This window comes from Chamaesiphon sp. (genome assembly GCF_041738855.1).
Lineage (GTDB): Bacteria > Cyanobacteriota > Cyanobacteriia > Cyanobacteriales > Chamaesiphonaceae > Chamaesiphon.
This window is the reverse complement of sequence record NZ_JBGSPA010000131.1, coordinates 57,672-115,342: the sequence shown is the minus strand read 5'-3', so window position 1 is coordinate 115,342 and position 57,671 is coordinate 57,672. Positions and strand designations below refer to the sequence as shown.

At 46.9% G+C, this 57,671-nt stretch carries 52 protein-coding genes and 1 pseudogene (2 of these 53 cut by a window edge); 23 read left to right on the top strand and 30 right to left on the bottom strand.

Annotated elements, in window-relative coordinates:
* The 9 genes from ACEW9I_RS12515 to ACEW9I_RS12475 all read right to left on the bottom strand — a co-directional run.
* Window positions 1-1,146, bottom strand: partial view of a glycoside hydrolase family 9 protein gene (locus ACEW9I_RS12515; protein WP_373540663.1) — the 5' portion only. It extends 585 nt beyond the left edge of the window; 1,146 of the gene's 1,731 nt are visible here — the first part of the coding sequence; it begins with the start codon at window positions 1,144-1,146; its stop codon lies beyond the left edge, outside the window.
* Complete coding sequence (locus ACEW9I_RS12510; protein ID WP_373540662.1) at window positions 1,143-3,449, bottom strand: glycoside hydrolase family 2 protein; 2,307 nt, start codon at window positions 3,447-3,449, stop codon at window positions 1,143-1,145. The genes ACEW9I_RS12515 and ACEW9I_RS12510 overlap by 4 nt, the downstream gene beginning before the upstream one ends.
* Before the next feature lie 201 nt (window positions 3,450-3,650).
* Complete coding sequence (locus tag ACEW9I_RS12505; protein ID WP_373540661.1) at window positions 3,651-5,627, bottom strand: glycosyltransferase family 2 protein; 1,977 nt, start codon at window positions 5,625-5,627, stop codon at window positions 3,651-3,653.
* Between the two features lie 251 nt (window positions 5,628-5,878).
* On the bottom strand, window positions 5,879-10,159 hold the full coding sequence (locus ACEW9I_RS12500; RefSeq protein WP_373540660.1) for a DUF3131 domain-containing protein: 4,281 nt from the start codon (window positions 10,157-10,159) through the stop codon (window positions 5,879-5,881).
* Window positions 10,160-10,516: 357 nt separating this feature from the next.
* A complete protein-coding gene (locus ACEW9I_RS12495) occupies window positions 10,517-11,986 on the bottom strand; it encodes a DUF3131 domain-containing protein (RefSeq protein WP_373540659.1) in 1,470 nt (489 codons plus the stop codon).
* A 66-nt stretch (window positions 11,987-12,052) separates the two neighbouring features.
* Window positions 12,053-12,220: a hypothetical protein gene (locus ACEW9I_RS12490; RefSeq protein ID WP_373540658.1), complete on the bottom strand. Its 168-nt coding sequence runs from the start codon at window positions 12,218-12,220 to the stop codon at window positions 12,053-12,055.
* Window positions 12,184-12,264, bottom strand: a complete 81-nt coding sequence (locus tag ACEW9I_RS12485; protein ID WP_373540750.1) for a hypothetical protein — start codon at window positions 12,262-12,264, stop codon at window positions 12,184-12,186. Before ACEW9I_RS12485 ends, ACEW9I_RS12490 begins: the two co-directional genes overlap by 37 nt.
* Window positions 12,251-12,892 (bottom strand): GAF domain-containing protein, encoded by a 642-nt coding sequence (locus tag ACEW9I_RS12480; RefSeq protein WP_373540749.1) that lies wholly within the window; start codon window positions 12,890-12,892, stop codon window positions 12,251-12,253. The genes ACEW9I_RS12485 and ACEW9I_RS12480 overlap by 14 nt, the downstream gene beginning before the upstream one ends.
* Window positions 12,893-12,922: 30 nt before the next feature.
* Window positions 12,923-13,129, bottom strand: a complete 207-nt coding sequence (locus ACEW9I_RS12475; protein WP_373540657.1) for a hypothetical protein — start codon at window positions 13,127-13,129, stop codon at window positions 12,923-12,925.
* Window positions 13,130-13,224: 95 nt separating this feature from the next.
* Here ACEW9I_RS12475 and ACEW9I_RS12470 point away from each other — a divergent pair, with 95 nt between their 5' ends.
* Window positions 13,225-14,403: a response regulator gene (locus ACEW9I_RS12470; protein WP_373540656.1), complete on the top strand. Its 1,179-nt coding sequence runs from the start codon at window positions 13,225-13,227 to the stop codon at window positions 14,401-14,403.
* Between the two features lie 624 nt (window positions 14,404-15,027).
* Here the strand turns inward: ACEW9I_RS12470 and ACEW9I_RS12465 are convergent.
* The 3 genes from ACEW9I_RS12465 to ACEW9I_RS12455 all read right to left on the bottom strand — a co-directional run bounded on the left by ACEW9I_RS12465 (window position 15,028) and on the right by ACEW9I_RS12455 (window position 16,686).
* Window positions 15,028-15,753: a phosphoadenylyl-sulfate reductase gene (locus ACEW9I_RS12465; RefSeq protein WP_373540655.1), complete on the bottom strand. Its 726-nt coding sequence runs from the start codon at window positions 15,751-15,753 to the stop codon at window positions 15,028-15,030.
* Window positions 15,754-15,923: 170 nt separating this feature from the next.
* Window positions 15,924-16,472 carry a phycobiliprotein lyase gene (locus tag ACEW9I_RS12460; protein ID WP_373540654.1) on the bottom strand — a complete coding sequence of 183 codons (549 nt, stop codon included), beginning with the start codon at window positions 16,470-16,472 and terminating at the stop codon, window positions 15,924-15,926.
* A gap of 73 nt (window positions 16,473-16,545) precedes the next feature.
* Complete coding sequence (locus tag ACEW9I_RS12455; protein ID WP_373540653.1) at window positions 16,546-16,686, bottom strand: hypothetical protein; 141 nt, start codon at window positions 16,684-16,686, stop codon at window positions 16,546-16,548.
* A gap of 122 nt (window positions 16,687-16,808) precedes the next feature.
* Between ACEW9I_RS12455 and ACEW9I_RS12450 the strand changes: the two genes are divergently transcribed.
* From ACEW9I_RS12450 to ACEW9I_RS12440, 3 genes are all read left to right on the top strand, one after another.
* On the top strand, window positions 16,809-18,077 hold the full coding sequence (locus ACEW9I_RS12450) for a serine hydrolase (protein WP_373540652.1): 1,269 nt from the start codon (window positions 16,809-16,811) through the stop codon (window positions 18,075-18,077).
* A gap of 240 nt (window positions 18,078-18,317) precedes the next feature.
* Window positions 18,318-18,887: a GNAT family acetyltransferase gene (locus ACEW9I_RS12445; protein WP_373540651.1), complete on the top strand. Its 570-nt coding sequence runs from the start codon at window positions 18,318-18,320 to the stop codon at window positions 18,885-18,887.
* A 136-nt stretch (window positions 18,888-19,023) separates the two neighbouring features.
* Window positions 19,024-25,983 (top strand): AAA family ATPase, encoded by a 6,960-nt coding sequence (locus ACEW9I_RS12440; protein ID WP_373540650.1) that lies wholly within the window; start codon window positions 19,024-19,026, stop codon window positions 25,981-25,983.
* Here the strand turns inward: ACEW9I_RS12440 and ACEW9I_RS12435 are convergent.
* The 9 genes from ACEW9I_RS12435 to ACEW9I_RS12395 all read right to left on the bottom strand — a co-directional run bounded on the left by ACEW9I_RS12435 (window position 25,973) and on the right by ACEW9I_RS12395 (window position 33,851).
* Entirely contained in the window at window positions 25,973-26,635 is a 663-nt protein-coding gene (locus tag ACEW9I_RS12435) for an ABC transporter ATP-binding protein (RefSeq protein ID WP_373540649.1), read from the bottom strand. The genes ACEW9I_RS12440 and ACEW9I_RS12435 overlap by 11 nt on opposite strands.
* 252 nt (window positions 26,636-26,887) lie before the next feature.
* Window positions 26,888-27,454: a hypothetical protein gene (locus tag ACEW9I_RS12430; RefSeq protein WP_373540648.1), complete on the bottom strand. Its 567-nt coding sequence runs from the start codon at window positions 27,452-27,454 to the stop codon at window positions 26,888-26,890.
* A gap of 172 nt (window positions 27,455-27,626) precedes the next feature.
* Window positions 27,627-28,709 carry a TolC family protein gene (locus ACEW9I_RS12425; protein WP_373540647.1) on the bottom strand — a complete coding sequence of 361 codons (1,083 nt, stop codon included), beginning with the start codon at window positions 28,707-28,709 and terminating at the stop codon, window positions 27,627-27,629.
* 37 nt (window positions 28,710-28,746) lie between these two features.
* On the bottom strand, window positions 28,747-29,208 hold the full coding sequence (locus ACEW9I_RS12420; RefSeq protein WP_373540646.1) for a hypothetical protein: 462 nt from the start codon (window positions 29,206-29,208) through the stop codon (window positions 28,747-28,749).
* Window positions 29,209-29,227: 19 nt separating this feature from the next.
* Entirely contained in the window at window positions 29,228-29,419 is a 192-nt protein-coding gene (locus ACEW9I_RS12415; RefSeq protein ID WP_373540645.1) for a hypothetical protein, read from the bottom strand.
* Window positions 29,420-29,423: 4 nt separating this feature from the next.
* Window positions 29,424-30,686, bottom strand: a complete 1,263-nt coding sequence (locus ACEW9I_RS12410) for an ABC transporter permease (protein ID WP_373540644.1) — start codon at window positions 30,684-30,686, stop codon at window positions 29,424-29,426.
* A 95-nt stretch (window positions 30,687-30,781) separates the two neighbouring features.
* A complete protein-coding gene (locus ACEW9I_RS12405) occupies window positions 30,782-32,596 on the bottom strand; it encodes an efflux RND transporter periplasmic adaptor subunit (RefSeq protein ID WP_373540643.1) in 1,815 nt (604 codons plus the stop codon).
* A gap of 149 nt (window positions 32,597-32,745) precedes the next feature.
* On the bottom strand, window positions 32,746-33,354 hold the full coding sequence (locus ACEW9I_RS12400) for a TetR/AcrR family transcriptional regulator (RefSeq protein ID WP_373540642.1): 609 nt from the start codon (window positions 33,352-33,354) through the stop codon (window positions 32,746-32,748).
* A gap of 80 nt (window positions 33,355-33,434) precedes the next feature.
* Window positions 33,435-33,851, bottom strand: a complete 417-nt coding sequence (locus tag ACEW9I_RS12395; RefSeq protein ID WP_373540641.1) for a hypothetical protein — start codon at window positions 33,849-33,851, stop codon at window positions 33,435-33,437.
* A gap of 111 nt (window positions 33,852-33,962) precedes the next feature.
* On the opposite strand from ACEW9I_RS12395, the gene ACEW9I_RS12390 reads away from it, so the two are divergent.
* Window positions 33,963-34,631: a 3'-5' exonuclease gene (locus ACEW9I_RS12390; RefSeq protein ID WP_373540640.1), complete on the top strand. Its 669-nt coding sequence runs from the start codon at window positions 33,963-33,965 to the stop codon at window positions 34,629-34,631.
* A 144-nt stretch (window positions 34,632-34,775) separates the two neighbouring features.
* Here the strand turns inward: ACEW9I_RS12390 and ACEW9I_RS12385 are convergent, their stop codons facing one another.
* The 4 genes from ACEW9I_RS12385 to ACEW9I_RS12370 form a co-directional block, all read right to left on the bottom strand.
* Entirely contained in the window at window positions 34,776-37,346 is a 2,571-nt protein-coding gene (locus ACEW9I_RS12385; RefSeq protein ID WP_373540639.1) for a polynucleotide kinase-phosphatase, read from the bottom strand.
* Between the two features lie 301 nt (window positions 37,347-37,647).
* On the bottom strand, window positions 37,648-37,848 hold the full coding sequence (locus tag ACEW9I_RS12380) for a hypothetical protein (protein WP_373540638.1): 201 nt from the start codon (window positions 37,846-37,848) through the stop codon (window positions 37,648-37,650).
* Window positions 37,849-37,923: 75 nt separating this feature from the next.
* On the bottom strand, window positions 37,924-38,286 hold the full coding sequence (locus tag ACEW9I_RS12375; protein ID WP_373540637.1) for a DUF4440 domain-containing protein: 363 nt from the start codon (window positions 38,284-38,286) through the stop codon (window positions 37,924-37,926).
* On the bottom strand, window positions 38,287-38,544 hold the full coding sequence (locus tag ACEW9I_RS12370; protein WP_373540636.1) for a hypothetical protein: 258 nt from the start codon (window positions 38,542-38,544) through the stop codon (window positions 38,287-38,289).
* Between the two features lie 126 nt (window positions 38,545-38,670).
* Between ACEW9I_RS12370 and ACEW9I_RS12365 the strand changes: the two genes are divergently transcribed.
* The 15 genes and pseudogenes from ACEW9I_RS12365 to ACEW9I_RS12295 all read left to right on the top strand — a co-directional run bounded on the left by ACEW9I_RS12365 (window position 38,671) and on the right by ACEW9I_RS12295 (window position 52,728).
* Entirely contained in the window at window positions 38,671-40,464 is a 1,794-nt protein-coding gene (locus ACEW9I_RS12365; protein WP_373540635.1) for an SUMF1/EgtB/PvdO family nonheme iron enzyme, read from the top strand.
* Between the two features lie 159 nt (window positions 40,465-40,623).
* Window positions 40,624-42,225, top strand: a complete 1,602-nt coding sequence (locus tag ACEW9I_RS12360) for an RluA family pseudouridine synthase (protein ID WP_373540634.1) — start codon at window positions 40,624-40,626, stop codon at window positions 42,223-42,225.
* Window positions 42,226-42,626: 401 nt separating this feature from the next.
* Window positions 42,627-43,616, top strand: a complete 990-nt coding sequence (locus tag ACEW9I_RS12355; RefSeq protein WP_373540633.1) for an alpha-ketoacid dehydrogenase subunit beta — start codon at window positions 42,627-42,629, stop codon at window positions 43,614-43,616.
* A 59-nt stretch (window positions 43,617-43,675) separates the two neighbouring features.
* A pseudogene (locus ACEW9I_RS12350) lies at window positions 43,676-43,744 on the top strand (hypothetical protein); the annotation flags it as partial.
* A gap of 3 nt (window positions 43,745-43,747) precedes the next feature.
* Window positions 43,748-44,038, top strand: coding sequence for a hypothetical protein (locus tag ACEW9I_RS12345; protein WP_373540632.1), 291 nt, complete (start codon window positions 43,748-43,750; stop codon window positions 44,036-44,038).
* Window positions 44,039-44,057: 19 nt separating this feature from the next.
* Complete coding sequence (secD, locus tag ACEW9I_RS12340; protein WP_373540631.1) at window positions 44,058-45,467, top strand: protein translocase subunit SecD; 1,410 nt, start codon at window positions 44,058-44,060, stop codon at window positions 45,465-45,467.
* A gap of 47 nt (window positions 45,468-45,514) precedes the next feature.
* On the top strand, window positions 45,515-46,471 hold the full coding sequence (gene secF, locus ACEW9I_RS12335) for a protein translocase subunit SecF (RefSeq protein WP_373540630.1): 957 nt from the start codon (window positions 45,515-45,517) through the stop codon (window positions 46,469-46,471).
* Window positions 46,472-46,485: 14 nt separating this feature from the next.
* Entirely contained in the window at window positions 46,486-46,920 is a 435-nt protein-coding gene (locus ACEW9I_RS12330) for a hypothetical protein (RefSeq protein ID WP_373540629.1), read from the top strand.
* A gap of 202 nt (window positions 46,921-47,122) precedes the next feature.
* Window positions 47,123-48,439 (top strand): (Fe-S)-binding protein, encoded by a 1,317-nt coding sequence (locus ACEW9I_RS12325; RefSeq protein ID WP_373540628.1) that lies wholly within the window; start codon window positions 47,123-47,125, stop codon window positions 48,437-48,439.
* Between the two features lie 223 nt (window positions 48,440-48,662).
* Entirely contained in the window at window positions 48,663-49,580 is a 918-nt protein-coding gene (crtE, locus tag ACEW9I_RS12320; protein ID WP_373540748.1) for a geranylgeranyl diphosphate synthase CrtE, read from the top strand.
* A 175-nt stretch (window positions 49,581-49,755) separates the two neighbouring features.
* A complete protein-coding gene (locus ACEW9I_RS12315; RefSeq protein WP_373540627.1) occupies window positions 49,756-50,235 on the top strand; it encodes a divergent PAP2 family protein in 480 nt (159 codons plus the stop codon).
* A 275-nt stretch (window positions 50,236-50,510) separates the two neighbouring features.
* Window positions 50,511-50,729: a DUF4327 family protein gene (locus ACEW9I_RS12310; protein ID WP_373540626.1), complete on the top strand. Its 219-nt coding sequence runs from the start codon at window positions 50,511-50,513 to the stop codon at window positions 50,727-50,729.
* A gap of 377 nt (window positions 50,730-51,106) precedes the next feature.
* Complete coding sequence (gene xseA / locus ACEW9I_RS12305; RefSeq protein WP_373540625.1) at window positions 51,107-52,354, top strand: exodeoxyribonuclease VII large subunit; 1,248 nt, start codon at window positions 51,107-51,109, stop codon at window positions 52,352-52,354.
* Window positions 52,338-52,544, top strand: coding sequence for an exodeoxyribonuclease VII small subunit (gene xseB, locus ACEW9I_RS12300; protein WP_373540624.1), 207 nt, complete (start codon window positions 52,338-52,340; stop codon window positions 52,542-52,544). Before xseA ends, xseB begins: the two co-directional genes overlap by 17 nt.
* Before the next feature lie 4 nt (window positions 52,545-52,548).
* Complete coding sequence (locus tag ACEW9I_RS12295; protein ID WP_373540623.1) at window positions 52,549-52,728, top strand: hypothetical protein; 180 nt, start codon at window positions 52,549-52,551, stop codon at window positions 52,726-52,728.
* 66 nt (window positions 52,729-52,794) lie between these two features.
* On the opposite strand, the gene rpsF is transcribed toward ACEW9I_RS12295, so the two are convergent.
* A complete protein-coding gene (gene rpsF, locus ACEW9I_RS12290; protein WP_373540622.1) occupies window positions 52,795-53,142 on the bottom strand; it encodes a 30S ribosomal protein S6 in 348 nt (115 codons plus the stop codon).
* 102 nt (window positions 53,143-53,244) lie between these two features.
* Here rpsF and ACEW9I_RS12285 point away from each other — a divergent pair, with 102 nt between their 5' ends.
* A complete protein-coding gene (locus ACEW9I_RS12285; protein WP_373540621.1) occupies window positions 53,245-53,385 on the top strand; it encodes a hypothetical protein in 141 nt (46 codons plus the stop codon).
* 470 nt (window positions 53,386-53,855) lie between these two features.
* Here ACEW9I_RS12285 and ACEW9I_RS12280 read toward each other — a convergent pair whose 3' ends face one another.
* On the bottom strand, window positions 53,856-54,017 hold the full coding sequence (locus tag ACEW9I_RS12280) for a hypothetical protein (protein WP_373540620.1): 162 nt from the start codon (window positions 54,015-54,017) through the stop codon (window positions 53,856-53,858).
* Between the two features lie 270 nt (window positions 54,018-54,287).
* Between ACEW9I_RS12280 and ACEW9I_RS12275 the strand changes: the two genes are divergently transcribed.
* Entirely contained in the window at window positions 54,288-55,250 is a 963-nt protein-coding gene (locus tag ACEW9I_RS12275; protein ID WP_373540619.1) for an orange carotenoid protein N-terminal domain-containing protein, read from the top strand.
* 104 nt (window positions 55,251-55,354) lie between these two features.
* On the opposite strand, the gene ACEW9I_RS12270 is transcribed toward ACEW9I_RS12275, so the two are convergent.
* Both ACEW9I_RS12270 and ACEW9I_RS12265 read right to left on the bottom strand, forming a co-directional pair.
* A complete protein-coding gene (locus tag ACEW9I_RS12270; RefSeq protein WP_373540618.1) occupies window positions 55,355-56,323 on the bottom strand; it encodes an A24 family peptidase in 969 nt (322 codons plus the stop codon).
* A gap of 185 nt (window positions 56,324-56,508) precedes the next feature.
* The gene (locus ACEW9I_RS12265) at window positions 56,509-56,781 is read right to left on the bottom strand and encodes a hypothetical protein (RefSeq protein ID WP_373540617.1); all 273 of its coding nucleotides are present in this window, start codon (window positions 56,779-56,781) and stop codon (window positions 56,509-56,511) included.
* Here ACEW9I_RS12265 and ACEW9I_RS12260 point away from each other — a divergent pair.
* Window positions 56,780-56,929: a hypothetical protein gene (locus ACEW9I_RS12260; RefSeq protein WP_373540616.1), complete on the top strand. Its 150-nt coding sequence runs from the start codon at window positions 56,780-56,782 to the stop codon at window positions 56,927-56,929. The two genes, ACEW9I_RS12265 and ACEW9I_RS12260, sit on opposite strands and share 2 nt — an antisense overlap.
* 6 nt (window positions 56,930-56,935) lie before the next feature.
* Here ACEW9I_RS12260 and leuB read toward each other — a convergent pair whose 3' ends face one another.
* Window positions 56,936-57,671, bottom strand: the 3' portion of a protein-coding gene (gene leuB, locus ACEW9I_RS12255) for a 3-isopropylmalate dehydrogenase (protein WP_373540615.1). 347 nt of this gene lie beyond the right edge of the window; the window shows 736 of its 1,083 coding nt (coding positions 348-1,083); its start codon lies beyond the right edge, outside the window; its stop codon occupies window positions 56,936-56,938.

Below are 57,671 nucleotides of genomic sequence, written 5' to 3'. Positions count from 1 at the left end.
GTGCTGAAGAAAATATCGATCGAATTGGCTCTCTCTAGTGGTAATAAATAGCTCTGCTGCTGCCCACAATCGATCGTCGGTGTCGATTTTTAGGCTGGGTTCGGTATCAGTGGCGGATGCTAGATATTTACCAGAACCGCTATCGTCCCCATCAACCCAATCTACTTTCATCATGGATTGAGTCTGAAGATAGTCCCAAGCCCGTCGAGCTGCTTTCAAATACAGAGTAGATTGTTGGGGCTGTAGGGGAGCATATACCCGTGCCGCGATCGCCATTGCTGCGGCAAATTTCGCCGTCTCTGGAGTGGAGATGCCATAAATAAAGCGGGGTAGGCTATCTTCATCCGGCGCAACGATCGACGGCCACTTTTTACCAGATAGTTTACGATAAATCGCTCCATCCAATCGCTGCATCGACAACATCCAATCCAATCCCACGCGCATTTCATCGAGTAAGTCGGGGATACCATTACCACTTTCGGGGATAGTTAATTGGCGATCTGGGAATGCTTTGGGGTTATTCTCATATAGACTCAATAGTCGCCCAGTGGTGACTGCTGTGGTGCTGACATATTTGCCGTAATCTCCCGCATCATGCCAGCCACCTGTAGCTGGAATTGTTTTACCAGCTTGGTTTATAGGATCTTTGTGGGCGATGGCACCATCCCGAAGATGACAAGGCGCGTGGCGAATGCCTGTAACTGGATCGTCGATCGCGACACCACACCGTTGGAGATAATAGGATCGAAGTAGTTTAATTATTGGCTCTTGATAGACATTGGATGCGATCGAAAATGGATAAGACTCAATCGAGCCAGTGCGGAGAAAGTATTTACCTTGCTGCTGAATCTGGCTAAAGTCAATGGTTTGCAATCGATCGTTACTATCTCGATCGCGTACTGGCTGACTGGGGATAATGATTTGCACTGTCTGTTTGGTGGTGCTATCTACTAACTCAATTGGTTGCTTTGAGGTGTCACTGTTGACTAACAAGGCAACTTTTGGGCTATTAGGTAAATAACCTACCTGATTTACGACAATCTTGGCTGACGCGGCGGCGTGTAATTGAGTCCAATTTCCGCTAGTAATTATCAGGGAAAAAGCACCGACGAGGATGACTAGGAGACGGTGCGATCGATTCATCATAATTTTGTCACATCAAATTTAACGCTGTTTTCCCCCAATATTTTCTCCTGTGAATCAGTAACTCTAACTAATAGTTGATAATTACCACTCGCTAAGTTTGGAAGATTTAGTTTTTTAATCTGTTTACCACTATCTGGAATAATAGCGATCGCAATCGAGTCTTGCTCGATTATTTGATTGACTCGTTTTAATGTATACGTGAGTACCGCATTGGGCATCGATTTCCATAGATCGTTAATTAGCCATAGTTCTACAGGAATTGAATCACCAACTTTCCACTGTTGTTTAGTTAAAAAAATACTAGGTAAAATCGGTTGATAGGCACGTTTTAACATCTCGTAGCCTGGTTTCGTCTGTCGCCAATAGTCTACAATCCCCCAATTAATAGATGGCCAATCTTCGACAAACATAAACTGAAAAATCGCACTAACTGGCTGATAACGTTGTCTCCGATAAGATTCAGCGGCAAATTGAGTAAGTTGGGCTTGATATTGTTGTGTATTGTCGATTAACTCTTGGGTAGTTTTGCCTATTGGTACCTTGGCAATATTAAATGTTTCATGTGGTTGAAAATTATGATATTTCCATTTTTCTAGTTTGGCTGGAGTATTGGGGAATAGTTCGGCGGCTGTGAATATTCGTTCTAAGGAACTTAGATTCGGTAATGCTTGTGCGCCAAATTCGGTAATTAAGGGTTCTTTTGTGGGTTTGCCATAGTCTTGCCATTTTCCCGAATACCAACCGTACCAAGGGTGTTCTTGAGTGGTTGAGGCGAGATGTAGATGACGGGTGGAGTCGCGGGAGCGCAAACTGTTGTAAATTGTCTCGTCGAGGTAGCGATTTTGCTTGGGATTATAATCGGGATATTTATCTTTCATCCAGGTGGCATCCCACGGCGGTTCATTGTGAATGCTCCAGGCAAAAATTGAGGGATGGTTGTACAGCATTGTCACCATATCATTCGCCTGTTGCGTTGCTTCGACAACAAATTCGGAAGTATCGCTATAGCCCCATTGCAAGGGGAAATCTTGCCAGACTAATAAACCCATCTCATCGCATAAATGATAAAATTCTTCGGCTTCAATATGAGCGTGAACGCGGATGCTATTAATATTTGCTTGCTGCATCAGCTTGAGATCGATCGAGTATTTCTCCCGTGTCATCTCACTCAACCATTGAGAAGCGATATAATTAGTACCGCGCAAGAACATCCTTCGTCCATTCAATTCCCATGATTGAGATTGAGGATTGCGGCGAATTGTCCGAAATCCAAATGTGGTACTCGATCTATCTAATAATTTATTCTTAACTAATATTTGGGTATTTACTCTATACAAGTCTGGTTTGCCATGTTCCCATGTCCACCATAAATGTGGATCGGGCTTAGGTAGATCGACCGCGATTTGATTCGTACCTGGTTTTAAAATTTGCTCCTGAATTATGGGTGTATCGATCGTATCCTGAAAATTAATTGGTTGGAGTTGCAATGATAATTTGACTGCCTGCGGTTTGGCAGTGTGATTAATAATTGTCAGATCGACATGGGCGATCCCATTTTGCAAACGACCGTCTAATTTCGGGGTAACTTGTTGTTGAGTAATTGCGACTCGATCGGATATTTGTAGAGATACAGGTGCCCAAATTCCGCCTGTATTCTGTTCTTGTCCGCGTACCGACCATGCACCACCTGGGCGGGTATCATGATGATTTAAAACACCTTTAATAATTCGTTTGTGCAATGACCAAACTTTCTCTGGTTCTTCAACTGGACTATTCACTTTTACTACTAAGATATTCTCGGTCTCATATTTTAGTTGCTCGGAGACAACAAATCGGAAGGGTTGAAAATAGCCCTCGTGAAATCCTAAATAATGACCATTGAGCCACACATCACCAGTATAATCAACACCATCAAAGACTAATTGAATGACTTTGCCTTTTAAGGATCGATCGATCTGAAAATGACGACGATACCAAACGACTCCAGATAGATCTTGCCCTTGCAAAAACCAATTACCAGGAACTTGGATCGATTTCCAATTACGGTCATTGAATGTTGGTAGATAAGCATTGTCTGGTTGCAGATGACCTGATGCAAATTTCCATTCGCCACCTAATAAAATTGAGGCTGGAATAGTTAAACTTGGTTTAGTTTCTAGCTGTGCTGGATTGGCGACGGTAGGGGTAGAATGAATTGCGATCGTCAAACTGATACCGAGGATGAATAGTAATGCCCAGATCGATCGAACAAATGGGAATCGTCGGAGGAGAGAATATAAGTTATGTTTCCAATTAAAATTCACGATCGATCTAATTCCTTGGAGGATGCTTAAGAATTTGAGTTACTGCGTAGATCTATCTACCCACCCCGCCCTACGGGCACCCCTCCGAGGAGGGGATTTCCTCCCTCCCTTTATAAGGGGGATTGGGGGGGGGTAACAGATATCAGTCGAAGTCAAGATTTTTGGGCTAAACAGAAGGTGAAGCCTACCCACCCATCCACCCTAACCCTCCTTCGGTTGCCAAACAGCAGCCCGAATAACTACCGATAGTAGCAACAAATTATAAATTGCCCATCCAGCATTAATCGCATAAAGTGGCACATCAGTTAGAGTACCCATCGCAAACCGAACTAGACACCAAAGGATACCCAAAATTGTCAAACCACAGACAATTAATTGAGGCATCACTAGATTGAGATAAATTCCTGATTGGCGTTCCTTGGGAGTGACTTTAAATTTAATCGATCGCTTGGTAAAGACACTCAGTACTGCTTGAATAAATAGAGGAAATAACGCGATCGCATATTGTTCTGCTCGCCAGACTTCGCTGGCAGGAATTCCCCATGTCACCATTAAAAACGTCAGGCGATTAATAATAAATGCAGGTGCAAAATGGATGATGAAATCTGCCCCGTAAGTATGAATCGGTGTAATCCCAGTAAAGAAGAAAATAATCGGACAAGCAATCAAAATAACAGTAGCAAAGCCCGAAAAGTAACTGTACATCGTCTGAAAATACTGGAGCCGTTGCCAGAAGCTCAGTCCGGGCTTAGTCCAGGGATTTTCTTGGACTAATACCTGAATCGTCCCCTGTGCCCAGCGGAGCCGCTGTTGGAGGGTAGAAGCGAGGTCGTCGGGTGCCAATCCTTCGGCGAGCAGTTCGTGATGATAGACTGATTTCCAGCCGACTCCATGCAGCCGCATCGCGGTATTCATATCTTCAGTAATACTGCTACTCGACATCCCGCCAATCAGTGTAAAGTCTTTGAGTAAATCTTTATTTTGGGCGACAGCTTGGCTGAAATATTTTAGCCCCACACTTACTAGAGCTTCGCGACGTAAAATGGCATTAGTACCTGTATAAAAAGCTGAATTTAAACCATCTTTACCTTGTTGAATTGGGCCGTAAAAAAGATGGGCGCGATGTCCATAAGGATCGCCCGCTGGGATATTATAGAAATCTTGAGGTGTTTGGACTAGGGCGATGCGATTGCTGTCATAGTGACCAGTCGCGAGATTGTAACTATAGAAATAGGGTAAAACTCGCTGGAGAAATTGCGGTTTGGGGATATGATCGGCATCGAGAGTGAGAATAAACTGTCCGGTTGTATCGCCAGAAAAAAGAGCGTAGTTGATATTGCCAGCTTTAGCATAATGCGGTTGACCCTGTGGTTTGGGACGGGCAATATAGCGACAGCGAGTAATTTCGGTAAATTCCAGCTCTTTTTGTTTAATTGCGGCGATTAGTTCTTGTTCTTCATTATTTAGTCGCTCTCGGACGCTAAGATGTCTTCCATGAGTGAGGGTCATAACTTGATGGAAGACTTGCAAAAAGCGATCGGATGTATTTGGCTCATTCCGTTCTGGAAGCGTAGCGACAAATGTTTCAGCGGCTTGAGTGTCGCCTGTCAATTCGCGAATCTGTTTGAGTCGTTCTCGTAATTCTAATCGCTCGAATTTAATCCGTTGTGCTTCTACTTGGAGTGGTGCGGATTGTAGGTCTTCCAAACAGAGTTTTTGGGCGAGAGTTCGCATTTCTAGTGAGTTGCCATCATCGAGGATGTATATCCGCAATTTGGTGATGGGATAATCGATGGCGAGGGCGGCTCTAGCGGTCTGTTCGACCATTTCGGGGGGTTCGTTGTAGCAGGTGATAAATACGTCTACTGTGGGCCATTCTGTCTCTGGTAACGGTGGATTTAGGTAGGGTAAGGATTTGATTTGGCGTTCGAGGGGTCGCCACAAGCCGATCGTAAACATGGCTCCACCGATATAGCTATATATTTCGGCACATAATAAGGGAATCGATAGCCAGAGTGCTTGGAAGTCGAGGGAGTGAAAGATGCGCCAGTAGAGGTACCAAGCACCTAAAATCAGGTTGATTTCGGCGAGATAGCGGAACCACAGGGTGCGTTTGCTGAGGTGGGATTGGGAGTTACCTGGGAAGTTTTGGGTTCGATCGATCGTCGATGTAGTCATAATTTGTCACCCTTTTAATATTTTATTTTTTGAATTTATTAACATCGTGTCGAGAGTATTTGGAAAGTTGTCTTTGATACTCGCAGTTGGTGTAAATCCCCCAAACCCCCCTTTTTAAGGGGGCTAAGAGCCGGATTCAAAGTCCCCCTTGGAAAGGGGGATTTAGCGGATGCAATCACGCGGAGGATACCTGGCGCATGTGTTGCACCAAGCAGGGGGATTTCTAGGATTGTCGCTACAGCAAACAACCCCTATAGAACGATCGGACGATCGCCTCTCGCTCGATATAATAAACCTTCCAAAATTGAGGCATTGGTATTGATGTCGACGGCATCATTTTTACCAAGCTTTGGATTTTCATATAGTCCTGTAAAATAGCCTTTTTTGGGGTGACTGAGGTTTTGGAAAGTCGATCTTAACTTTTGGGCATAAGTATCGTCCGGCATCAGAAAACTCCAACCAAAAGCTGCTTTGGTACTAGCAAATTTGTATTGTGGATAAGACCGATTACCATCAGCGATAGCTTCCCAACTTTTGCCATTAGCATAGACACTGTAATATATAAAAAATGGTGGTTTGCGAATGGAGTCTTCATTCACAGCAGTTAGAATCCCGGTGCGTTGAAATCGCTGCGCCTGAACTTTAAGTAAGTTTTGAACTTGAGGTTTTACCTCATCATTCCATCCAAGTTCTAATCCCCAGAATAGGTAAGGATCGTTTGTGAGATAGTTACTAGCTCCAGAATTTTTGAGATTGCGCCGATCGACTTGTAAGGGAATTCCATCGATCTGAACTGTTTCGACAGGTGGTTTATCCAATGCCTCAACAGCCTGCAAATTCCAAAGTTGTAAGCTTCTAGCTGCATATTGTTCGTAACCTAATCGTCCCTCCTGGAAGTAATTAACTACCCCCTTTTTAGCTGGAATACCACCATAAATTAGACCGTTTCTAACTAGTTTTTGGAGATCCCACCGAGCGACTATTTTATTCACTCGATCGGTATATTCTGGATACTTAGTTCTCAAAACGTGCAATCCTAGCAAGAACCGACTCGCATCCAATCCCGACCAACCGCTACTCCCTTTGGGATCGGGAGTATTATTGAGCTTCCGCATTTGGGTGGTGGTGGTGCTATAGGCTTTATTCGGTAATTTAGTGCTGGGTAATGGCATAGTTTCCAAGGTCGAAAGGAATGTTTTTGCCCACTGGTTGAAACGGTCTGGGGAAATTAATCCCAATTGTCTGGCAGCGTGGATGCCCATGATGGCACTGCCTTGATCCCACCAAGTCGTCCAGTTATACTGGTCGGTGGAATTGACCAGACCCGTCTGCTTTACCAAATTACGCTCGAAGTATTTCCAGGCGATTTTAGCGGCAATTCCATCTAAGTCTTTTAAGGATTGGTTTGTTTCCGGTATCTTTGGTTTCGTGTCTAGCGGTTTTTGTTCTATTTGTCGTGAGATTATTACATTTTTAGGTGCTACAGCTCCACCTTGCTTTGGGACTTTAACAGCTTGAGGCGATTTCGTTGTACCTTGATTTGTGGTAGTTGCAGCAGCTTTTGGAGCTTTTGGCAGGATGGGTGGTGGCGGTGGTGGCGGTGGTGCAGATGTGGGTGTATTTTCCGCTGGCGGTTCTTGATATCCAGGGGGTAAAGGCTGCTCCTCGCTAAGTGGTGGACGACTCCCAGGAGGCAAAGGATCGCCTAGTTTGGGTAGTGCTGGCGGTGGTGGTGGTGGCGGAATCAATGACACTTCAACGGCAGTAGCGACGGCAGGTGTAGATGATATCCAATAGCTACCGCCGATTTCCGCCACAAATTCAGCGGTTTGACCGACTTTACGTGGTAAACCTTGTCCCGTGCCAGCCGACACAGCTTGCCACCAGGGAGTATTCATGTCGGTGTTGGGACGGATGAGGGATTTGCGATCGACTGATTTGAATAGCAGAGCCTCAAGTATCATGCTATTGGTACTACTGGTATAAGTTGTAACCGTCGTCCCCGTTTTGTCGTAAAAGCCCTCATAGTAGCCGTTGTAAGGATCGTAGAGATCGAGAGTGGCTCGCCAGAGTTCGAGCGCGTAGGGATCTTCAGGGAACAACGCATAGGAAGCAATTGCCGCAGCAGTACTAATCAACCGCGCATCGGGCATCGATTTACCATCGTCACCCAGTGTTTCCCACGCGCGACCTTTACCGATCGCGGTACTATGCAGGATGTACGGTTTAGACTCGATCGCATTAGTGGTAGAAGTAGTCAAGACATTGGTGCGCCGATAGCGTTCTGCTTGGGCTTTGAGTAGTGGCACGATCAATGCTCGCATCTGTGGATCTAGACCAAACTCCAAGCCGTAGAGGAAAAACGGGTTGGTAACAGTTTTGTTATTCTCTAGTGAAGTTTCTTTAGATTTGACACGTTGGACTGGTACCTGAAAACCTTCCAAAGAACCCATCTGATATTGTCCGCCTACCGCCGATTTATTCACATCAAATCCCCAGAGCTGAAATCCGCGTGCCGCGTACTCTTCATATCCCAGTCGGGTTTCCGGTTCTACCCGCGTCAACATCCGCCCATTGGCATCTCGTTTGACAACCGAACTATAGAGCGAACCATCGCGTACCACCCGTAAATACGACCAATCGAGCATAATTTTCTCGATCGCACTGGTATATTGTGGATAGCAAGTTTTCAAGCTATACAGAGCAGTCAGCAACCTGCCGACATCTAGAGATGACCAGCCCGTACCATCGGGGGTAGGATTATTGCCATAATCTACTAGTTGCATCGATTGGCTATTGTAGCTACGGTTGGGCAATTCGCCTGTAAATAGGGCGATTTTGGGCAGCATCCCCAACACCTTGCGGATGCGAGTATCGAATTGGTCGTCGGTTAACACATCCAGCCGCCGCGCCGATTGCAGTGCCGCCAGATAATCGCCCAAGCCCCACAGTGTCGAGCCTTTCATGAAATTGCGATCGTTTGGTAACCCCGTCGCTTCCATATTGACTTCAAAATATCGCCAAGCAGCTTGAGCGTAACGCTTTTCAGGCACACTTAGCGGCTTAGTTGGACGGGGACAAGTAGTTGCCCGCAGATTACCTACAGACGGAATTAAAGTCGCAGGTGCGGCAGATATTACTGGAGCCGTCGAGACTGTTGGTACTGAAGCAGTTGTAGATGCTGATGCGATTGGAGCTGGTGGAGTTGTGGGAGGTGCGCCACCGCTAATTAGTGGACGATTGCCCCTAGCTTTGTAATAGAGAATTTCTAAAATCAACCCATTAGTATTGCCTGTGAGGGATTTATTCGGCTGCTTAGTGGCTTCATAGAGTCCAGCATAGAAACCATTATTCGCCGGATCTTTGAGGTCTTTAACTGCATCAAAAATCTGCTTGGCATACTCATTATTTGGATATAAATATCGCCACCCAAAGGCAGCTTTAGTACTGATGCTCCGAAATTCGGGAATGGGTTTATTTTCATCTGTGATTGCCGCCCAATTTACTCCGTTTGAGTAGACTGTATTGTAAATAAAGTAAGGTGCTTTATCGAGGTTATCTTCAGATACCGCCGTGAGTTGTTTGGTATCTTGATAGCGACGTTTCTGGACTTCTAAAACTCTGGCAGCATAATCGCCGATTTCGCCTTGTAAGCCAAATTCTAGCCCATCGAGAATATAAGATTCGCTGACTACATAATTATTCGCATTGGTGGTTTGATAGTCACGAATATCTACTGGGATTTTCACTCCATAAATATCGATAAATTTAAATGGTTGAAAGGACAAGGCTTTAGGTGCTTTAAAACCCCATAGTTGATAGCCTCTAACGGCATATTCTTCATAACCGAGTCGTCCCTCTTGGACTAACATGGTTTTACCATCTGGCTTGACCATTGCACCATAGAGTTGCTCATCTTTGACGGATTTTGCCACCTGCCACTTAGCAACAACTCCAGTCAACCAATCATTATATTGAGGATGGCATGTACGCAGCACATGAAATGATGCCAACATCCGCCCGATATCTAATGCCGACCAACCAATACCACGAGGGGTGGGTTTATTACCATAGTCCACCATTTCTCCGGTCTTGGCGTTATATACTTTATTGGGTAAAGCTCCATCAAATAGTTGAATTTTTCCAATCCCTATCAAAAATTTATTGAGTTTTTGGTCGAATTCTGACTGGGGAATGATATTCAGCCAGCGGGCGGAATTTAGTGCCATTAAGTAATTGCCTAAATCCCAAAGGGTACCAGATGGATATCCGCCTGTGGAGTTGGCAAATCCTGTTTCTGGTTGATAATTGGCTTTAAAGTATTGCCAAGCAGTTCGAGCATAGCTTTCTTCCTCGGGGGTGAGTGGATCGATAATTGCACTGCACATGCTAGGTTTGGCAACGGGGTTTTGTGCCATGACTGATTCGGGTGGGAAAAATTGCAGTCCAAATTGCAAGCTGATTCCGACTAGAAATAGTGCTGTCCATTTTACCCATTTGGGTTGCAGTGTATGAAAGTTATCGATCCACATTTAGTTAGGAATTAAGAATTAAATAATATTTTTGGTGATGTTGCAAAGATCTACCCACCCGCACTATAAATGTGCTGCTCTACGGGCACCCCTCCGAGGAGGGGATTTTATCCCGGAATTTTGTAGGTTGGGTAGAGCGTAATACGAAACCCAACATCCAGACAATTGCTTGAGGCGTGCGTTGAGTTGAGGCACGAAACCCAACCTACAGATCTCATTAACTTAAATTCATCAGAGACATATATTCGATCGTTAAATGGAGATTGTTGGTGGGGGCGGGCGGGTTCGATCGAGAGATGACATAATTAAGCCGAAATGGTTGCATAAATCCGCTCATACAGATTTTGGTGTCGTTCGTTATTTATCGACAGTTTTTTTCGGTGGTTTTACGCCCGCCCAGATCGTTAATGGCTTGCCAATTTTTTTGTAGAGTAAACTCTGTAAAATCACACCGTTGTTATTGGCTGTTTGTGCTTTATTGGGTTCTTTTAAAACTTCATAAAAGCCGTTGTACCAACCACCTTCAGCATTAAGATTGGTTTGGACAAAGCCAGCTAATTTCTGCGTATAATCGCTGTTATATAATACGTGCCAACCGATCGCAGCCTTAGCACTCAAAAACTTTAATTCAGGATAATTTTCACGCTTATCGGTGATATTTGCCCAGGGTTTGCCATTGACAAAGAGAGAATTATAGACAAAATATGGGGCACGATCGAGATTATCTTCGGTCGCGGCTGTCAATTGGTTGGTGGCTAGATATCTGGCTTCCTGAGCAGCTAAGACTCGATCGGCATAAGCTTTTGGTAATGCTTGAAATCCAGTTTCAATCCCGTCGAGAATATACGGCTCACTGAGGACGTAGTTATTTGCGCCTGAATTGTCAAAATCTCGTTTGTCGTAGGGTACACCTTGACCGTAGATGCCGATGAAAGCAGTATTCGATCGAGTATCTAGAGCTTTGTTGACATTCAAACCCCACAATTTCAGACCGTAAGCGGCATAACTTTCATAACCCAGGCGACCTTCTTGGTTATATTCTTCTTTACCTTTAGTAACGGCAGTACCGAACATTTGACCATTCTTGACCAATCGCTGTACTTGCCAATATTTCCAGACTGCTTCGGTTTGGGGTTTTAGATGGGGATATTTGGATCCGACAATTTTGAGCCAGATCGCCATTCGTCCGAGATCGATCGCCGACCAGCCAATTTCCTGACGTTTGGTGAGTTGTCCGTAGCCGACGGGGATGAGAGTTTGGGAATTATAGACTTTATTGGGTAGTTGCCCTTTGTACAATGGCAGAGTTGCTAAAGTTTTGAGCGTTTGGCTGATTTTAGATTGGAATTCGGCAGCCGAAACCAGACCGAGTTCTTTGGCACTGACTAGCGCAGCGATCGCGGCGGCTTGATCCCACATCGTGACCGACTCAAACCCGCTGACGCTATTAACTAAGCCAGTCTTCGGTTGCCAATTTTTCTGAAAATATGCCCAAGCCTGACGTGCCATGAGCATTTCGGCTGGGGTCAAAGTGCTGGCAGTTATATTCATTGGTGCGAGTCTAGCGGACATCTCGACTGGTGGTAAGGATACGCCAGGATTGACGATCGAGCGAGGATCGAGATTCGCTAAGAGTTTGTCCTCTGGTTTCATCCCATCATTCTGGGGCGTAGCAGTTTTAGATTTAGCAGCCAATGAAGCATCATTTTGATGGAGATAAACTGATAAACTTTCCAATCCCGCGATCGCCAGAATTACCGTTACTACTCCACCGACAGCAGAGAGCATCGACCAGCCCAATGGTGGTGGTTTAAAATCAGAACTCATGACTTATTTACTCTGGTAGCTTTCTGATTTATTATTCCCACTAGTTGCAATAAGTACACACCTTGATTAATTTGAGTCTGCCATGCTTCGATTAAGGAGTGTTTCGATCGTCGCTACTAGTTGACTGAGTTTGACAGGTTTAGCCACATAGCGATCGGCTCCAGCATCTAGGCATCTTTGGCAATCGTCGGGCATGGCTAGGCTGTCAAAGCCACGATCGGCATCGTCGCGCACTCTGGGAGCTGGCGAATGCGTCTAGTTGCCTCAAAACCGTCCATCCCTGGCATCTGAATGTCCATCAAAATCAGATCGATGTGCTGCACAATGATGGATACAGATCGATCCCCACAACATTTGACCATTGAGCAATGGTACGACTAAATTTGCCTGTACCTGAAATTTGCCTAACAGCTCGATCTCATCATCATGCTTGGCTGCGGTAATATCAAAGTCGATCCCAGTCATACTACATGGACAATCTCGCTCATCCCGTTGTACCAATCCGTAGGCTTTGACGAAATGGATACTCCCGGGATGAATAACTCGAAATTCGGTATCGAATTCTGTCTGTCCCACGATAGCTTGTGCTAAGAGATCTTCAGTCGCAGCGCCATGTCTGAAGATCGTCAGCGCGGTAAGCGTCACCTTCGATCGCCCCCCAGCATAGATCGCGATCGTCGTTAGCTGTTCCAGCAGTTGGGCGTTTTCTGCTGCTAAGTGGGCTACCTGAGCGTTTAAAGCTTTAGTTAAATGATATTGAAGACTTTCATGAGTAACTAATCCCATCAAACAATTGAGATCGTCCACAACTGGTAAATGACGAATCTGGTGGCGATCGAGTAGATCGATGGCTACAGATATATCTGTAAAATCTGCGACCATCAAAGTGACGACATTTGTTCGCATCACATCGCGGATCGCGAGATTACCTAGATCCTACCGCTCGGTACTGAGCCTGAATAGATCTCGTTCCGTCAGGATGCCGATGAGTTGTCCGTTCTCGACGATCGAGATCCAACTCGATCGCACTTGGAGCTGTAATTTCGCCGAGCGACTGGTATCTCTTCCCACACAACAAATTACCCGAATCCGAGCGTCTTGTGTAGATCGATCGCCCCCAGAGACTACCGACAACTCACGCATTCTACTTACCCGCGATTTCAGTCTCCAGACTACTGGCGTTAATTTGGGTATCGATCTGGGCACCCTGTAAAGGTATAGTAAGCGAGTAATTTCCGATGAATACCTATTCCATCCTAGTTGTTGATGATGAACCCGATAACTTTGACGTGATCCAATCACTGCTGCCTGGAGAAAGTTACAAGCTACATTATGCTATTAGCGGCGAACATGCGCTCGCTTCGCTAGATAAATTCGACCCTGATGTCATCTTGCTAGATGTGATGATGCCCTGTATCAATGGAATTGAAGTATGTAAACAGATCAAGGCGATGTCTAAATGGCAAGCAGTACCGATCGTCATGGTGACAGCCTTATCTGGTAAAGAAAACTTGGCTCGCTGTCTAGCCGCAGGTGCTGATGATTTTGTCAATAAGCCCGTTAATGGAATTGAATTGCGGGCGAGAGTCAGCTCGATGCTGCGAATCAAAAAACAACACGATCGGATCCAATCTTTCTCCAAACTTCAGCGGCACAATATTCATTCCTTAACAAATGACTTAAATGAAATCCGCTTAGATTTAGCTGCCGAGTTTTCCCGTGAATTTGATTACCCGTTGGATATTATGACGGAGACCACCGAACATCTGATCGATAATCTCGATCGGTTGAGTACGGCAGCTATTATTCATATTTTGGGACAAAATAATCGCTCGACATTACAATTACGTAAGTTAATGGAAAAATTCTGGTTCTATCTACAACTAATAGTGGAAAAGCCAGCATTTAATTATGGTGATGCCTCGATTCCCAAATCGATCTTCGAGCAGAGTTTGCAAAATCGATTTCAGGGAGCAGTAATACCTAGCCAGATAATTTGCGAAATTGAAGATGCACGATTAGCTGTCAATACCAATCAGTTTCAATGGATATGTAACGAATTAATCGAGTATGTAATTGGTAATATCATACCTAATACTCGCACGAGAATTTTTGGTGAAGTTATTGACGATATGTTTCATTTTTCATTAACAAATTATCAGCGAGATGGAGAGAATCCCTCGATTGTCGAAATGACAAAATCGATTCAATTAAACTCATCGACATATGAAGAGCGCGAACTAAAAATAGGTTTGAAAATTGTCAAAAAGCTTATCAATAATTATGATGGGGTATTTTTATTGTCTAGCCCTAATGAAGCCGAAACCACAGTTTATCTGACTTTACCATTGGTACCAGAGCGATTACCAATGACAGGATCGCTGCTGAAAACACCTACAGTGCTTGGACAAAATTGAGGTCGATGGGTTGGCTCAAATCTTGCACCAATGATAGGAACTATTTGCATTGCCAGCCCCTGAGCTGCAAATAGTTCTCGTTTACTCTCAATCTCTAACAGCAATAGACTGACTGCAATTTTTAGGAGTAGCTGCTATGAAGTATTTACCTACACAAACGCTCTGGGGATGGAGAATCGCCACGATCTCTCGGGTTTTGGTTCGGCAGAGATTATTTTGAAGGAGCTGGAAGTACCAACTCATAATGTTTTTAAGTCATAGAGTCTATTGTAGCAGCGGATCGCGCCCACGAGGGCATCCCAGTTGTACGACAAGTAATTTTGAACGATTGAATGGCACTGATATTAAGTCAGAATAGAAGAGTCATGTAACGATCGACCAAGGTGACTCCCAAAGAAACTAGAGAACTGAAAGATGGAAAGAGGTTACTCCGAAAGGATCTGACTTTTGATTGGAAGAATGTTAATGTCCCGTTATAAAAACGACGCTAATTTGCGAATAGTAAATAGTTCACAAATTAGCGTCGTTAAGGTGCGAAGTGTGATAAAAATCAGTGAATTATACCTTTGGCGACATTAATTTGCGAATAGCGACATTTAATGTGCGAAAGTACAAAAGTACAACCTACTTAGGAGCGTGTAAACCACATTCCTTCTGAGTAGCTTCCTCCCACCACCAGCGACCTTCGCGTTCGTGTTGCTGGGGGAGAGTAGGCTTGGTACAGGGTTCGCAACCGATACTGACAAAGCCGCGTTCGTGGAGCGCATTGTAGGGCACTTCGAGCGCACGAATATACGTCCAGACATCCGCAGATGACCAATTCGCTAAGGGGTTAAATTTGACTAGCGGATGGTCTAGTGTCGAGAAGGCACCATCAGCTTGAATGACGGGGACACTCGCACGCGTCGAGGGACTTTGATCTTTGCGTTGTCCGGTAATCCAGGCGTCGAGGGTCGCCAATTTGCGCCGTAGGGGTGCCACCTTCCGCACGCCACAGCATTCTTGATGTCCATCTTCGTAGAAGCTAAATAAACCTTTGGCTTTGACCATGGCTTCGACAGGAGCCGCTTCTGGATACACCACATCGATCGCGATATTGTAGTGCTTGCGAACGCGATCGATAAATTGATAGGTTTCGGGATGAAGCCGACCAGTATCGAGACTAAATACTTTGATATTGGGGTTAATCTTGAATGCCATATCGATTAAGACCACATCCTCAGCCCCACTGAAGGAAATGGCAATATTATCGAATAGGCTCAATGCCCGTTTGATGATTTCTTGGGGACTTTTTGTACTTAGTTCCCCATCTAGGGTGGAAAAATCCAGTGCCGTAGTCGCCTGAGTCATGGTTATCTGCTCTTGAAAAATTAAGGATCGCGCTCAGCGCATGACGATATTTTACAAGAGAAGTGTAGCGCGGGGAGAGTCTGTGGCTGTCGGGTAGGCTATGCCAACGAGCGATCCTGGGAATGCGGTTGAAAAGTAGGGGTAATTAATGAATTACCCTTACTGTAAATTTACACGCTCATCCGCTTTTCTAAATATTGACCGATCGTTACTTGTTCGCCAGCGCGCGAGATGATTGTTTGGCGAGTCCGGTATTTTTCGCCCACTAGCTTGACTTCTTCTTCAAATACCGAACCTTGATATTCAGTTTTCAGACAGAGGGTATCGGGCTGGGGGAAATGATAGATCGCCGTAATCGGCTTGGGTGTCGCAAAACCGCGATCGCGATATAAGATGTTGCCCAAGGCTCCAAATAACGTATTCCCTCGGGAAGCTTTTTTGCCAGTGATCGAGTCTTTACTATCCCACTCGATCTTGCTCCCACAGGTCAGTGCTAGTGGATCTAAGCCGTGTAATTCTGCTAATTCTTGTAACTCTGGGCAACCTGCGGCGAGAAATTCGATCGCGATCTCACTGACTACTTCTTGGGTATCGCCGTCGGGGAGCGTATAGTAACGGCGTTCGGATAACCAGTTTCCAACCGAACTGCGAAAAAATTTGGCAACGAGCAATTCTTCAACGGTGGCGGTAGCTGACAAGTCTTGTAAGCCTCTGGTCATTGGCTTGGTCCTCACAGGGTTGATTACACAGATTGGGGTTTGGATTCAAAACCCGCAATATTTCTTAATATAACTAAAATATTGCTAGTCCGACTATATCGATCGATACAGAAATTTGCGCGATCGCCTGTAAACCGATGATGAGTATAGAATCGATCGATTTGAGCCAGCCAGCATGAATTGACGGGAGGAGCCGAATAGTGCTAATCATCATCTGAGTGAAAACTCACACTCGATCGTCAGCAGCCCCCCACCATTAACCGAAATCCGCCGAACACTAGGATGAGTGTTCGACTTTGAACCAAATCGCTCTACCACTACACTATACCTGGCTCTATGAAATTAAATTGGCTCCTCACTGGACTGATGAGCGGCGCGTGCTTACTATCAGCCGCACCAGCCCAAGCAAGCAAATTTACTGGCTGGGAATTTGACGCCAGTCGCAATCAATTAAACTTTGGTACCGACAATGGAGTGCAGCCCAAAGCAACGCTGCTCGATGGCCCCTACCGCGTCATCGTCGATCTACCTGGCACCAAGATGATGGCGGCAACCGTACGGAAGAAATTTGGGGCGGCGGTGCGCGAAGTCCGTATCGCTCAATCCGACGCCAATAATACCCGACTGGTACTGGAACTCGCACCTGGCTATGGTGTCAGTCCACACAATATTATTATTCGTAGCGATCTACCGTCGCGATGGTCGATCAAATTACGATCGATTCAGCGTGGTGTTTCGACAGCTAGTACAGGCAGAGTCCTCCCCGTTGCCATCAGTCCGATTATCTTTGCGGGGGTAGTACCCATCGGACGGGAAATGCTCGCGCTCAAGAGCCAAATTCAGGCTTTGGCGGCGAAGTATGATTACCTCTCCCCAGGGATGTTTTTTATGGAGGTGGAGACAGGCAATTATTTAGATATCAATGGTGAGAAGAGTTTTCCGGCGGCTAGTACGATCAAGTTACCAATTTTGATGGCTCTGTTTCAAGCTGTCGATGCTGGGAAGGTGCGGATGAATGAGAAACTTACCGTCAGACGCGATCTGATAACTGGTGGTTCGGGGGAACTCCAAAATCGTCCTGGGGCAAAATTGAGTGTGTTGCAAACAGCTACCAAGATGATCGTCATTAGTGATAATACTGGGACGAATATGATTATCGACAGGTTGGGTGGGCGGCAGGCTCTCAATCGTCAATTTAAAAATTGGGGATTGCGAAAAACAGTAATTAACCGTCTTCTCGGTGATTTTAAAGGCACAAATACGACTAGTCCCGCAGATTTGGTGAGAATATCTGCATTACTTGCCAAGCGGCAATTGATTACGGAATCTAGTCGCAGCAAAGTTTTGGATATACTCAATCAAACTGCAAATCGGAAGCTTTTACCAGCAGGTTTGGGCAAGGGTGCGGCGATCGCGCACAAGACGGGAACGTTGGGGCGATTGATTGGCGATGCGGGTATTATTGAGATGCCCAATGGTAAACTTTATTTGGCGGGAATTTTTGTAAAGCGTTCTTTTAACGATCTTCGTGCCCGCTATTTTGTGCAGGCGGTATCGAAGTTGACTTATAAATACATTAACGATCGACAAATTAGTAAGAATTAGGTGTTAGGTTTTAGAACTGTAGGGTGTGTTAGCGTTGGCGATAGCCTGCCGTAGGCACAGCGTAACGCACCAACTAGGGATTGGAATGATGCGTTACGCTGTGCCTACGCACCCTACATCAATCGAGATTTAGTAGGGTAGGCACTGCCAATTGTCTAGATCTTAGCTAATTCTAATATTATGAATATTTAGATCGATCGCTAAAACACTCACAAATTTTCATCGTTTCCTCTATTAAAAATGCTGCAAATTATTAGAGCTGCAACTGAGTCTGATTTTGATGATATCCTCGATCTTCAGTCTCGGAATTTGTACACGCATCTATCATCACTAGAATTAGCAGGTGGATTTGTGATGACACCATTTACACTGGATTTACTGAGGCAATTGCTCGATCGATCTGGCGTATTTGTTGCTGAAGATGAGCACAAGATCGTTGGTTATTTGTTGGCGGGTGATTGGGAGTTTTTCTCGCAGTGGGAAATTTTTAGGGTGATGGTGGCACGGTTGCCGGAGTTGCGGTTTCGGGGTGAGCAAATAACTAGCGATCGCAGTTTTCAGTATGGGCCGATTTGTATCGATCGCGCTAGCCGTGGTAGCGATATTTTCCCGCAGTTATTCGAGTTGATGAGATCGGATTTTGCACCGCAGTTTCCAATTGGGGTGACTTTTATTAATAAGTTAAATCAGCGATCGTTTGCAGCGCACACGCGGAAGCTCGATCTAGAAATTATCGATGAGTTTGAGTTTAATGGGCATGATTTTTATACTTTGGCATTTTTGACTGAGGCTGTTGCTGGTGAATGGTGAATGGTGAATGGTGTGAAACTCGATCGCGATCGAGTAATACATAGCCGATAACGGGGCATATTAAGGGGGAACCGCTGTGGAGATCGCTTTGAGATTGAGGCGGGGTGGCGGTAAATGACGAGCGAATCGCAAATTTATGACGATCGATAGTTTGGGATGGAATCTGCGTGGATATCGGATAACTGAGGAACTGGATCGCGATGCCAAAACTGTCGTGTATCGAGCGCGGCAAATCGCTCCGCAGTTGGGAGCAGAGTCCCGCTCGGTAGTAATCAAACTATTGGTATCAGCATATCCAACCGAGCGCGAGTTGCTCAATTTTCGGCATCAGTATACGATTGCCAAAAATCTCGATCTACCAGGGGTAGTGCGGCTGGAGAGTCTGGAGGCATACGAGTCGGGCTATGCGCTAGTGATGGAGGATTTTGGGGGGGTGACGTTGGAGCGGTATCGGCAACACCATCGCTTGTCGCCAGTCGATGTCCTCCAGATCGCGATCCAGCTTGCGGATACTTTACACGCACTCGGGCGCGAACGGATCGTACATAAGGATATCAAACCTGCCAATATTTTGATAAATCCCGAGACTCGGGAGGTAAAGCTGATTGATTTTAGTATTGCGTCCCGATTGCCGCGCGAGACTCCAGAATTGGTAAGTCCGAGTTTGGTAGAGGGAACGTTAGCTTATTTGGCTCCAGAGCAGACGGGGCGGATGAATCGAGGACTTGACTATCGGACGGATTTTTATGCGGTGGGGGTGACTTTATATGAGCTGCTGACGGGGAAATTGCCGTTTGAGGAGGCAGATCCGCTCGATCTAATTTACGCTCATCTGGCGCGGGTGGCGGTGAGTGTCGATCGCGTCAATCCCGAAGTACCTGTGGTAGTCGCCGAAATTGTTGCCAAACTGATGGCAAAACAGGCGGAGGATCGCTATCAAAGTGCCTGGGGCATCAAATATGACTTGGAGCGGTGTCTGCACCAGTGGGAGACGACAGGCACCATGGTGGTGTTTGAATTGGCACAGCGGCATGTGAGCGACAGGTTTACGATTCCCGAGCGGCTGTATGGGCGGGAAGGTGCTGTCAAGATGTTACTGGATGCGTTCGATCGGGTGGCGGTAGGGGGGAGTGAATTGGTATTGGTGGCGGGATGCTCGGGGATTGGCAAAACTGCGGTGATTCAGGAGATTCACCAGCCGATTGCGCGCGCACATGGTTACTTTATCAAAGGAAAATTTGACCAATTCAATCGCAATCTACCCCTATCGGGCTTCGTGCGGGCTTTTCAAGATCTAATTACACAATTAGTTAGCGAAAGTGCTGCTCAGTTAGCAGCATGGCGGGAGAAAATTTTGGCAGCAGTGGGCGCAAATGGGCAAGTGCTAATCGCCGCAATTCCCGAGCTGGAGCAGATAATTGGCTCTCAACCTGCGGTGGCGGAGTTGTCGGGCATGGCGGCACAACAGCGATTTAGTTGGGTATTTCAAAAGTTTGTTGAGGTATTCACGACACCCGAGCATCCGTTGACGATCTTTTTGGATGATTTGCAGTGGGCGGATGCGGCGTCGCTAGAGTCGATCGAATTGTTGATGGCAGGTAGGGGTTATCTATTGATTTTGGGGGCGTATCGGGACAATGAAGTATCACCGAGTCATCCGTTGATGGTGACGATCGATCGTTTGCAGCAAGCTCGAACAACCGTGCAGATGACTTTGGCACCGCTGACATTTGACGATCTCGATCGATTGGTGGCGGATACATTGCGGTGTGAGCGATCGAGATCGCAACCCCTGACGGAATTAGTCGCGCTCAAGACTGACGGCAATCCCTTTTTTGTCACCCAGTTTCTCAAGGCTTTACATGCGGCAGGTGAGATTTGGTTCAACGCTGATGGCTATTGGGAGTGCGATATCGTCCGCATTCAAGCGTTGGCTCTGAGTGACGATATTGTGGAATTTATGGCGGCGCAGTTACAGCAGTTGCCACCCGTAACTCAACATGTGCTCAAGTTGGCTGCATGTATCGGCGACAGGTTCGATCTGGAGACACTAGCGATCGTCTCCGAGCGATCGCCATCAAGTGTCGCCACCGCCATCCAACAGGGTTTAGAAGCTGGATTAATTTTAGTTGGTACTCAAATTTATCAATTCTGGCAAGCGGCAACCGCCCCTGCGCCCCTGGTGCCGCTGCCGAGTTGGCAGGGGACTGAAATCGCAGCGGGAAGCGGATTTCGATTCTTACACGATCACGTCCAGCAGGCGGCATACTCACTGATTCCCGCGTGTCAACAACAGCAGACACACCTCCAGATCGGCAGATTATTACTTGCCCATACACCACCCGCACAGCAGGAAGCAAGGCTATTTGAAATCGTCAATCATTTTAATACTGCGATCGATCTGATGCAGACGCCAGCCGAACGAGTGCTGCTCGCGCAGCTCAATCTCCAGGCAACCCAACGAGCTAGAGCGGCAACTGCTTATGCTGCTGCATTTAGTTACGCCGCGATCGGTACTCAACTGCTAACCGCAGCAGGTTGGCAACAGCAGTATCAGCTAACCTTGGCACTACATGAAACCGCTGCTGAAGCTGCCTTGCTGATGGGCGACCTCGAATCTGTCCCAAAACTGGTAGAAGTGGTGTTGGAGCGTGCCCTGACCCCACTCGATCGCGTAAAAACTTATGAGACGATCGTCCAATGGCATACGCTCCAAAAGCAATATCAACAGGCGATCGAGCGGGGCTTAGAAATCCTCCACCAATTAGGGATTAAACTATCGCCCCATCCCCATCAATTCATCCCGCTCCGCTCGGTAGTTTTAACTAAGATTGCCTTGTGGGGCAAATCGAACCAACAGTTGCTAGATTTGCCAGAGAGTGTCGCCCCCAAGCAACTAGCCACACTGCGAATTTTGGATATCTTGCTGTTGCCAGCGTTCTTTTCGAGCCAAGAGTTGCTGGTGGTGTTGGCAACAGTCGGCGTGCGGCTGACATTGCAACAGGGTAATTCGGCATTGGCGGCAAGTTTTTATGCGGCTTATGGTGTGGTGCTGTCTAGTATGGGAGACTTGCAACAGAGCTATCGGATCGGACAACTGGCGATGGTGTTAGCCGATCGATTTACCAATTTAGCAATTAGAGCACAGGTGCAGGTGACGGTACCTTGGACTGCTCAACCTTGGCAAGAGCATTTACGGGCGACGATGCCGATTGTGGATGAGAGTCTCACCCTGGCGATCGATAGTGGCAATCTGACATTTGTTTGTGTCAATGCGGGGATGTCGATCGCGCTGCGGTTTTACTGTGGCATTCATTTGGATGAAATCGGTACCAAAATCCACGAGCTAGCAGCCCTCATCGCCCCATCCAATGATGACAGTAGCAAGCAGTTTTTTGCACTGTTGCAGCAAACGATCCTTAATTTGCAACAGCTATCTAGCGCACCCGCCCAGATTGTCGGCGATCGCGAGAGCTTATTAGTCGCCCAATGGCAAGCCACCAATGAGGCTACGCTGTTATCAGCTCTGTATGGCTTTAAGACCTACCTAGCCTATCTATTTGAGGATATCCCCACTGCGCTGATTTATAGTGATGCACAGTTGCCCTATGAAGCCACTGGAGTGGGATCTTACCGGATTGCGCCCACTTGGATGTTCGATGCGCTGACGCGATTAGCCGCCTATCCCCAGCGCGATCGCCAGACGCAAACACAACTACTCCAGCGAGTCAACTATACTCAACGCCAATTATTAAAACGCGCTCGGTTAATGCCAGCCAACTTTCAACACAAGTACGATTTAGTTGAGGCTGAAAAATGTCGAGTGTTGGGCAATTTTACCCAAGCGATCGACTTATACGATCGGGCAATTGCCGGAGCCAGAACTCATGAATTTATCCAAGAAGAAGCGATCGCCAACGAACTGGCGGCTAAATTTTATCTGGGTTGGGGCAAAGCAAAAATTGCGGCAGTCTATATGCAGGCGGCATATTATTGTTATGTATTGTGGGGAGCCACCGCCAAAACCCATGACTTAGAACGCCGCTATCCCGAGCTGCTGGTGCCGATTCTCACCGCCCAACAGCTAGAACTCAACGACCTCGATACACTCGCCAAGATTACTACTGCTGCCATCTATCCCCCGCGTCAACGTACCCAAAGTTTCGATTTAGCGACAACGATCCAAGCGGCGCAAGTATTGTCGAGTACGATCGATCTGACCGAATTAATCCGCCAATTGAGTGAAATTTTGCTCACAAATTCGGGTGCCCAGACTTGTATTTTAGTCTTACCAGATGGCGATGCAGATCGCTGGCAGGTTCGCTCTCAAAGTGCGATCGAGCCTGATGGCAATTCGACAACTATTCAACTTTCACAACCATTAGTAGATGGATTTGAATATCCCGCCAACTTGATTTATTGGACTAAAAATACCCGCCAAGCGAGCGACTTTGATGCGCGCCAACCGCTAGAGATTCCCGACTTGTATTTGCTCAAATATCAGCCTGCTAGCGTCTTTTGTCTACCGATCGGCACCCAAGAACGCGTCTTGGGGATCGTCTACTTAGAACATCGCCAGACACCAGCTATTTTCACCGATCCCAACAAAACCGTCATCTCCTTTCTGTGTACCCAAGCTGCGATCGCGCTAGATAATGCCAACCTCTACCACCAATCCCAAGCAGCAGTGGCAGATGCCAGACGCCAACAGAGCTATTTAGCAGCACTGCTCAACAATATCCCCCATCGAGCTTGGCTCAAAGATCGAGATTCTCGATTCATCGCTGTCAATCAACCGTTTGGGGATTGTATCGGACATCAACCCAGCGAATTTGTGGGCAAGAGTGATTTGGATTATTTACCATTAGCATTGGCTCAAAAACATCAAGCTGATGACTTGTTGGTGATGACATCCGGTCAACGTCAAATAGTAGAAGAAAGGATCGTCAATGCTTGCGGCGAACAATGGCTAGAGACGATTAAAACACCAATCCGAGACAGTCACGGCGAGATTACGGGTACCGTCGGGATCGCCTTGGATATCACCGATCGCAAACTAATGGAAGTAGCCCTCCGCGAGTCCGAGGCGCGTTATCATCAACTAATTTCCAATGTCCCTGGCGCGCTCTATCAGTTCGCGGTGCAGGCGGATGGCACCTACAGTCTCAACTATATCAGTGCCAGATGTATCGAGCTGTTTGAGCTGTCGCCCGCTGCGGCGATGGCAGATATCGATCGCATCTTGGGACAGATCGTCCCAGCAGATCGGCGCAGTTTCGAGCGATCGATTCGACGAGCGACTAGACTGGGCAATGCTTGGGCGTGGGAGGGACAGATCTTGACCCCTTCAGGACAGCTCAAATGGATGCGGGGGGAATCGCGACAGACACCGATCGCCGCTACCGCTGGCTCGATCGCTTGGGACGGCATTTTGATGGATATTACCACTCGCAAGCAAGCCGAAATCGCTCTCCGCCAGTCCGAGACTCGATATCAAAAGTTGGCTGACAATATTCCTGGGGCGATCTATCAATTCCGCTTGGCACCAGATGGCAGCATGAGTTATCCGTTTATTAGTTCCGGCTGTTGGGAGCTATTTGGACTCTCCCCAGCCGCTATTGTCGCCGATGCCGACTGTCTAGTGCGGACGATCGATCCAGCCGATGTCGCTATCTTCCACAGCAGCATCGCTATCTCTGCCCAAAACCTCACTCCCAAATTTTGGAAAGGCAGAGCTGTCCTTAGTACTGGCGAGCTGAAATGGATCGAATGTGTCTCTCGTCCCGAACGCCAACCTGATGGCTCGATCGTCTGGGATGGGGTGATCCTGGATATTACCGCCCAGCAAGCAGCATTGCACGAGCGCAAACAAGCCGAAATCGCCCTAGCAGCATCACAACAAAAAAATTACAATTTGATTCAGTCGATTAATGGCGTCGTCTGGGAGTACGATCTGATCGCCAAGCGATTTAATTTTGTCAGCGATCGCGCTGTCGCCATCCTAGGCTATCCGATCTCCGCATGGTTTCAAGTCAACTTTTGGGATCTACACCTCCATCCAGAGGACTGCGATCGGACCCGCGCCATCTGTAAAGAGGCGATCGCCAACCATCGCAACTGTGAGGTGGAGTATCGGTTAATTGCCGCTGACGGTCGGATCGTGTGGATTTATGATACTTTTACACTTATTGACGATGCCGATGGTCAACCGATCGCCACTAGTGGTTTATTTATTGATATTACCGAACGGCAAGCCGCGTTGCACGAACGCAAACAAGTCGAGATCCAGCTCCAGCAGACCAACCACCGTCTAGAGTTGACCAATTCCGAACTCCTCCGTGCCACCCGTCTCAAGGACGATTTTCTCGCCACTATGAGCCATGAGCTGCGCACTCCCCTCAATGCCATTTTGGGGATGTCCGAAGCCCTCCAGGAAGAAATCTTCGGCACGCTCACCTCGCGCCAACTCGACTCGATTTTGACGATCGAACAAAGTGGCGCACATTTACTCTCATTGATCGAAGATATCCTTGATGTCTCCAAAATCTCCGCAGGTAAACTAAATTTAAATATTAGTGAAGTTGCTGTAGCCGAACTATGTCGATCGAGCCTGATCCTCGTCAGACAACAGGCGATCGCCAAGCAAATCCAGATCGATACCCATTTACCAGCCGCGATCGATCGGATCTGTGTAGACGAACGCCGGATGCGCCAAGTGCTGATCAATCTCCTCAATAATGCGGTCAAATTTACCCCCAACGGCGGCGTCGTCATCCTCTCAGTTCGCGCCGTACCGCTCGAAATCGATCGTAAAGCAGGCTATTGGCTGTGCTTCTCAGTCAGCGACACGGGGATCGGGATTGCCGCAGCCGATCGATCCAAACTCTTCCAACCGTTTATCCAGCTCGATAGTAGCCTCAACCGCAAATATGCAGGTACTGGACTGGGTTTAGTCCTCGTCAAGCAAATTGTCGAATTACACGGTGGTAACGTCACTATCGACAGTGAAGTAGGTGTCGGTAGCTGTTTTACCGTCACCATCCCACAGGAGGATCTTCCATGGCGATCGATGGTTGGCATTAATATCAGCCAATAATTAGACCATCTTGCATCACAATTATGCGATGGGTTTGGGCGGCAATTTCCGGTTCGTGGGTAATAATGACGATCGCAATGCCTTGCTGGTTAAGATCTGCAAACAATTCCATCACATCTTGAGTTGTATGGGTATCTAATGCTCCAGTCGGTTCATCTGCCAGGAGCAGTGCGGGTTGATTTACCAACGATCGAGCGATCGCTACTCGTTGTTGTTGTCCGCCAGATAATTGACTGGGACGATTGAGCAATCGATCGCTCAATCCCACTTTAATCAATGCTGCTTCTGCCCGTTCTCGCCGCTCTGCTTTAGAAATTCCTGCATAAATCATTGGTAACATTACATTTTCTAGTGCAGTAGCGCGCGGTAATAGATTAAATTGTTGAAAGATAAACCCAATCCGTTGATTGCGGATATAAGCTAAGTCATCATTCTCTAATGTTGTCAGATCCAGTTCTTCTAAATAGTAATCGCCATCGGTCGGTCGATCGAGACACCCAATAATATTCATTAATGTTGATTTGCCCGATCCAGATGCTCCCATTATTGAGATATAATCTCCCTCCTCAACGTGCAAATTAATTCCTTTGAGTACGGGAACTTGGACTTCACCTAGCTGATAGGTTTTAATAATATTTTCCATCTCAATCATAAATAACCATCCATGTTATACATGCCAGTAGAGTTAATAAATCTCGATCTCGCTCGTACTGAAGAGCGTAAGCTGTCGAACATTTAGATCGCATATTAGATTTTTTGAAAGCGGGGAGGAGGTAAGTAAATTAAATGAGTAACAGCTTAAACTATCCAATTTGATTGTATTCACCTAGAAAAATAGTTTTTCTAGGTGGATAATAAATATGCGATCGATCGGCTCGCAAAAATTTTCAAGAACGAGTATATACTAATAGTTTTTGCCAATACCAAACAGGATGCCGATATCAGCTTGTCGATCGCTGATAAATCCGGCATTAATCCGTAACGTTCCGGTTAGACCAAAAGGTGTACTGGCATCAATCCCACCTGTAACTAGGGGATTAATTTTGGTGCCATCTTCATAATGTACGATGATGCCCCCACCGATAAATGGAGTGAAAACGATCGGTAGATCGTTATTGGAGATCGGCTGATTGAATGTCAATGCAACAGAGTTAGAAGAAACCGAACTACCAAATATTGTCATCGCACCATGTATCGCTAGATTGTCAGTTAAAACCTGCTTATTTAGTAATGAAAAACTGCCTTGTGATAGAGAAGTAGTGCTCCCTTGAATGCCGATATTTCCGCCGAAGCCAAAATAGCTGCTTTGTTTTGGTGTCGGTGGGGTAGCATCTTGCGGCGGTGGTGGAGTAGTTTCTGGAGCTGGTGTTGTGGGCTGAGCATTGGTAGCAGGAATATAGATCCAGCCAATTAGGACAATTGCGATCGTATTTACCAACATCTGGGCAAATATCCGAGCAATAGGACTCATATTGTTAAGGGTGAGGTGAATGTTGGTCGTAAGTTTGGCTGAGCAATTTGTGGCGATGTGCATCTATTTGCGTTCCTAAAAATTTAGTTGAAAGTTAGGCTGTGGGTAGATAAACACTGGTTTTTCAACATCAAGTCCAGTCACGACTTGAATTCGATCTATTTCAGATCGATTACTCAACTAGCACCGTAGCTACGCGCAAACTGGCCAGAGCGCGATTGTAGTTCAGGATCGCGGAGACCCGATTACCACGGGCTGTAGCCAATTCGGTTTGGGCTTGGATGACATCAGTTTGAGTGCCAATGCCTGCTTGAAAGCGCAGACGGGCTAGTTTGAGACTTTCTTCTGCCTGTTGAAGCGATTGAGTGGCAGTAGTAATATTTTTTTTATTGGTGCCGAGGCTGTAATAGGCTCTTTCGATCTCAAACCGAATTTGATTGCGCTGAGTTGTCAACTGGTTTTCATTGATTTCTTGGTTGACTTTCTGCGTGTCAGAATTTGCTCTGGCAGCACCACCATCCCAAAAACTCCAACTTAACTGTGCGCCCACACTATAGCTATCTTGGGCGGAGGTCGAATCAGTCAGGGTTTTGCCAAGATTGTAGTTAGCAAACAGGCTCACCTGGGGGGAATCAGCAGCCTGGAGATCGTAATAGGCAGTGGTGACATCGCCACGCAGCTTTTGTTCGATGCGGAGCAAATCTAGTTTGCTAAATTTCACTTGCCCTTCAGCCGCCCGCACGCTGCTGCTATTACGACCTGCATCCAAGATGATATAAGTGGCTTGGAGTTGTCCTTGGACATTTGAATTGGTGCTAGTTGTTGCTTGAGTACCAAAGATTACAGGCGATCCCTGATTTTGCAGGGTACTTGTCAAGCCTATTTGTAATGCTTGATCGGCTTGTGCCGATCGAATTCCAGCGGTATCTCGATCGACCGCCAGACGTGCCACTTGGACATCGCGATTATTCCGAAAGGCGATATCGATCGCATCTTTTAAGGTCAAAGATTTTGTGTTGGTAATTTGAACATCAGCACCTGTTTTGGGGAGGTTGAGATCGTTGTTAATCTTGCCAATGTTGCTGGGAGTATTTTGAGCCAGGAGCATCGATCGATCTGGTTGTAGTCGGCGAGCGTCAGCACTGGGTATGCTTGCGGCGGCGGCCATCCCACTCGCACTACTCAAAATCAAAGCTGAAATAACACAAATTGCTTTAAATTGAATCGCTCTTTGTTTAGTTAAATTAGTATTCATTTTTTGCAATCGTAAATTCAATGCATAAGTTGCAAATTCAATTTAAAATCGGCAAGCTCAATCCAATTTTATTGAATTTTTTAATTTCTATAATTAATCCATACAGGATCGCCATTCGATAACTTTCGTCAGGAAAAAATAAATTTAACGATCGAGCATTATATACCAAAGGCAATCTTTCGAGCAAAGTATTGTATGTTGCTTGCAGTCGAATAAAATTATCTGAAGTGATGTTTGTAAATCCTTGATTGTGGAGTGAAGCGATCGCTGTATTGGCGAATTTATAACCAAACTGACGATCGACTTCGGTCGAGCAAACAATCTCGATTTGATGTTCTTGATTGGAAACAAGAATGATTGCCAACCAAATGTCATTTGTGCGCTCGGCTAATGACACCTTGGCATAAGCATCGATCGATATTTTTTCTACATCGAGTGAATATCTTAAAATCTCATAAAGATAACTTTCTATTGAGACACAATCAAAAATATTTATCATATTTTGCGTTAGGATTATCTCATTTTTTTTGAAATTCGGATAAATTATCGATTTCCAAAGTGCTGGGTATAAACCATTCTGGGTCGAGTCGATCGGCAGTAAAAAATCTTTCGGCTGCTGGTTGAAATACTTGTTTGCTATCGCAGATATTCAATGATGGCTGCATCATGAGGCTCAATACTATTAGCAACTGTGGATAATTATTATTCATTGTTTTAATCACTGCGTAAGGCAACAATCGGATCGAGTTTGGCCGCATTTTTAGCTGGAATTACACCTGCTAACAATCCCACCGCAGTCGATAAACCAAAACCGATTGCGATCGCATTGCCCGAAACCAAAAAAGCAAACTTAAATGCTGTAGCAGAAACGAAAGTAATACCAACTCCTAAAATGATACCGATCGATCCACCCACTACCGAAATAATCACTGACTCCGTAAGAAATTGAGTCAGAATAGCACGATCGGTTGCGCCCAAAGCTTTTCTAATACCAATCTCTCGCGTCCGTTCGACGACAGAAACTAACATGATATTGGCAATTCCAATTCCACCTACTACTAGCGAGATTCCAGCGATTGCGATAATTAGCGTTGTGAGTAAGCCAAAAATTGTGTCGAATGTTTTGAGGATATCTGCTTGATTAGTAATTTTAAAATCATCATCTTCAGGTGTATCGATGTTATGACGCAAGCGCAAAATATTAGCAACTTGAAACTTGACTATTTCTAGTTGCGATTCATCGCGACCTTTGATATAGATGCCATTAATTGAAATCCCCATCAGCGAATTATTCCCAACGATTCGAGCCGACATACTCGTCAGGGGAATATACACCGCGTCATCCCGATCTTGGGGGCCTTGGGAACCTTTGACTTCCATTACCCCAATGACTTCATAGATTTCACCCTGAATCCGAATCTTGGTACCGATCGGATCGACATTGGCTGGAAACAGATTTTTCTGGACTGTGGGCGCAATTACGGCTACAGATGCCGCCGATTTTAGCTCTTCATCGTCAAAAAATCGCCCCGATTTTGGGAAAGTATTCCGCGCCTGTGAATAGCTCAAGTCGGTACCATACACCGTCGTCGAAGTATTCTTCTCGCCATAGACTACTTGGGTATTCCGCTGTAAAAAAGCCGAAACAACTGTTGCGCCAGGAGCTTGTTCGGCGATCGCTTTAGCATCTTCCCAATTTAATGTTGTCAAAGAGCCTTGTCCCTGACTGATTCCACCACTTTGAGCGGCACCAGCCATCACTTGCAATACATCCGTCCCCAATCCCCGAATGCTATCAGCCGTTGATTTCTGTACGCCTTGCCCGATCGACGAAATCCCAATCGTCGAGGAAATCCCAATAATTACCCCCAGCATTGTCAAACCACTGCGGAGTTTATTACTCCACAAGGCTTCGATCGCCATCTCTGATATTTCCCAGGTCGAAACTTGGTGCGGACGCTGTTTGAATAAAACCATAATGTTGAATAGTGAATAGTGGATAGTGAATTAGGAACGCAAGCGTCCCTCGTCTTCCCGTTTCCCCCTCCTCTTTCCCAGGCGGAATCTGAGATTTACTGCGACGGACGTGGTAACGATATACCCCCACCAGATTTCTGCTCGGCTGGCGGACTGAGCAACACCTGCTCGTTACCTCGAAGCCCTGATTTCACCTCGGTTTGCTTGCCGACAGTCACACCCGTTTGGATCTGGCGAAATACGGATTTATTACCCTCGCCCAAAACGTATACGCCAGCACCCTCAGCCTGTTTGACCACCGCAGCGTTGGGCACGAAGATTGCATTTTCCAACTGACCGACGGCAAAATCAGCTTCTACATTCATCCCTGCCGCTAATTTGGTGGCTGTCGCAGAGTCAATAGACACCCGCACCTCAACACTAGTAACGTTTTGAGTCACTTTGGCTTGAGGGGCAATTTGCTCGACTTTGCCTGTAAATTTCTCGCCAGGAAAGGCATCCGCTTTAATCGCCACCGACTGTCCTAATTTGACCTTGGCGATTTGCGATTCGGAGAGATTGACGACTACTTGCTGGCGAACGCTAGTGAGCATCAAGATGGATGAAGACGAGGCTGAAGCTCCCCCACCACCTGCCATCGAAGGGCTGACAAAAGCACCCACATCGGCATATTTTTCCAGCACGATCCCATCAAAAGGAGCTAAAACCTTTGTTTCTTCGATCTGATTTTGAATTGTTTTTAAAGACCCTTGCGCAGCTTGTACCTGAGCGATGGCTTGGTCTATCTCTTCTTTGCGAGTACCTGCCTTGAGTACAGCGACCGCTTGGACTTGTTGCTCGACTTTGGCCTTAGCTTGAGCGATTTCTTCTTTCCGCGCACCCGCTTTGATTAAGCTCAGAGCCTCCGCTTGCTGGGCGACCTTCGCTTGGGCTTGGGCAATCTGTTCTGGTCTAGTTCCCGCTTTTTGGAGGGCTAAAACTTGTTGTGCCTCCACAACCTGATTTTGAGCGACATCTCGATCGGCGCGTTTTTGCTCTAGGATTTGCCCAGAAATCGCCCCCGATTTGTACAGTTGCTGATAACGCTGCCAATCCCCCTCTCGCTGTTTGAGGGTTGCCTGGACTTGCTGCAACTTGGCAGTAGCTTGAGCGATTTCTTGCGGACGATTTCCGGCTTGTAATTGTTGGAGATTGGCTTTGGCTTCGGCTAATTGTGCCTCTGCTTTGGCAATATCTTGAGGGCGATTTCCAGCTTGTAATTGTTGGAGATTGGCTTTTGCTTCGGCTAATTGTGCTTCTGCCTTGGCAATATCTTGAGGGCGATTGCCAGCTTGCAATCGTTGCAGATTTGCCTGCTGTTGCAATAGTTGTCCTTGGTATTGCACGAGTTGACCGCGCAAGTTGGAGTCATCCATGACCGCAACTACCTCACCTTGCTTGACTCGATCGCCTTCTTTGACTAGTAAGGTTTTAATAATACCAGCGGTTTTGGGGCTAAGATTAATCGATTGATAGGCTTTGACGGTACCATTGGCGGTGATGCTCGTCGGCACGGTTTTGCGCTCGACGACTTGGGTTAATGGTTTAGTGGCTGAATTACTCGGCAGTGATTCCATCAATTTCGATCCCAATCGATCGGGGCCACCTAGCAACATGACAATTGGGGGCAGAATGAACAAGAGCCATTTCCATTTCCATTTCAACCAAGGGGGCTTGGCTGGTGACTCACCAACGGCTGCGGCGACCGGATCGCCAGTTAACAGATGTTCTGATTGAGATGGCTGACCAGTCGTAACAATAGTGCCAGTCGTTGGCGTAGCCTCCGCTTTGCGGAATCGATGTTCTAGTGGCGATGGCTGGCTAGATGTGGTCTTAACAGGCGTGTTGGTTAACATATCTTCCTGATTCATTAGATTGTAAGTACTTACTTATTAACTAACTAAAAAAATATCTGGATCTAACAATTACCACCAAAATATGGCGATCGAATTGTCATTAAAAAAGGGACCAATTAGAAGATAATTATCACTAAAAGAGAAGTGCAACTATCCTCTATCCTCTAATCAGGTGCAATCCCGATCCACAATGTTTCAAGCAGATTGTGAATAAAGATATCCGGCTCGATCGATTTAACCTTGGGTAAAATGAACGCAAAAGGTAAGGGGATCTTGTTGGCAATCGCGCTAGTCATCGCATAGTTTTGGATCGCACCGACGATCGTATGCGCGACAGTCATCGAATCACAGGGTTTAAGAAAACCTGCGGCGATCGCTCGATCGAGATATTCAGTAAATAACTGAGTATCTCTAAGTGGTGGCGGCACCATCGGCGGCAGAGATGATTTTGTCTGAGTCATCATCATCATCACTCGTGGCATCACCTCTTGATAAAATCCCACCATCTGAGTGCAGATATCGGTTAATTCCGAGCGGATTTCAGCAGTCGGTGTCTGACTAGCCAAAAGTTTGACATACTGGGGTGTTTTGGAAATGCCGATAGCGGCGAGAAACAAAGCTTGCTTGGTGATAAAGCGTTTAAAGATCGATGCTTCCGAGATGCCAGCTTTTTCGGCGATCTCTAGGGTAGAACCACCTTCCCCTTGCTCTAAAAAGACTTGCCGAGCTGCTGCCAAAATTTCTTCATTGGTGATTTTGGGAGGGCGAGGCATAAGTAAGGAAGTGACTACTCCTTAATCATAGAACTGCATCGATCGGAGCGTCAATAGACCTCTGTGGTTCGTGGCGCATCTTACTTGGTAGCCGTCCAGTTTTTCCGCCCGATCGGTAGATCGGCAGTGCCTTTCATAGTTTGCCCTGTAAGCGTACCCGCAAAACTAAACTTCATGCTCCGCATTTTGCCAGAGAAAGACAATTTACCGTCATTGGAGATCGTGCCGGAGATCGGCATATCCCCGAATGGCAAGCCTTTCATCGTACCTGTGAGGACATTGCCTTTTTGAGCAAATATATAAGTTGCGGCTCTACCTTCTTCGCTCAGTAACACTTTCCAAGTACCTGCGACATGGGGTGTTTTGGTGGTAGTAGCTGTGGCATTCTCAGCTTGAGCAACAGTTGCTTTCCGCAGAGGCGTTTTGGCACCAGCCATGCTGGAAAACAAGATCGAGCACACAACGCTCATTGATAGTAGCTGGAAGGATTTAGACATAGTTCATCTCCGCTGCGTAGCTAGAAGTATTAGTTTCAAAGACTTGAGCTGTGGTTATGATTAATAAGTAATTACTCACTCACTTACTTACTGAGTGTAGCTAAGTACTTAATGGACTGTCAAGTAAGAGTTGACGATGCTCAAAATTTGTATGGTGGTCAGCAAAAGCGCAAGAAATTTTCGTTTAAAAGTGTAGGAATCAAGGCTCAAGGACGAACTTCGGTGCTGAAGACAAACTATCGCAACACGGTAGAAGTGCTGAATTTAGCTGATGAATTCGCTAAAGACGTGATGCAACCAAGTGAATCTGATGATGATGAGCCAGTCCTGATTCAACCTCAAAGTGCGGGACGACACGGGTACCCACCTCAAATATTGTCATGTAGGAGTTTTGCTGATGAAGTTAGGCAAGCGATCTCGCTGGTGCAAAAATTGCACTCTGAAGGTGTGCCATGGAATGAAATAGGGATTATCGATCGAGTGAAATTTATGGGGGAAACAATTTACACTCAATTTCAAGCGGCGAACCTACCGATCGAATGGCTGAATAAAGATGCAGCTAGCCGTTCATATCAGCCTAAGCCCGATAGCATCAAATTAATGACGATGCACTCCTGTAAAGGGCTAGAATTCAGCTCGGTCATTATTCCTGGACTGGGATACTTGCCAAATCAACATAGTCCCCCAGCGGATGAAGCGCGACTGCTGTATGTGGCGATGACTCGATCGCGCATTCTTGCTCTTCTGTTGGTGTATCCACCGATACGATCGCGGCATTAGGGCGAGGACGCGCCGCAAACTCATCCCATGCTTCTTTGTCATCTCGGCTCTCCCTTGACGATAAAATCATCTGATGATCGATCTACACACACTACTGACAATCTGAGTTTTCAGCAATTGCGATTCGATCGCAGTGATAATATTTTACAAACGCGGATCGATCGGTTCGCTTTCTAATGCTAGTACGCCAAATACGCATTCATGTACCTGACGTAACGGTGACTTAGCTACAAACTGTTCCAACGCCTCCACACCCAACGCAAATTCCCGCAGTGCCAGATTGCGCTTCGCACCCAAACCGCGCTGGCGCAGCCGCTCTAGGTACTCGGGGAGATCGTATTCGGGGCCATAAATAATCCGCAGATACTCAGAACCGCGTACTTTAACGGCGGGCTGGATTAAGCCTTTACTACCAGTATCGATAAACTGCATCGGTTTGACTACCATCCCCTCACCGCCTGATTGGGTTAAGGATTCCCACCATTTAGTTGCGGCTGTTACCTCCTGCTCGTCTTGGAGGTTGACAGTGCGATGTGTAGTGGCGAGGAAGATCGGATCTGACTGACAGATTTGGGTGATTTGATTCATGTGCCACAGATGATCTTTGTCCACATGTACCGCGCTCTCGGTTGCCATAATATGGAACGGTGCGAGTTGGAAATCCGCGATCGAATTCACTGTCCAACAGTAGCGGCGGTAAGCCTCGACATACTTGTGTGCCAGACTCGATCGTACCTGCAATCTGTCCAATTGGGGGGCGACGGCGACACCGCGATCGAGTGCCTGTTGATATAGTTGCTGGGCATAATTTAGACTGTGATTAGCGGCAGCACCTACAGGCGCATATTGAGCGTGTAGCAAGCCTTGCGCTTTGGCAGACCAAGGCATCAATTCGCAATCCAGGCATACCCAGTCAGTCTCCAGGCGTTGCCAGAAGTCACAGGCAGTTAAAGCGGCTCGAACGCGCTCTAAGAATGCGGCTTCGAGTGTGGGATTGTCAAAAAATCTTCGCCCCGTGCGGGTATAACAGATGCCGATACCTTCACCTGTTATCCCAAATCGTTTCTCGACGGCGGCTTCATCTTTACAGATAATTATGACCGCCCGCGAACCCATGTGTTTTTCTTCACAGACGACCTCCTTAATCCCCATCAGTCGATAATACTCGAAGGCTTCGGTCGGATATTCCAGATATCCTGGCAGCTTGGAAGTCGCAACGGGGGACATGGTGGGCGGTAGGTAGATCAGCCATTTGGGATTGGCGGCGAACCTGCTCATTACTTCTAGAGCCGCGATCGATCGATCTGCCTGAATGGCAATATTTGGTTGGAGGCGGGTGGTAATAAACCGTTTGCCCAAGACATCGGCGATATCTAAGATATCATCATTTTCTTGTTGCGCCGTGCGATCGCTAGTTTCGATATCCAGTGGCTTAATTGGCTCATAGTACACCTTCGCCGCAGGTACTTGGACGATCTCGCGTTCGGGATATTTCAACGCCGTCAGCTTACCGCCAAACACGCAGCCAGTATCGATATCGATCGTATTATTCAGCCATTCTGCCTCAACTACAGGCACATGCCCATACACCACCGTCGCCGCACCGCGATATTCCCGCGCCCAGTTCGCGCGGACGGGTAGCCCATATTCGTCGATCTCGCCCGTTGTTTCGCCGTACATCGCAAAAGAGCGGACATGACCGGAAGTGCGCCCTTGTAGCTCTTCCTTGAGTCCAGCATGAGCGATTACCAGCTTGCCATCATCGAAGATATAGTGACTGATGAGCGAGTCGATAAATTTGACGAGTTCGGCACGAAACTCGGTTTGGAGTGGTTCGGGGATGGCTTCGATTTCGGCGACAGTGAGTTCTAAACCGTGATTGAGTTTGACATTTTTACCACGTAAATAGCGCAGCAATTTAAACTCATGGTTGCCGCAGACGCAAAGCGCACTCCCTGCCGCCACCATATTGCGGGCGAGTTTGATCGAGTCGAGATTGCGGATGCCGCGATCGACCAAATCCCCAACGAACATCACCTGGCGTCCGGTAGGATGTTTATAAGTCGGAAACTCCCAGCATGGCGGTTGTGGTTCTAGATGTGGTGCGTAACCCAACTGCTTGAGTAAGATTTCTAGCTCGTCGCAGCAACCATGAATATCACCGATGATATCAAATGGCCCCGCTGCTGTTTTACGATTGTTCCACAGCGGTTGACGATCGATTTCGACGTTATTAATTTGTTCGACATTAGATAGAATATGAACGTAACGAAATTCTTTATCTAAATGCCGGAGCGACTTCTTCAGATTTTCGGTATGTCGTTTGACAACGTGGATGCCAAAGTCTCGGTTCTCGCGCTGTTGATTGCGATCGTGACACAATTCGGCTGGTAGATTAAAGACGATCGCCACCGCAAAGCAATGGTAATCCTTGGCTAATTGTAATAAGGGTTTACGATCTTCGGGCTTGACATTGGTCGCATCGACAACCGTCAATTTCCCACCTTTGAGCCGTTTGGCAACGATATAGTGCAGCAATTCAAAGGCATCAGTCGTCGCCGCTTGATTGGTTTCATCATCACAAACGATCGATCGACAATAATCAGATGAGATGATTTCGGTAACCAGAAAATGCTTACGTGCAAAGGAAGATTTCCCCGAACCGGATGCACCGATGAGGACGACTAGAGACAGCTCGGGGATATTTAATTTCATACTTTATTATCTCAATTCTCGTATCGATCGCACTAAAATGGCGTGCCCTGATGAAAGCGGATTATCCAGCCGTCAATCTATCGAGACCAGATCGAGCTTCTGCGTGCGTATTCGACAATCCCATTATCTATGTATCGATGTATGTACAAGTGCGATCAATTAAGCTGGGAGTAACTCTTGGAGTTTATTAACCAGCCTGAAGCAGCAAACCTAATAAGATTTTAGCACCGGACAAAGGAGTATCAAGATGTTTCGATCTTGCAAAGTAGCACTCCCTGCACTCGGCAGATTTTGCATTCGCTTAACAGTTTGGCGCACCAGATCTCTTGCAAGCTGCTTCCGCTTCATCAGCAAGCCGCGAAAAAGGGGCTGGGCTGGTGCTGTACGCAAAGCCTTTAACGATTTCGACCGAAAAAAATATAATTGCGACCGCTACCAGAATATTGACCCCTACACTTTGACCAGTTTTTTTAGCTAGATCTTCTCTCTCTTTGTCGTTCACGATTAATTTCTCCAAATTGTATTTATAGCGTGCTATTTATATTTCCGCACGTTTGCGATCCAAATCAGGACACTTTCAGAAATATTTTCCAAAATCGCACTGTGCGATCGATTTCACAGAAAAGCCGATTAGACCTAGTCGGCTTTTCTGTGCTCTGTTGACTTTATATTTGACCGCACTATCATAAGTAACCTGAGCCGTGTTTTTATCGAGCAACCGAGCGCAAAATTTTGGCAGTGGTAATACAGCATCTATTGATTGGCGATCGATCGCGAGTGTATCCTGTCTTTGGTAAACACGTCCATACCTTCCAAACTCAAAGAAGTCATCCGCGATAAGTTCATTCATCCGCTGAATATTAAAGCGAGTTTCTTCTTCCCATAATTCTGATTCCAAGCGTTCGAGAATTTCTCGATCTTCACTATTGATTTCCATCATTCAAAATTCGTATTTGAGATAATAAGTCGTAAAAATCTGGTGGCCAGGAAAAACTAAAGCTATCCCATAACGGCTATTTAAGATTCCAGGATACTTATAAGCATGAGATTCGCCTTCTGGTGCCATCACAATAATTTCGCCCCGTAAAAGTTCTACCGATTGTGGGGATAGCTGCTGTGAAAGAGGGTCGTCAAGCAACCCCATCTCAATAAGTTGATGATAGCGATCGATCGACCATTTGTAAGCAGTAATAGTCATATAGTTACCAGCTAATGTCTCAAATTTAATCTAACATCACCTACCCTCATCAGACTGATGTTATCTTACTACTTAAGGGGCATACTACTCTTAGTCGCAACTATTCGTGCCTCGGTTTCACTCTCCATGAGCTATTGCATCAACCCCACTTGTCCCGCACCAGCCAAAAATAGACCCGATACCAACTTCTGTCTAGCCTGCGGCGCGCAACTATTCCTCAAGGATCGCTATCGCGCCCAAAAGTTACTGGGGCAAGGTGGATTTGGCAAAACCTTCAGAGCAGTTGATGAATATCAATCTCACCAGCCATTGTGTGTGATTAAGCAGTTTATTTTTAGTCACAACAATCCCAAAATCAGACAAACAGCTCTAGATTTATTTTATGAAGAGGCAAAACATTTGGAAAAATTGGGTAAACACGCCCAGATTCCCGAGCTATATGCTTACTTTGATATTAAGGGGCAGCCATATCTAGTTCAACAGTTTATCGATGGACGAGACTTGCAGCAAGAAGTAGCGGCAGATGGCGTGTTTAACCAAGATCGAATTAAAGAACTATTATTATCATTGCTACCAGTTTTAGATTTCTTGCATCACCAGTCACCACCCATCATCCATCGCGATATTAAGCCTGCTAATATTATCCGCCGACAGGGCGATCGCGAGTTGGTGTTAGTTGATTTTGGAGCAGCAAAACAAGCAACTCAAACGATGCTAGCCAAAACTGGCACCGTCATCGGTAGTCCCGAATACGTCTCTCCAGAACAAGTGCGTGGCAAACCAACATTTGCTAGTGATATCTACAGCTTGGGAGTTACTTGTATCTATTTGCTCACTCAAGTTTCACCATTTGACTTATTCGATCTGAGTCAAGATGCGTGGGTGTGGCGAGACTACTTAGTTGACAATCCAGTTGACGATCGATTGGTCAAGGTCTTAGATAAAATGATTAATAATGCGCTGTCGCAAAGATATCAGTCAGCAGCGGCAGTATTAGCCGCACTGGCAGAAAATAGCCGCAACCAGACACTCGATCGAGTGCGCGATCGTCTCGAAATTAATGTTACTAAACAACCGATTGAGTCACCACAACAAACCGTCTCTACCGATCGCGATCGTCCGACCTTACAACCATTTGGATTTGAGACAGCTAAACTAGTAAATGCGAAAACTCTGTGGGGGACTAATAAGCTAATTGTCAAGAAATCATCAGGGCAAGCCACCCGTTTCTTTCAAGATCTAGGTAGTGGGATCGATCTTCAAATGGTCGCTCTTCCTAGCGGCACTTTGATGATGGGCGCACCCGAACTAGAAGCAGGTAGTAGCGACTCTCAACGACCCCAGCATCGGGTCGATATCCCGGCATTCTACCTGGGCAAAACCCCCGTCACACAGGCTCAATACGAGGCGGTGATGAGGAGTAAACCTGCGTATTTTCAGGGGGGCGATCGACCTGTGGAGACGGTATCCTGGCATGATGCGGTAGAGTTCTGCCAGGAATTATCCCAATTAACCGCTCGCCATTACCGACTCCCTACCGAAGCCGAATGGGAGTACGCCTGTAGAGCGGGGACGACGACAGCCTTCTGCTTTGGCGAAACGATTTGTCAGGAAGTCGCAAACTATCGGAGTGAAGAAACTACCGTTGTCGGGATTTTCCCCGCTAATGCCTATGGGCTGTGTGACATGCACGGCAATATCCTAGAGTGGTGCGCGGACAAATATCATGGTAACTACATCGGTGCGCCAACGGATGGTAGTGCCTGGACTCATGACGCCAACTCAATTTATGTCCTGCGCGGCGGTTCCTGGTATAGTAAATCAAGTTACTGTCGCAGTGCAGCGCGAATCTACTATCAGCCCAATTACCGCTGTGCCTATTTTGGGTTTCGTGTGGTCTGCGATCCGACTCGAAATTAATCAAAAATCCTTACTCATATCTTGTAACACGAGAGAATTTTGGCGTTGCTGAATTGAGGTATGATATAGCGATTACCTCCGGTAGGCTACGCCAACGAGAGCAAGATCGAGAGAGTACCGGCGATTATAAGGTATCAGCAAACGGCTTCACTAACAATAATGTTAGCTCCAATTTTCGATCGCACCCCAAACTCTACCCCAACTTACTACTACACGGGTGATTGTCCTCACGGTGGCGAACTACTAAAATTGCCGCGAACTCAGGGAGTAGAGCAGCTAGCGCATAGTTTAATGGTGGAATTGGCACGGAATGAACGATATCACAGTGAAGGTAAGATGTATGGTGTCTTGTTAATCCAGACAAATACAGGTGAATATTGCTCGATTAAAGCTTTTTCAGGATTGCTAAATGGTAAGGCGGTTGTAGCTGGATGGGTACCGCCGATTCCTGGGCGCGATCGAGTGGCGATTGCCGAAGCTGCTACGCTAGCAGATCTAGCGACAATGAAGCAGGAATTAATAGATTTAGATCGAAGTGTCGAACGAGAGCAACATCAATCATTAGCGGCGGAATTTGCAGATAGACTGGCAAAATTAGCGATCGAGCATCGTCAGCGCAAGGCATGGCGACAACAACAGCGCGAACGATTTGAATCTACCCTCGGCAAGATCGAACTAGCAGTAGCACTCGACCAACTCGACCAAGAAAGCCGCCAAGACGGACGAGAACGTCGTCAACTCAGACAAGAACGTGACGCAATTTTACAGCCACTACAGGAGATTTTAGACCACACTGATGCGCGAATTAGAGAGTTAAAACACCAACGCAAGATGCGATCGCGTCAACTTCAGACGCAGATGCACGATGCCTATCGGTTGATGAATTTTTTGGGCACATCTAGCTCGTTGCGGGAATTGATGCCTGCGGGGATTCCGACAGGTACGGGCGATTGTTGTGCGCCGAAGTTACTTCATTATGCAGCCAGCAATCAGCTCAAACCGATCGCGATGGCGGAATTTTGGTGGGGTGAAGCTAGTCAGGATAAGCGTCAGGGGGAATTTTATGGGGCTTGTGAGGAGCGGTGTCAGCCGTTGATGGGGTTTATGTTGGCGGGGTTGTCGGTGCAGCCTGTTAGTCTGGATTTAGCGATCGTGTATGAGGACGAGTATCTAATGGCGATCGATAAACCTGCGGGATTATTATCGGTACCAGGACGGACGATCGACTTACAGGATAGCGTGTTGACTCGGTTGCGGGAATTATATCCCGAAATTTATAGCGTTCATCGACTCGATCGAGATACTTCGGGGATATTATTATTAGCGAGGGATAAATTGACTTATCGACATCTGAGTCAGCAGTTTGAGACTCGACAGGTACACAAGGTGTATGAATCAATTTTGGGCGGGAAGATTGAAGTAGAGCAAGGATCGATCGAGTTACCATTGTGGGGCGATCCACTCGATCGACCGCGCCAAAAGGTAGACTTTAATCAAGGTAAATCCAGTTTGACAAAGTTCCAGGTATTGGGGCAAATCGACGGCTACACGCGAATTGAGTTCATGCCTGTCACGGGACGATCGCATCAATTGCGCGTCCATGCAGCCGATGCTCGTGGGCTGGGTGTGACTATTTTGGGCGACGGGTTGTATGGTTGTCAGGCAAATGTAAAACGATTGTACCTACACGCACGAGAACTGAGTTTTACACATCCACACACATTAGAACGAATTTCAATCCAAACTCAATGCCCATTTTAGAGCTGACGGATGGGAGCGATCGAGCTAAAACAAAGATGTAGCGACGCTGACTAAAGTAAGAACTTGTGAAGGTGTCTAAAGATCGATCGTTATTAGCCATCATGACACAAGTAGGAGAACCAAAGGCTGTCAGAATCGAAGTTTGATTCGGAGCATAGTTTTCTCGACTACATTAGATAATATACCCAAACTGAAACATCGATTTCTTGTAAGTTTTAAAATCCTCAAACAGTATTAAATAGCGATCGTCATCATATCGCCAGACGATTACAGTAGTTGATTTATACCACTTTGCCAAATTGCATCTGCCCCAGTAAATTCCCCTAACCCATATTCCCTATTCCCTATCCCCTAATTCTGTTAGAGTGAGATCTGAGAAATTTAAGTGTTGCAAACCTAGCATGGCAGAAACTCTATTTTTTAATGCCCTCCGTGCCGCGATCGATGAAGAGATGGCGCGGGATTCAGCGGTATATGTCATGGGTGAAGATGTCGGACATTACGGCGGTTCGTATAAAGTCACCAAAGATCTCCATAAGAAATATGGAGACATGCGGGTACTAGACACCCCGATCGCTGAGAATAGTTTTGTGGGAATGGCGATCGGTTCGGCGATGACGGGATTGCGCCCGATTATTGAAGGGATGAATATGGGCTTTTTGCTCCTGGCGTTCAACCAGATTTCCAATAATGCGGGAATGTTGCGGTATACCTCTGGCGGTAACTTTACGATTCCGTTGGTGATTCGAGGACCTGGTGGTGTGGGCAGACAACTAGGTGCGGAGCACTCTCAGCGATTAGAGGCATATTTCCAAGCAGTGCCGGGACTAAAAATCGTTGCTTGTTCCACCGTCCGTAATGCCAAAGGATTGCTCAAATCAGCGATTAGAGACGAGAATCCAGTGTTGTTCTTCGAGCATGTCTTGATGTACAACTTCAAAGAAGACATCCCCGATGAAGAATACCTGCTCCCCCTCGATAAGGCTGAAATCGTCCGCCCTGGCAAAGATGTTACCATCCTCACTTACTCGCGGATGCGTCACCATTGTACTCAGGCGATGAAAATATTGGAAACTCAGGGTTCGACTTGCGATCCAGAAATTATCGATCTAATTTCACTCAAACCATTGGATCTGGAGACAATTGGCGCATCGATTAAGAAGACGCATAAAGTCATCATCGTCGAAGAGTGTATGCGGACGGGTGGCATCGGTGCCGAGCTGACTGCTTCCATCAGCGACCATTTCTTTGACGAGCTAGACGCTCCAGTCTTGCGGATGTCGTCAGAAGATATTCCGACACCTTACAATGGGAAATTGGAGCATCTGACGATCGTGCAACCACCCCAGATTGCTGAAGCGATCGAGAAAATGGTGGGTGGCAAGCTGTAATAGCAGGAAACGGGAGAGAGTGAGCTAATCGCAGCTTGTGGCTCCCAGATCCCAATTAAATTAGGTTAGTCAATTTTCAAATTTTAGTCCAACTACCTGGAGTCAAGGACTCTCAACCAGCAGAACGAGTTTTGGGTGGTACCGCCCAGCTAGAGTTTCGCGAACAAAAAGCTGGGACGGAAGGACAACTGAGTGCAGAGCGAACCGCACTCCAAGCATCCAAGGAACAACAAGCGATTCTCAAAAAGTCTAAATCTCCAGACCAACAAGCGATTTCCCAAACTCAAGCCGCGATCGAGCAGCAATATAATGAGATTAGTGAACTATTTGATAAAGCTGCGATCGCTGGTGGGCATTTTAAAAATACTAATGCACAACCATTATCCGGTCAAGGCTGGGAAATCGCGATCGAATTAAAATAACCAAACTTTTAGATTTATTATGCAAAAACAGCGAGTTATTTTAGGCTTAATTCTAGTCTTAGTCATCGCTGCGATCGTCCTGCTATTCAGCAAGCCGCTACGCTTGGGATTGGATTTGCAGGGAGGTTCGCAACTTACGATCCAAGTAAAACCGACTCCAGATCATCCAGATATTACGCCATCAGATCTCGATGCCGTCCAAAAGGTGATCGAAAATCGGATCAATGGCTTGGGTGTCTCCGAAGCTCTGATCCAATCGGCTGGCAACAATCAGATTTTAGTCCAACTCCCTGGCGTCAACGATCCGCAACAAGCTGAGCGAGTCCTCGGCGGTACCGCCCAGCTAGAGTTTCGCGAACAAAAGGCTGGAACAGAAGGACAACTGGGTGCAGAGCTAGCGGTACTGAAGGAAGCTAAAGATAAGCAAGCCGTCCTCAAAAAGTCTAAGTCTACAGACAAACAAGCGATCGCCCAGATTCAAACTACGATCGAGCAGCAATATACTGAAATTGATAAATTATTCGACAAAGCCGCCATCACGGGTAAACAGCTCAAGCGCGCCAATCCCGAACCAGTAGCCGCTGGAGCTTGGGAAGTATCGATCGAATTTGATAATGCTGGTGGCGATGCTTTTGCCAAACTAACTAAGAGTCTAGCGGGAACTGGTCGATCGATCGGTGTTTTCCTTGACAATGACCCCATTAGCACCCCGACAGTCGGCGCGCAATTTGCAGCGACGGGGATTACTGGCGGTAAGGCAGTCATTACTGGGAATTTTACTACCGAAGCTGCCAACGATCTTGCCGTTCAACTCCGAGGTGGTTCGCTCCCCGTTCCGGTAGAGATCGTCGAAAACCGCACGGTTGGGGCGACATTGGGACGAGACAGCATTCAGAGCAGTATCTATGCTGGCATCGGCGGATTGATCCTGGTGGCGATTTTTATGGGCGTCTACTATCGATTACCTGGGTTAGTCGCAGACTTTGCGCTGGTAATTTACTCTATCCTGTCATTAGCCGCTTTCAATCTCCTCGATGTCACCTTGACGCTCCCAGGGATTGCGGGATTTATTCTCAGTATTGGGATGGCTGTCGATGCCAACGTGCTGATTTTCGAGCGTACCCGCGAAGAATTACGGACGGGCAAAACTTTATATAAGTCGGTTGAAGCTGGATTTCACCGCGCTTTTGACAGTATTTTGGACAGCCACGTTACTACCCTGATTTCCTGTGGAGCGTTGTTTTTCCTCGGCTCGGGATTGGTAAAAGGATATGCCGTGACGTTGGCTGTAGGGGTAGCAATTAGTTTCTTTACCTCTTTGACATGTACTCGGACATTTCTGCTGCTATTGGTGTTAGGTGTTCCGGCTTTACGTCAAAAAACTCAGTTATTTGCGCCCAATTTACCCAGCAATTTAGCAACTAAGTAAGTCAAATCAGATCGAGCTGAAATCTATAACTATAAGTATTATCCCCTATGAGAAAATTTAGTGTTACCAAACAACGCAAATGGTGGTGGATGCTATCGGGCGCGGTCATTTTGGCTGGGATTATTTCGATGATTGTGTCTTGGAATAATCCCCAAATCGGGTCGCCTTTACGTCGAGGATTGGACTTTACAGGCGGCTCAAAATTGCAGTATGAACTTGACTGCTCGATCGCCAATAATTGTCAGCCGATCGATATCGCTGCTGTCCGCGAAATAGTCAAAAATCAGGGGATTATCGATCCGATCATCCAGGTTGTGGGCAGGGATTCTACTGGTTTATCGATTAGAACCAAAGATCTCAAAGTTGAGGCTAGAACTCAGCTAGAATCTGCCCTCTCCGAGAAAATTGGTAAATTCGATCCCCAAAAGACTCAAAATGATACCGTTGGACCGACACTAGGTGCCGAATTATTTCAAAATGGCTTACTAGCGATCGTCATCTCATTTGGATTGATCTTGTTGTATCTGACTTTCCGTTTCAAATTTGACTATGCTTTTTTTGCCTTTGTCGCGCTGTTCCATGATGTACTTGTTACTACTGGCATTTTCTCGATTTTGGGTGTAGTTGGTGGAGTGGAAATCGATAGCTTATTTGTGGTGGCAATATTGACAATTATTGGTTTTTCTGTTAATGATACCGTCGTTATTTACGATCGGATTCGTGAAGTTATTAGTATTAGTCCCGACCAACCGATCGATAAAATTGTCGATGATGCAGTCAATCAAACTATGTCTCGATCGATCAACACCACGCTGACAGTTTTACTAACGTTACTTTCGATCTATTTATTCGGTGGTGATACGCTCAAAAACTTTGCCCTGTGTCTGATTATTGGTTTTACGGCGGGAGCCTACTCCAGCATCTTCATCGCCAGTACCCTGTTTGGCTGGTGGCGCGAACGTCATCCGACTACAGCCAATCCCGCTATGAGTTCTGAATCTTAACCGACAATCGATCCATGTCCAGATTCACACCTCCCGAATACCCAGAGTCAGAGTTAGATTTAGCAACCCGACTCGACCCGATTTTTAAAAACCAGATCGATCGGTTGTACCATCTGAGTAACTACGGTAGGTGGTTGACACTCGGGTTGTTGTGGCTGACAGTTGGGGCTTATAGCCTCTATGAGCTGCGTTATCCCATCGGTCTGCTCCAAGAATATTTTACTTGGGCGGCTCTCAAGTACGGACTCGTCTTCCAACCCATTCCCGCACTGGGATTGTGTCTGTGTATAGGGATGACGGCTAGTGCTTTGGTGCGGCAAAGTCTCAATTCGATCTGGGGGATCTCTAAACTAGAACGACAGCGATTAAGTCAACAAGTCGCGCAGATTCGGAAGCAAGGTAGTTCGCATCCACTCTGGAAATGGGTAGTAAGATCGGTGGATAGTTGATGGTGGATAGTAGATAGTGGATAGTGGATGGTGAATGGTGAATAGTTGAGTTGTGGGAGCGGTATTTTTGACTTACTTCAGCTCAAGAGCGATCTCCGATAATAAATAATTACCAAAAAATAGGGTTCTAAATCCCTTTCATCCAAACCTCGCCGTCTTAATTCGCGATCGACTATCCACTATCAACTCTCTAACAATCTTCATGTCATCACCCACCCTCGACTCTCAGCATCCCCCAGCACCCAAACTCATTGACGCTTGCGTGCATTGTGGTTTTTGTCTGTCCACTTGCCCCAGTTACCGCGTCTTGGGTACCGAAATGGATTCACCACGGGGGAGAGTGTACATGATGGATGCTCTCAACCAGGGCGAAATTGAGCTGACACCAGCGGTTGTCAGTCATTTCGATAGTTGCTTGGGTTGCTTGGCTTGCACCACTACCTGCCCGTCTGGAGTCCAGTACGATAAACTGATCGCAGCAATGCGTCCCCAAATCGAGCGCAATTATCAGCGTCCGCTCGTCGAGCGGTTGTATCGACAATTTATTTTTGGGTTATTTCCCTATCCCAATCGACTGCGATTATTACTGATTCCATTATTTATCTATCAGAAACTTGGTCTCCAAAAAACGATCCGAAAAACAGGCATAATTGAAAAAATATCGCCACATTTAGCGGGAATGGAGTCAAATCTCCCCGAGTTATCTTTGAGTACATTTCAAGATACTTTACCAGAATTGATTCCCGCTCAAGGTACGCAAAGATATCGAGTAGGGATGATTTTGGGCTGTGTCCAGCGGCTATTTTTCGATCGCGTCAATCAAGCGACTGTCAAAGTGTTGACAGCCAATGGTTGCGAAATTGTCATCCCTCCAGCTCAAGGTTGCTGTGCTGCTCTACCACACCATCAAGGGCAAGAAGAACAAGCCAAAACACTTGCCAGACAAATGATTGACAGTTTCACCGCTACAGATGTCGATGCGATTATTATCAATGCTGCTGGTTGCGGACATACACTCAAAGAATACGGCGAATTGCTCAAAGACGATCCAGAATATCTCCAAAGAGCGATCGATTTTTCAGCTAAAGTCAAAGACGTTCAAGAATTTTTAGCTGATATCAAACTGACTACGCCATTATCACCGATCTCGATCGAGCCGCTGACCTTGGTTTATCAGGATGCCTGTCACTTATTGCACGGTCAAAAAATTAGCAGCCAACCGCGTCAACTCCTCAACCAAATCCCCAATATCACCCTCACCGAGCCATTAGACGCGGCACTCTGTTGCGGTAGTGCTGGGGTTTATAATATGCTCCAACCTGAGACAGCCAACGAACTCGGTCGTCAAAAGGTGAACAACTTAGTAAATACTGGCGCGACTGTGATTGCCTCAGCCAATCCTGGCTGTACTTTGCAAATTGCTAAACATCTGGAGCTGCAAGGACATCAGACTCAGATCCTCCACCCGATCGAACTGTTGGATTTAGCCATCAGAGGGGTTAAATTAATTGATAATTGATAATTGCTGATTCACGCGGCGGTTCCCTCCAGATCTCGCTGTGACAGCGACGCATCGAACGGGAGGCTCCCTCCCATTTGTGTGCGTCAAGACAAGACAGCGATTCGCTCTGGCAGTACATCAGACGATCGCCCAATTGAGCCAACTTCCTCAAAAGAGCCAATCCCTCGTAAAATGGTGGAGACAAGAGCTATATAGATTAGACCTCCATACTCGATCGCCAATGACTAGTCACCAGGAAACTTCTCCCACCACTACCTTCGAGCTGGTAGCCTATCTCGCCGAGCGTCAACCGCAGATCGAGGCAGCCTTAGACGCGGCGATTCGTCCTGGCTATCCAGATACCATCTATGCCGCGATGAGGTACTCCTTACTAGCGGGTGGCAAGCGGTTGCGTCCGATCCTCTGTCTTGCTAGTTGCGAAATGATTGGGGGAAATACCGATCTAGTCATGCCGATGGCTTGTGCGCTGGAAATGGTACATACCATGTCGCTGATCCATGATGATTTACCAGCGATGGATGATGATGATTATCGGCGGGGTAAGTTGACAAATCACAAGGTCTATGGTGAAGATATTGCCATCCTCGCTGGCGATGGCTTACTAGCCTATGCGTTTGAGTATATAGCTACCCAGACTCAGGGGGTCAGTGCTGACAAAGTACTCCAAGCGATCGCCCATTTAGCCAGAGCAGTCGGTGCCAATGGTTTAGTCGGCGGACAAGTCGTCGATCTCGAATCCGAAGCCAAACCCGATATTTCGATCGAGACACTTACCTACATCCACAATCACAAAACAGGTGCCCTCCTCAAAGCCTGCGTCGTCTGTGGCGCAATCCTCGCTGGAGCTACAGCATCAGAGATCGAAAAACTTGCCAAATTCGCTCACAATATTGGTTTGGCTTTCCAAATTATCGATGATATTCTCGATATCACCGCCACTGGGGCAGAACTTGGCAAAACTGCAGGCAAAGATCTCGCATCCCAAAAAGCCACCTATCCCAAACTTTGGGGACTGGAGGAATCCAAACGTCAAGCTGATAAACTAGTAGCTGAAGCTAAAACTATTCTCGATGAGTTTGGCGATCGCGCCCAGCCGCTCCAAGCTCTAGCTGACTATATTACCGCTCGTAAAAATTAGTCCAGTTGCCAGCAATTCGATCGATGATGCGATCGCCTAAAATTAGCTCGCACAGCAAGTTAGAGCTGAGCCATCAGCGCGGTTTGCACCAACTACAACAAGTTTAGATCGATAGGTATTTTCATGCTAATTGTTAGCGATAACTTAACACCTTCCCTCACTCTAGGTCATTTACGTGGTTAGTCAAGCAACCCCGATCGTTAACGACATCGTACAGATTCTGGATAATCGCATTTTGATCGTAGCCATTGCTGCGTGTACGATCGCGCAGGTACTCAAACTGATTATTGATGTCATCTCCAATGGCAAATTTAGCGTCAAAGTATTGACAACTACTGGTGGGATGCCTAGTGCTCATTCGGCATTAGTTACCGCTCTAGCGGCAGGGGTCGGCGAAAGTTTAGGTTGGAAAAGTGCTGAATTTGCGATCGCGACCATCTTGGCGGTTGTCGTCATGTACGATGCGGCTGGAGTCCGTCAAGCCGCAGGCAAACAAGCCCGCATTCTCAATCAAATGATCGACGAATTATTCTCTGATGACCATAAGTTCAACGAAGAAAAACTCAAAGAATTGTTAGGACATACCCCTGTCCAAGTCATTGCTGGTTCGGTACTAGGTATCGCAGTCAATTGGCTATTTACAGCGATTCAATAAATCGCGCTCGCTAGGCGCGGTTATCGCTCCTTGACGATCGCTTCCCCAGCAGAATATCGGACTCGATCGCGGCGTTATTCAAAAATACTTCGTAAAAATTACCTCCGCTTAGTTAACGGTAGCAAAATTGACTGAAATTAAATTTGACAATAGCTAGCTTTTTGCGGTACAAGTATAGATGCAGCTATCCCCAGCACATGGCGTAACCAATTTAGGACGAGTATCGAACGGGAAGCTAATTTCAATTAAGCATTAAAACAATTAAATCTTTATCTATGACTCAGCAAGTGCTTCACCCGATGGTGAAAATGCAACGTCAAGTCGCATCTTTGGTCGCATCCAAGATTCTCAGTCCGAGCGATCGCATTTGGAAGATTGCCTTCCTCTACGGTGACAAATGGCAATACTGGAAAAATGAATTACTAGATTTTGGATTCACCCTCCAAGATCCCGTCAGCGAATTAATCGAAGTTGAAGCTTGGGACGAAGATTAAGTTAGCTGCAAGTTGAAATTTGACAACTGGACGATCGTTCAAAAACTAGTCAGCGATCGATTTTCATCCAGCAGTTTTGGTGTAAAAAGACTGATTGAGACGATCTCATCAAGTAGATGGGCATTATTAAATATGAGATATCGAGTAGGGTGGGCAGTGCCCACCAACTAGGTTTCAGGTATAATTTATTTTATAAATAATTGCACCTACCTACTTAAGTTCTACTCGCTCGACTATTGCCGATCCAGTATAGTAATCCTAAACGGTCGGCTAAATTGATGTAGAGTGTGTTATGCGTTGGCGGAGCCGCGCCGAGAGGTAATCGCCGCATGAGCACCAGTATTCGATACTTAGACGGCACTTACTCCCGCTAAACAATGCCGGATAAATTCCTCACCGAGCTGCTCGATTCACACATCGATCCGATCTCGATCGATCGCTTGACTAGCTACATCGAACGTGCATTGCAGATCCCCCAACTACGGCAAGTCTGGGTGAGTGGTGAAATTGCTAGTGCTACCTTTCATCCATCGGGCATCTACTTTACCCTCAAGGATAAAGTCGGCAAAGCCGCACTCCCTGCCGTTGTCTGGAAATCTCAAATCTCAGAGCTGGAGACAAAGCCCCAAATCGGGATGGAGGTGCTCGTTTTTGGTCAGCTTGCTGTCTACGCTCCACATGGTAAATATCAATTTCAGGTGCAGCAAGTTCTCCCCATCGGTGAAGGCTTGCAGGCTCTGAGATTACAGCGGCTCAGACAGCGGCTCACAGCCGAAGGGTTGTTTGATGTGGAGCGGAAGCGATCGCTCCCAGCATACCCGCAGACGATCGCGGTCGTCACATCGCCGACGGGGGCAGCTTGGGGTGATATCCAGCAGACGCTGCGATCGCGTTATCCTGGGGTATTGGTATTGCTATCACCAGCGACGGTACAGGGGGAAGCAGCTCCCAGATCGATCGATCGGGCGATCCAGCGGGTGCAGATTGACGGTCGGGCAGAAGTATTAATTGTCGCCAGAGGCGGCGGGGCGACTGAGGATTTGAACTGCTTCAATAGTGAAATTGTCGTGCGTGCGATTGCTGAGTGCCCGATCCCAGTGGTGACTGGGATCGGGCACGAGCGAGATGAGTCGCTAGCAGATCGCGCAGCAGATGCGCTCGCCGCTACTCCCACCGCAGCGGCGATCTTGGTCGTCCCCGCTCTCACCACCGTCGTGGACGAGCATCGAGCGCGAATCGAGCGACTTCAAGCCGCGATGAAACGAGTACTCGCCGCCCAACAGGCTCAGTTGAGTCAAGTGCGGATGCGGTGCGAACGCATCAAACCAGATCGGCATCTAGCAATCGAAGCCGAACGGCTCAAGCACCTCCAGCAGCGGCTCAGGCGCGCTATTACTGGGAGATTGGAGTCAGCGCAGCAACAACAGTTGCGACTCTGTGCGCGCTGCCAAGCCCTCGATCCGCGCTTGGTATTGCAGCGGGGTTATGCCCTAGTCCATCAGCAGGATGGATCGATCGTCCGCGATGCTGCTGCGGTAGTTGTCGGCGAGGAGTTGTGCCTACAACTGGGTCAAGGGCAAGTAAATGTAATCGTCATCAGTAGCGATAATGGCAAAAAAACCTAGCTGGAAGTACGAGCAGACAGTCGATCGAGTTGAGGAAATCTTGGCAGAAATTGAAAGTGGTGAGTTGGAGTTGAGCGAGGTAGTCAGTCAATTTGCCGTAGCGGTGGAGTCTTTGCAGCAGTGCGAAGATTTTTTGGCACAGCAGCGGGAGCAGGTCGAATTATTGCTAGAGAATTTGGGCGATATCTGACCCGATGGGCTTCCCTGCTAATTTGACATGTATGGCAACCGCCAGTGCGATTCAGACAGTACAGCGATTTCAATCGCTGCCAGTGCTGCAAAGTCCGCCTACGCGGACTAATACTAATTGTGTCTTAACCGCCTTGGCGACTGCTATACAGATTGTCGTGACACGGGTACGATCGCTCCCTTAGCAACAACAAGAGCCTGCATGAGCAGGCTCTTGTTGGAGTGGATATATAGCGATCTGAATCGAAAGACTATGCTTCCTCGCCGCTAGCGGCAAGTGCCGCCGCCGCTGCTTTGGCTGCTTTTTTGGGTGGATCGAGTTTGAGGCTCAAGTAGCGGATGACATCTTCACTTAGACGCATCGCTCTTTCTAATGGGGCGATTTCTTTGCCAGAACCAGTAAAGTTGACTTGAACATAGATCCCATCGCGGTTCTTGCCAATGAGATAAGCAAGGCGGCGTTTGCCGCGTTGTTGGATTTCAATGTCGGTAGCACCATTGGTTTCAATGATACTCCGATATCGCTCGATCGATTCGTTGGCCTGTTCATCCGATAAGTCGGGACGCAGGATGTACATGATTTCGTATTTATCGCTCACAGATTCTCCTTATGGACATATTGGCTTCGACGCAGTTCACCTCAGTGACGGCAGAAGCAAGGATTTACTATCTTATCAGCAATTGAGCCGATTATAAAACTATTGAGTCGATCGCTTACAACTCAAGCGCATCATTTAGGCGATCGACAGCATCGAGTTTTAGCTAAACCATTTGTGGAGATGAGTGTCTTGGTGTTCGAGATGGGAGACAATCCACCAGCCACAAGTGGTGAAGCTCAGTAGCAAACAAGTGGAGAGGAGGTAAGCACTAGAGATTGCACGAACTATCGCGGGTGCTGAGGCAAGGTCGAACATGGTTCATTCAGCTCAAGGCTGTTGAAGTTGTTGGTGAATTACTGCATACCTGTAATTCTGCTACTTACTACGCCAGAGCGGCAGTGTTTTCCAGCACTTTAATGAGATTTTGTTTGTGCTAAGCACACTCGAACGACGCAAATAGTAAGTAGATTGAGGCTAATTCCTGAGCCGATCGCGTGATGAATTGGTTGCCAGAGGCTAACTTTATTCATGTCAATCGCTCGATCGGATGAATAAAATCGGATTTGTTCATTTCGACCCATAGCCATTGTACCTACATTTATTAAGCAATGGTTAAGAAAATTTGCGGATATCCGATCGGCTACCGATCCAATTGCCGCCAGGGAAGGTACGGGGAGTGATGATATAGTAGTCGCCACATCGGTTAAGACACTCTAGATCTCAGTCCGCGTAGGCGGACTTTGCAGCACTAGCGGCGATTTTAATCGCTGTGCTGTCCTAACTGCCTTGGCGGTTGCTATAAATAGTCCGGTATAGATCCCATGCCAACTACTCAGACGCAACCTCTCTAGTTGCGCCTCAAAGCCAATCCACATCCTCACGATCTAGACTCCCCCGATCGCGATGGCTACCTGTAGCGGTAAACTATTCTTTAGTTCTTGAATAGGAGTCATCGGTCGAGTTTCCTTAGTAACGGATTAGACCTATCTATTACAAAATGCAATACATTTTGCACAACCAAGCGATCGTTACTGAGATAACTTGTGTTTTGGGTGGGGCGTATTCTGGTATTATAGTGAGACAGTAAAGTTTTATAAACAAAACCTGACAAATATCAATTTATCCTTTAAGGAGTCGTAGTATTTATGTCTATTTCACTCAAGTCTGCTCAGTCAATTTTTGCAAACACTCTAATTGCTGATGCAGTTCCCGCCGTTACCGCAGCCTTCGACCAATTGAGCGTCGAAGATCAACTAGCTTTGCTTTGGTACGCTTACACTGAAATGGGCATCACGATTACGCCAGCGGCGACAGGTTCGGCAAGTATGGCACTAGCACAACCCCTGCTCGACCAGATCAAGGCGATGCAGCCTGCGGATCAGACTCAAGTAATGACCGATCTAGCCATGCACACCGATACACCGCTTTGTCGGACGTTTACCGCATTTCGGATGAATACCAAACTGGGTTTTTGGTATGAATTGGGACAAATGATGAAACAGGGTATGGTCGCACCGATTCCGGCTGGCTATGTCCCCTCTCCCGAAGCCACTGCCTTGCTCGAAACCATCAAGCAGCTCGATGCCGGACAACAAATCACGGTACTGCGGAATACAGTAGTCAACATGGGTTACGATCCAGCACGCGGACAAGACTATGACAAACGCGAAGCACCATCAGTTACCCCTCGCGCTTTTGCCGATCGATCGCGTGCAGCGATCGAAGGTGTAGACAACTACACCGTTCTGAGCTATATCGACAACATGAATGCCTTTGACTTCATGGCGGCATCGAGTTTGTTTGTCGAAGAAGGTGCGCTCCAGCCGCCATTCCAAGCTCCAGTCGTCGGCCCAGCAGCAATCCTCACTTACATGCGTGAAGAATGTGTAGGCTTGAAAATGTTACCAGAGCGCGGTGTCGTCGAGCCGATCGATGATGGCTATACTCAAGTCAAAGTCACGGGTAAAGTCCAAACTCCCTGGTTTGGTGCCAGTGTCGGCATGAACATCGCTTGGCGGTTCCTGCTCGATCCTCAAGGTAAGATCTTCTTCGTCGCGATCGATCTTTTAGCTTCGCCAAAAGAGTTACTCAACTTACGTCGTGGCTAATTGTTACTAACTCGATCTGGTGCGTTACGGCTTGCCGCCTCACACACCCTACGAGAGGGTGCCTATGTATAGGCACCCTTTTTGCATCCATATACAGCTACAAATCACGAGCTACGCAAGCGCATTTTTCGCGTCCAGAATAGTAATGCGATCAGCACAATTAATAATGGGATGGCAAATAGATATCGATCGGGAGACTGGATCGACTGTTGATAAGTAGCCATCAACCAATCTCCTCCAAACAACGATATCGTTGCACCGAGAGCGATAAATGGCCCCAGCGGGAGGGGTTCGATCAGCTTATTGGCTCCGGCTTTGCCACCACTTTTGAGCGTGGAGTAGCCAGCCACAGCCATAAATCCGCCGATCGCCAATACCGATGCCAAACCTCCAGCTAAGAGGACAACTTTCCAGCTACTCCAAGCTCCCACCATCGCCATCAATTTGGCATCACCGCCACCTTGAGCGGCTTGACCCATCATCATACTACCAACAATGAGAATGATGTCATAGATCCAGATCCCCAGTACCATCCCCAAAATACCCTGGATCAGATACTCCTTACTGCCTACGATCGAATGATTGTTATCGAGATAACCTGCTACAAATTGAAAGACTAATCCCAATACTAACCCCGATTGGGTGAGGGGATTGGGCAACGTCATCGTGTCGAGATCGATCAGGGTGAGTGCCAGCAGCCAACACATCAGCAGCGAGTAGCCGATTGTCTGGATCGATAGTCCGAACCGATTGTAAACAATTACAAAAATTACCGCCGTTAACGCTTCGATCAGCGGATAACGCGACGAGATCGGGGTGCGACAATGGCGGCATTTGCCACGTAGTAATAGCCAACCCAAGATCGGGATATTTTCACCCATGCCTAATTGGTGGAGGCATTTGGGACATCGCGACGGCGGCCAAATCACGGACAAGCCAGCCGGAACGCGGTACACGACGACATTGAGAAAACTCCCGATCGCCGCACCCAACCAGAAGATAATTACTTGGACGATCGTGTCATAAATATTCACTACTATTAAGATGCTGCCAACGGCTACAGAGATAGACAACCTAAATCTATAATTCCCCAGTCGTAGCCCTGATGCTCCATGTCGGCTCTTTGGGTATTGCCGCCGATTGAAATCGGGGCTAATGATGCAAAGTCCGCCTAAGCGGACTAAGAAATCAGTCCGCTTAGGCGGACTTTGCACTCCGAGGAGTGGTTTTAACCACTTTGAGTGTAGAGCAACCAGAGTTAATTCATCTCGGTTTCCAATTGGGTAACTGAGACAAAACACTCTTCAGGTAACAACACTGGACAACTGCTAAAGATCAATTTGCCGCGATAATCGTGTTGATTCATAGCTACCCCGATCGGTTGTCGTCGTCGATCGCGATCGGGGTTAATCTGGCAATAGAAACTATAAATATCTTTAGCAGCCCTAAGGAGAGCTGGATCGTACATTCCATAGGCATCTGGCTGGGGCATGGCAGTAGCTTTAACTTTGCGCGGCTCAAATGTAAACATGGTAGTTACTCCTAAAATTACCTGGAAATATTTTAAGAGAGATCGGGTGACACTAATGGTAACTCGGGTGGGAGCCATCGACACTCGCAGATTTAGCTGGATCTGGAGTGCAGATCTGGGTGTAGGAGTGACGATCGGACATCGATAACTAGGCTTACTCTAGGGCGGCAATCAAGACTCGACCCATCTCCTGACAGCCAACTACAGTCATATCTGCTGACATAATATCACCAGTTCTGTAGCCCAGATCCAAAACTTTTAACACCGCGCGTTCGATCCGATCTGCCGCAGTTGATTTGTTCAAGCCGTAGCGAAGTAGCATCGCTGCACTCAGCACTTGTGCTAGGGGATTGGCTTTGTCTTGTCCCGCGATATCTGGAGCCGAGCCATGAACTGGTTCAAATACCCCCAACCCAGTCGCACCCAGACTCGCCGAAGGTAGCATCCCGATACTGCCCGTCAACATGGCAGCAGCGTCAGAGAGGATATCACCAAACAGATTGCTGGTGACGATCGTGTCAAACTGTTTGGGGGCGCGGACTAGCTGCATCGCGGCATTGTCTACATACATGTGGGTGAGTTCGACATCAGGATAGTCTTTTGCCATCGCGGTGACTCGATCGCGCCATAATTGAGAGACTTCCAACACATTTGCCTTATCGACCGAGCAGAGCTTTTTAGCACGTTTGCGGGCGGTTTCAAAACCAACTTTGGCAATCCGATCGATTTCACTATCTGTATATGCCATCGTATTCACCCCGCGTTTTTCACCCGTCTCAGTTGTGAAAATTCCCTTGGGTTCGCCAAAATACACCCCACCCGTCAGCTCTCTGACGACCATCATATCCACCCCCTCCACGATCTCCCGTTTGAGGCTAGAAGCGTCGATC

Excerpts from the sequence above, each read along its gene's own strand:
- ACEW9I_RS12495 (WP_373540659.1), bottom strand. The coding sequence starts at position 11,986 with ATGAGTTCTGATTTTAAACCACCACCATTGGGCTGGTCGATGCTCTCT.
- ACEW9I_RS12480 (WP_373540749.1), bottom strand. The coding sequence starts at position 12,892 with ATGCGAACAAATGTCGTCACTTTGATGGTCGCAGATTTTACAGATATA.
- ACEW9I_RS12265 (WP_373540617.1), bottom strand. The coding sequence starts at position 56,781 with ATGTTTACATTTGAGCCGCGCAAAGTTAAAGCTACTGCCATGCCCCAG.
- ACEW9I_RS12410 (WP_373540644.1), bottom strand. The coding sequence starts at position 30,686 with ATGGTTTTATTCAAACAGCGTCCGCACCAAGTTTCGACCTGGGAAATA.
- ACEW9I_RS12460 (WP_373540654.1), bottom strand. The coding sequence starts at position 16,472 with ATGACCAGAGGCTTACAAGACTTGTCAGCTACCGCCACCGTTGAAGAA.
- xseA (WP_373540625.1), top strand. The coding sequence starts at position 51,107 with ATGCCGGATAAATTCCTCACCGAGCTGCTCGATTCACACATCGATCCG.
- ACEW9I_RS12310 (WP_373540626.1), top strand. The coding sequence starts at position 50,511 with ATGACTCAGCAAGTGCTTCACCCGATGGTGAAAATGCAACGTCAAGTC.
- ACEW9I_RS12355 (WP_373540633.1), top strand. The coding sequence starts at position 42,627 with ATGGCAGAAACTCTATTTTTTAATGCCCTCCGTGCCGCGATCGATGAA.
- ACEW9I_RS12375 (WP_373540637.1), bottom strand. The coding sequence starts at position 38,286 with ATGATGGAAATCAATAGTGAAGATCGAGAAATTCTCGAACGCTTGGAA.
- ACEW9I_RS12475 (WP_373540657.1), bottom strand. The coding sequence starts at position 13,129 with ATGCGTGAGTTGTCGGTAGTCTCTGGGGGCGATCGATCTACACAAGAC.
- ACEW9I_RS12400 (WP_373540642.1), bottom strand. The coding sequence starts at position 33,354 with ATGCCTCGCCCTCCCAAAATCACCAATGAAGAAATTTTGGCAGCAGCT.
- ACEW9I_RS12370 (WP_373540636.1), bottom strand. The coding sequence starts at position 38,544 with ATGACTATTACTGCTTACAAATGGTCGATCGATCGCTATCATCAACTT.
- ACEW9I_RS12440 (WP_373540650.1), top strand. The coding sequence starts at position 19,024 with ATGACGATCGATAGTTTGGGATGGAATCTGCGTGGATATCGGATAACT.
- crtE (WP_373540748.1), top strand. The coding sequence starts at position 48,663 with ATGACTAGTCACCAGGAAACTTCTCCCACCACTACCTTCGAGCTGGTA.
- ACEW9I_RS12325 (WP_373540628.1), top strand. The coding sequence starts at position 47,123 with ATGTCATCACCCACCCTCGACTCTCAGCATCCCCCAGCACCCAAACTC.
- ACEW9I_RS12465 (WP_373540655.1), bottom strand. The coding sequence starts at position 15,753 with ATGACTCAGGCGACTACGGCACTGGATTTTTCCACCCTAGATGGGGAA.
- ACEW9I_RS12415 (WP_373540645.1), bottom strand. The coding sequence starts at position 29,419 with ATGAATAATAATTATCCACAGTTGCTAATAGTATTGAGCCTCATGATG.
- ACEW9I_RS12360 (WP_373540634.1), top strand. The coding sequence starts at position 40,624 with ATGTTAGCTCCAATTTTCGATCGCACCCCAAACTCTACCCCAACTTAC.
- ACEW9I_RS12390 (WP_373540640.1), top strand. The coding sequence starts at position 33,963 with ATGGACTGTCAAGTAAGAGTTGACGATGCTCAAAATTTGTATGGTGGT.
- ACEW9I_RS12445 (WP_373540651.1), top strand. The coding sequence starts at position 18,318 with ATGCTGCAAATTATTAGAGCTGCAACTGAGTCTGATTTTGATGATATC.
- ACEW9I_RS12505 (WP_373540661.1), bottom strand. The coding sequence starts at position 5,627 with ATGACTACATCGACGATCGATCGAACCCAAAACTTCCCAGGTAACTCC.
- ACEW9I_RS12275 (WP_373540619.1), top strand. The coding sequence starts at position 54,288 with ATGTCTATTTCACTCAAGTCTGCTCAGTCAATTTTTGCAAACACTCTA.
- ACEW9I_RS12470 (WP_373540656.1), top strand. The coding sequence starts at position 13,225 with ATGAATACCTATTCCATCCTAGTTGTTGATGATGAACCCGATAACTTT.
- ACEW9I_RS12485 (WP_373540750.1), bottom strand. The coding sequence starts at position 12,264 with ATGGACGGTTTTGAGGCAACTAGACGCATTCGCCAGCTCCCAGAGTGC.
- secD (WP_373540631.1), top strand. The coding sequence starts at position 44,058 with ATGCAAAAACAGCGAGTTATTTTAGGCTTAATTCTAGTCTTAGTCATC.
- ACEW9I_RS12425 (WP_373540647.1), bottom strand. The coding sequence starts at position 28,709 with ATGAATACTAATTTAACTAAACAAAGAGCGATTCAATTTAAAGCAATT.
- ACEW9I_RS12455 (WP_373540653.1), bottom strand. The coding sequence starts at position 16,686 with ATGATGATTAGCACTATTCGGCTCCTCCCGTCAATTCATGCTGGCTGG.
- ACEW9I_RS12385 (WP_373540639.1), bottom strand. The coding sequence starts at position 37,346 with ATGAAATTAAATATCCCCGAGCTGTCTCTAGTCGTCCTCATCGGTGCA.
- ACEW9I_RS12435 (WP_373540649.1), bottom strand. The coding sequence starts at position 26,635 with ATGATTGAGATGGAAAATATTATTAAAACCTATCAGCTAGGTGAAGTC.
- ACEW9I_RS12450 (WP_373540652.1), top strand. The coding sequence starts at position 16,809 with ATGAAATTAAATTGGCTCCTCACTGGACTGATGAGCGGCGCGTGCTTA.
- ACEW9I_RS12330 (WP_373540629.1), top strand. The coding sequence starts at position 46,486 with ATGTCCAGATTCACACCTCCCGAATACCCAGAGTCAGAGTTAGATTTA.
- ACEW9I_RS12260 (WP_373540616.1), top strand. The coding sequence starts at position 56,780 with ATGGTAGTTACTCCTAAAATTACCTGGAAATATTTTAAGAGAGATCGG.
- ACEW9I_RS12405 (WP_373540643.1), bottom strand. The coding sequence starts at position 32,596 with ATGAATCAGGAAGATATGTTAACCAACACGCCTGTTAAGACCACATCT.
- xseB (WP_373540624.1), top strand. The coding sequence starts at position 52,338 with ATGGCAAAAAAACCTAGCTGGAAGTACGAGCAGACAGTCGATCGAGTT.
- ACEW9I_RS12430 (WP_373540648.1), bottom strand. The coding sequence starts at position 27,454 with ATGAGTCCTATTGCTCGGATATTTGCCCAGATGTTGGTAAATACGATC.
- ACEW9I_RS12500 (WP_373540660.1), bottom strand. The coding sequence starts at position 10,159 with ATGTGGATCGATAACTTTCATACACTGCAACCCAAATGGGTAAAATGG.
- ACEW9I_RS12420 (WP_373540646.1), bottom strand. The coding sequence starts at position 29,208 with ATGATAAATATTTTTGATTGTGTCTCAATAGAAAGTTATCTTTATGAG.
- ACEW9I_RS12395 (WP_373540641.1), bottom strand. The coding sequence starts at position 33,851 with ATGTCTAAATCCTTCCAGCTACTATCAATGAGCGTTGTGTGCTCGATC.
- ACEW9I_RS12365 (WP_373540635.1), top strand. The coding sequence starts at position 38,671 with ATGAGCTATTGCATCAACCCCACTTGTCCCGCACCAGCCAAAAATAGA.
- secF (WP_373540630.1), top strand. The coding sequence starts at position 45,515 with ATGAGAAAATTTAGTGTTACCAAACAACGCAAATGGTGGTGGATGCTA.
- ACEW9I_RS12295 (WP_373540623.1), top strand. The coding sequence starts at position 52,549 with ATGGGCTTCCCTGCTAATTTGACATGTATGGCAACCGCCAGTGCGATT.
- ACEW9I_RS12280 (WP_373540620.1), bottom strand. The coding sequence starts at position 54,017 with ATGTGGATTGGCTTTGAGGCGCAACTAGAGAGGTTGCGTCTGAGTAGT.